Below are 50,559 nucleotides of genomic sequence, written 5' to 3' on the forward strand. Positions count from 1 at the left end.
TAGGATGTCGTATTAACTACCCGTGGGAATGCAGACCAGAAGTTAAAGACCGGTGCCACATCTGTCAAATCAATCATATATGGCGAGTATCATCCATGACATGGATTTTCATGGCGCAATTGCCGAGTTGTAGTGCGGCGCAAGCCCGAGATGCTCGAGCAATCGCCCAAACTCGCCGAGTCGATGCTTCACGTACTCGGGCACTTCAACATCCGTGTAGTCGTAGAAGCCCTTGCCGTCGCGGATGCCGTCGCGCCCTTCTTCCATATGCCGCGTGACGATGGCGGCCGGTTCGAAGCGCTGACCGATCTCCTTCGCGAGGTAATGCGACGCGTAATAAAGTATGTCGCAGCCGCCCCAGTCGATGAACTCGAGCAACCCGAGGATCGAAAAGCGCAGGCCAAAGCCCGTACGTACGGCCATGTCAATGTCGTGCGCGCTGGCCACGCCCTCTTCCACCATGCGCGCCGCCTCGTTCATCACAAGCGCCTGGAGGCGCGGCACGATATAGCCGGCAGACGGCGCACATTCCACGGGCACCTTGCCCACGCGCAGCAGCAGGCACTTCATCCGCGCGACGACCGCGTCGTGCGTGAGGCTGCTTCGGCTGATCTCGACGAGCGGCATCAGGTGCGCAGGGTTGAGCCAGTGAGCGTTGACGAGCCGCTGCGGTTGCGTGACCACCTTTTGCAGATCGGTGACGAGAAACGTCGATGTCGTGGATGCGATCGTTGCCGCATCATCGACATGCGCGCAGAGCCATGCGAACGCCGCCTCCTTAGCCGCCATCACTTCGGGTACCGCCTCGAACACGACCTCGCAGCCAGCAAGCGTGGCCTCGGCGCCGACGCGATCGAGCACTTCGACACGCGCGAGCGCTTCATCGGCCCCGCTGGCGTCGATACGTCCAGACTCGACCAGCGTCAGCAATTGCCGCGCGATTTCGGCACGCGCGGCCGCCGCAAATGCGGCACGCGATTGTTCGTTGCGCTCCTTGAAATCGATGAGCGTCACGTGCAATCCGGCAAATGCGAACGCGAGCGCGATGCCCTGCCCCATGCGTCCCGCGCCGAGCACGTGGACGCGCTTCACGTCGACGGCACTGTGCGTCATGCGATCCCCCGCGCCAGCAGGCCGCGCATCGATTCGCGCGAAAGCGAGGCCAGCCCGAGGTTTTCGAGCGTGCGGCCTTCGCTGTACAGGTCGCGTCCCGAAACCGCGCTCGCTATGCTCAGCAATCCATGGCCGACTGGTGTCGGCACCCCGGCCCAGCGCCCCACCGAAACGATGAACGAGAGGCCGAGCCGCGTGTCTTCCAGCATGTAGCGGTGCGCCTTCAGGTCGATGCGCTCGCGCCAGTCGCCGCTGTCCGTGAGCTTGCCGTGCGCGCCGCGCCCATACATCCATTCGTCGCCCTCGCTCGCATAGTGGTCGGCGAGCGGAAAATGCGGCGCGCCGTATCCGAGCGCTTCGCGCACCGCCATGCGCTCGGCGTCGAGCGCATCCGTCACGCGGCGAATCGACGGCTTCGTGCCTTCATTGTGAATATCCCACGCCTCGAAATGCTCGAGCGGCCCCGCGTTCATCATGATGAGCGGCGGGTGGATCACGGGTCCCGCGTTCATCAGCGCACCGCTTAGCGCGTCCTCGATCGGCTCGACGCTCGGGTAGCCCTCCTTGAGCACGGGGAGCGCCCATTCGGCCGCGTTGGCGGGGAACACGCCGGTCGGCAGGCGTGTGGCGTAGGCGCTGATGACCACGTCGTTTTCGCCGTGGCGCCGCACGAGATACGGCAGCGTGCCCGTTTCCGTGAACGCCACGCGCGCGCGGTTGCCCGCATCGGCCATCGCCTTCGCGAACACGTAGCTGCCGAACGTGCCTGGCGGCAGAAAGACTACCTGATCATCGGCCAGGTGAGGCGCAAGCTGGCTTGCCAGCGATTCGTGCGTGGTGGACGGCAGCGGGATCACGATGAGCCGCGCCTCGCGCACTGCGCTGCCGAGATCGTCGGCAAGGCGTATCGCGCCACGCGCCTCGCCAACGGGTACCCGCCGCTTGCCGCGCCAGTCCTTCACGTTCAGTTCGCCCAGCTCGCGCAAACGCGCGCATGCGGCCGTATCGCGCCGCCACCACGTCACGTCGTGGCCCTTTTCGAGCATGTCGATTGCAGCCGCAAAGCACCCATGCCCGCCACCCAGTACGCTAACCTTCATGTCCTGCCTCCTTGTGCAATCCCTTGCTTCATTGGTCAGTGTCGAGATTAAAGGGGCGGCTCGCGCGCTGCGCGTCAACACGCGCAAACGCTATTCAACTCCGGCAACGGATTCGCGCGACGTATGCGGGTGAATCCGTTCTTGCGCAGACTTATTGACCATCGGATCATAGGCGCAGAGGCTCTGCTGTCACTTCGAGGCCATTAAACGATGGAAATAGCGATTCCCCGCACACACAGCAACCGGCTCGGCGCTTCCCGCGCGCGCGAGGATGTCGAACGCGAAGTGGCGAAGCTGCTTTGCGAGCACCGCATGGAGGTGTCGGGCCGCGAGCCGTTGAACGCGGAACTCTATGGCGTCGCGATGCATCGCGCGAGCCTGCTCGAGTTGTGCTACGGCCGCGAGACGCATATCGACGCGGGCGAACTCGACCATCATTACCTCTTTCGCGCGACGCTTGCGGGCCGTTGCGAGCTGGAATCGGGCAGTGAGCGTGCCTCGCTTTCGGCGGGCAGCCTCAGTGTGTCGTCGCCGTCACGCAAAAGCCGCATCAGCACCGACACCGCATGCCGCAGCCTGCTGCTGCGCGTCGATCGCGCCGCGCTCGAAATCAAGCTCGCGGAGATGCTGCAAAACTCGCTGCGACGTCCGCTCGTGTTCGAACTGGACATTAGCCGCACGCACAGCGGAGCCGCCGTGTTTCATTCCACACTGCGGTATTTGTGCACCTTGTGTGAGCAGATCGAGCCGAGCGCGCGCGACAGCCTGCTCGGTCCCGAACTCACGCAGTGGCTCGCCACACTGTTGCTCATGCAACTACCTCATTCGTACAGCGAAATGCTCGCGCGCGGCGCGAAGCCGCCGCTGCCCGCGCACGTGAAGCGCGCACGCGACTATATTGAGGCGCATCTCGGCGAAACGCTTTCCATTGCGACGCTCGCCCAGGTGGCGGGCGTGTCGCCGCGTACGCTGCAAAATGGTTTCAGCCAGTTTCTCGACCAGTCACCCGCCGACTTTATCCGTGAGCGGCGTATCGAAGCGGTGCATCGCGCGCTGAAAGCCGATCCCGAGCGCAGCGTGACCGACGTGTTGCTCGAGCACGGCGTGCACAGTTTCGGCCACTTCGCGAAGGCGTATGCGCGGCGCTACGGTTATCCGCCTTCTGCGACCGCGAAGTGCGGCCAGTAAAGCACACGCCCATGCCGAACCCCAGCGACTTCATTGCGCCCCCGGGCGACGAGCCCACCGACGCGCTGCGCGTGCAGGATCTCGACCTGAACCTGCTCAAGACCTTCAATGCGGTCTACGCGGAGAAGCATGTCGGGCGCGCGGCGCTGCGCCTGGGTATCACGCAGCCCTCCGTGAGCCATGCGCTCGGCCGGCTGCGGCTCCTGTTTCATGATGCCCTCTTCGTGCGCACGGGCGGCGGCGTCGAACCCACGCCGCGCGCGCAGCGTCTCGCGGCCTCAATCGACCGCGCGCTCGCCATCCTCCAGGCCGTGCTCGACGAGGGCGCCCAGTTCTCGCCCGCCACGTCGCGCCGCACCTTTCGGCTCCACATGAGCGATTTCGCGGAGACTGCGTTCCTGCCCACCTTGATGCGTGAACTCGACGAGCGCGCGCCCGGCGTCGTCATCGAGACGCTGCATATCGAGGAAAGCCAGTTCAACATAGCGGTGGAGTCGGGCCGCATCGACTTTGCAATGGGCCACTTCCCCCATGCATTCACGCATTTCCATCGCAGCGAACTGCTGCAGGAGCGCTATGTCCTGATGATGGCCCGCCGTGTGGCCGAGCGTTGCGGACTCGACGAGCATTTCGTGCTTGATACAACCGTGCCGCCTGCATTGCAGTTCATTTCGGTGAGCTCGCACCCGCAGTCGATGGCGCTGCTCGAACAACACGGGCTCACTTCGCGCGTCCGGGTAGCCGTGCCGAACTTCATGGTCGTGCCGGCCATACTCTATCGCTGCGACTACGCGCTCATCCTGCCGCGAACCGTTGCGCGCGCCTTCGCTCCGCTCGGCGAGATGGCCGCGTTCGAGATCGCCAATGCGTCGGTGTGGCCCGTCAACGCATACTGGCATCGTCGCTTCGACGCCGATCCGGGCCACCGCTGGCTGCGCGCGCTATTGATGGAGCTATTTCGCATCGGCACGCGCGAGCCGTACGACAGCTGGCTCGCGATTCCGCCCAGTCTCCGGCCGCCCTCAACGCATGAAGGCGAGCGGCTCGTTTAGAACGACGTGAGAATGCCCGCCACGATCGAGCTTGCGGTGGCGCCCGGCTTGCCCACCGGCACCGCGCCGCCGCCCGCGCCGTTGATCGAGAACGCGGCATGCTCGCCGTTGTGGACCATCGCCGCGCCCGTGTAGAGCACGGTGCGTTTCGAGAGCGGATAGTCGAAGCGCAGGCCATATGAATCGGCATTGCCTTCGCTGTCCGCGATCTTGTGATAGTGACCGTAGCTCACGAGCAGCGACGCGCGGCCGATCGGCACCGTCGCGTTCAATTCGAAAAAGTCGTTGTGCGGGTTCGAATACGCGCTCGCCACCGCCGTCGTCACGTCGGGGCCGCCGCGGTGCCGCAAATAGATGAACGCCGGCTTCACGAAGCCGAAATCGTACGAGATCGCGCCGAGCGCGTAGTTGCCGGTGCCGGTGGGACTCGTCGGCGAGAGCGTCGCGGCCGTTGCCGTGCTGAACTTCTGCTGCATGTAATCGACGTCGATCGAAAGCGGCCCGTTCGCGTAGTTGATTCCGGCGCCATAGGTGTCGCCGAGTGTCGAAGGCACGTTGCTCGCGCCATTCGCGCCGCGCGAAGCCGTGGCGCGCAGTAGCAACCCGCCAAAGCGTGGCGACGTGTAGCGCAGTGTGTTGCTCGTGCGCAGGAACCAGGGCTGGACGAAGTTGTTCGACGCGTTGCCCCATGCGAGACCCGCGCCATATCCCGGCAAACTGTAGGTCACGAACGACGTATGGAGAATCGTATACGTCTCGCCGGCCTGCAGGCCGCCAAAAGGTCCGGTGAGCCCGACCCACGCTTCGCGGCCAAACAGGGAGCCGTTGCCGCTGATCGCGCCCGTCGCCGAATTGAAGCCGTTTTCGAGCTTGAAGATCGTGGCATAGCCGCCGCCGAGATCCTCCACGCCCTTCAAACCCCATTGCGTCGCGAAGAGATTGCCAGTGCCCATGCGCACCACGTGGTTCGGCCCGAAGTTCGCATATTCGATCGACGTGTCGATACGGCCGTAAAGCGTGAGGCTCGATTGCGCGAGCGCGGGCACCGCCGCCATGCCCACGATTGAAATACACCACTTCCAGTTGGTCATTGTTGTCGTCCCGCGAGTCGTGAGGAATCGGGGCGAGTCTAGAAAGGCCAATATCCGGCGTCGATCAAGCGGGCCATATATCACTTATAGATCTCGTTCATGAACGCGGCGGCACGCGCAAAGTACAGCCTCCAGCCCCCGTCAGTACGCGATTTCCCGGGGACGCCCCTGGTGATTTCTTTAGAGCGCTCGGTAGTTGCGAGCAGGCGTTTGGGAAACTTGCGCCTATATCTGCGAAATTTGTTTGCGTACGCTGGTCCACCAGAGTGCATGCACCTGAGACCACACGACCGACACATCGGAGATACGCCATGACCCCCACCCCCGCCAGCGCGCCAGCCGGCGCAAAAAGCGCCAGACGCTACACGTATGAGTGGTACGTAGTGCTGATCTGCATGCTTGCCTATGTCTTTTCCTTCGTCGACCGCCAGGTGCTGGCGCTCATGATCGAGCCGATCAAGCGCGACCTGCACCTCACGGATACGCAGTTCAGCCTCGTGCACGGCTTCGCGTTCTCGCTCTTCTATGCCGTGATGGGCATTCCTCTCGCGTATCTCGCCGACCGCTTCGCGCGGCCTCGCATCATCGCTACCGGCATCGCGCTCTGGAGCGTCGCTACGGCGGCTTGCGGCATCAGCCAGAACTTTCTGCACATGTTTCTTGCGCGCATGAGCGTGGGCGTGGGCGAAGCTTCGCTCTCGCCGGGCACCTACTCCATGCTTGCCGACTACTTCCCCAAGGAGAAACTCGGCCGGGCGGCAGGTGTCTATTCGCTCGGCTCGTTCATTGGCGGCGGCATTGCATTTTTGATTGGCGGCTATGTGATCGCGCTGCTCAAGCAGGCTTCGATGGTCACGCTGCCCTTCGTCGGTTCGGTGCATGGCTGGCAGGTCACGTTCTTTATTGTGGGACTGCCCGGCCTTCTCGTGGGCCTCGTCTTCATCCTCACGGTGCGCGACCCGCAGCGCAAGGGGCTCGTGCAAGACGTGAGCGGCAAAGCGCGGCGCGTTTCGCTTGCCGATTCCGCGCGCTTCATCCGCTCGCATGGCAAAACGTTTTTCTGCCACTACGTCGGCTTCTCGTTTTACGCGATGACGCTGTTCTGCCTCATGAGCTGGACCCCGGCGTTCTACATCCGCCGCTTCGGCATGTCGCCGGTGGAGGCGGGCTATACGCTCGGCACGATCCTGCTCGTGGCCAACACGACCGGCGTGTTCTGCGGCGGCTGGCTCAACGACTGGCTCCTGCGCCGCGGCCGCAGCGACGGCCCCATGCTTGCGGGCTGTATCGGCGCGGCGGCAATGGCCCTGCCCGCCGCCGCTTTTACACAGGTGAACAGCCTTGGCGGCTCGCTGACGCTGCTCGTGATCGCGATGTTCTTCGCCTCGTTCCCGATGCCGACTTCGACCGCCGCGATGCAAACGCTCGCGCCGAACCAGATGCGCGCGCAGATCTCCGCCGTGTTCCTGCTCGTGTCGAACCTGATCGGCCTTGGCATTGGCACGACGCTCGTCGCGTTGTTGACCGACAAGGTGTTCGGTTCGCCGCTTGCAGTTGGGCAATCGATGTCGATCGTGAGCCTTGTCGCGGCGTTGCTCGCGACCGTGCTGCTGGGCTTCGGCTGCCGGCAGTTCCGCCTGAGCCTCGCGCGCGAGGACGCGCACGCGCAGCGCGCAGACGCAGGCATCGAGGCGACGTTGAGCGCCACGCGCGCCTGAGATGAACATGCGCCTCCCGCGCCAGTATTATCAATGGCATTGATGCGGTAGGCCATTTTTTATCGATTTGCCCGATCTCCCGGGCGGCCGTATGCTCGGTTCAACGCCTCGCGCCTCGCGCGCGAGCGTTCCATTCAGTCCAGCATCCAGAAACTACCGCTATTTCAGCGATCGGCCTCATCATGCAAGCCACTTCATTCAAGGTTCGCGTCGACGCCTTGTGCGACGAAGCACAAGGCATTCGCTCGTTCAGCATTTCGCGCCTCGACGGCAAGCCGTTCGACGCTTACGAACCGGGCGCGCATATCGACGTCACGGCACCGTCCGGCATCACGCGCCAGTACTCGCTCTGTGGCGACCCGGACCAGCGCGACGTACAGCTCTTCGCAGTGAAGCGCGAGAGTGCATCGCGAGGCGGCTCCAGTTCGTTGCACGACGACGTGGCAGTCGGTAGCGAGCTAGCGGTCGGCGCGCCGCGCAACCTGTTCCAGCTTGCGCCCGGAGCGCAGCGGCACGTGCTGATTGGAGCCGGCATCGGCATCACGCCGCTTTTGTCAATGGCGTATCACCTCATCAAGCAGAATGCGCCCTTTGAATTGCACTACTTCGCGCGCAGTGCGGAACACGCGGCGTTCCTGCCGCTGCTCGCGCGCGCGCCATTTGCGCCCTACGCGAAGCTGCACTACGGCGTGGAGCCCGACGCGCTGGACGGTGCACTCGCGTGGTGTCTCGCTACGGCCGAGACGGGCACGCACGTTTATACGTGCGGGCCTTCCGCGTTCATGGAGCGCGTGGTCGCGGTGGCCGAACAGCGCTTGCCCGACGACGCCATCCATCTCGAACGTTTCGCGGCAGAGCCCGCGTCGCCCGCAAGCGATGCAGCGCTCGATGCATTCGACGTGCAGGTGGCCAGCACGGGACAAACCGTGCGCGTGGAAAAGAACACTTCGATAGTCGATGCGCTCGCAACCATCGGCATCGAGGTCGATACGTCGTGCGGGGAAGGCGTATGCGGCACTTGCATGGTCGACGTCGTGACAGGCGAGCCCGAACATCGCGACCACTGTCTGAGCAAGGCCGAGCGCGCGAGCAACAAGGTCATCTGTTGCTGCATTTCGCGCTCACGCTCGCCGGTTCTCGTGCTCGATCTCTGAGCATCGCCGTGTTCAGCGCTTCTCCTTGTCGAACCGCTGCATGATGGCCTGAATCAGCTCGCGCATCCACGCAATGCCTTCGTCGTCGTGGAAGTGCTCATGCCAGTGCATGGTCACGGCTGCGACCGGCATGGTCACGGGCAGCGCGTAGATCTGGAAGCGTCCGTCCGCGTTGAAGATGTGCGCGAGACGGCGCGGCAGCGTCGCGTACAGGTCGGTCACGGCGAGCACGCCTGGCAGTGCGACGAAGTGCGGCAATTCCAGCGCGATATTTCTGCCCACGCCCTGCGAGCGCAGCGCGTCGTCCAACGCGTGATGGCTGTGCTCGACGGACCTCACCTGCACATGCGAGGCCTCGACGAACTGCGCGAGGCTCAGCGTCTCGCCGCGCGGCAAGCCGCGCCTGCGGCGCGTCATACACACGTAGGTCTCTTCGAACAGCAATTGATGGCGTGTGCGCGAGGTCAGCTCGGGCAGATTGCCGATCGCGAAATCGAGGCGGCTCGAACGTAGGGCGTCCTCGATCTCGTCCACCGGCAGTGGCTCGACGCATACGCGCATTCGCGGTGCCTCGCGATGGAGCGCTTCGCAAATCGGCGGCAAATAAGCCATTTCTCCCGCGTCCGAGAGCGAGAGCCTGAACGTGCGCGTGCTCACCGCCGGATCGAAGCGCTCGGCGTAGCGCAGCGCCTCGCGCACCGTGTCGAGGGCACGGCCGACGATCGCGGCGAGTTCCAGCGCGACCGGCGTTGGCTGCATGCCGGCACGCGTGCGGATGAAGAGCGGATCGTCGAACAGCGAGCGCAGGCGCGAAAGCGAATAGCTGATGGCGGGCTGCGAGAGCGCGAGCCGCTCGCCAGCCTTCGTCAGGCTGCGCTCCTCGACGATGGCCTGAAAGACCCGCAGCAAGTTCAGATCGACGTTGTCGAGTGATGGCATGGTTTTATCAGCCGCGTTTATGTGAGGTTCAATTTTAGATCGATTTGACGCATGAAGCACCAGGCGTGAGACTTCAATCAACGCACAGGCGGCGCACGACCTGCGCTTTAACCTCCTCGCGAGACATCGCGATCACCCCGATACTCCGACATCATGAGCGATAACTGGCAGACCATCGACACGAGTACGCTGCGCGGCCGCGTAGAGACGGACCGCATCGCGCCTTCGCTGTACTACGATCCGGCGCTGTTCGAAGCGGAACTCGAGCGCATTTTCTACAAGACGTGGATCTGGGTTGCGCACGAAAGCGAACTGCCCAACGCAGGCGACTTCCGCACCACGACCATCGGCCGGCAGCCGGTTATCGTCGTGCGCGACAAGACGGGCACGGTGAACGTGCTGCAAAATCGCTGCCGCCATCGCGGTGCGACCGTGTGCGAAGAACACAAGGGCAACGCCAAGGGCTTCACGTGCCCGTACCATAGCTGGTCGTATGCGCTCGACGGCACGCTGCGCGCACTGCCCTATGGCGACGGCTACGAAGGGGTGTGCGAAAAGGGAGACTTGCCGCTTGAAAAGCTGCGCGTCGGCATCTATCAGGGGCTCATCTTCGCGAGCTTCAACAAGGATATCGAACCCCTCGAAGACTTCCTCGGCGGCGCGAAGCCCTGGATCGACCTCTTCATGAAGCAGGGCGCGGGATACCCCGTGAAAGCCAACGGCGAACACAAGTTCAAGTTCAAGGGCAACTGGAAGATCCAGCTCGAGAACACCACGGACCTCTATCACTTTCCTGTGGTGCACAAGTCGTGGATGAAGTCGATCGACGACGAAACGGCTGCGGCGATCACGAGCTTCATGACGAGCGATCAGGCCTTCTGCCGCTCGCTCGGCAATGGCCACAGCCTGGCCGTGCTCGTGCCCGAACTCGTCGACCTCGACCAGGACGATGGCGCGCCGCTGCCCGAGCGTTTTCAGGAACTGGCCGCGCAACTGGCCGGGCGCCACACGCCCGAAGAAGTGCGCCGCATCGTACGCTCGCTCATGGGTGTGGGCTTCAACCTGAACCTCTTCCCGAACCTCGCGCTCTCGATGGCGTTCTTCCGCGTGCTGCGGCCCATTTCGGCAGAGGAAACGGAAATCCGCCACGTGGCGCTCGCCATGGATGGCGGCCCCGAGGAGGCCAACCGCGTGCGCCTGCGCATTCACGAACACTTCCAGGGCCCGTTCGGCTTTGGCAGCCCCGACGACGCCGAAGCCTGGGAGCGCGTGCAGCGCGGCTCCCACGCCGGCCCCGGCACGCCGATCCTCGTGAATCGCGGCCTGAACCGCGAAACCACGGCACCGAACGGAGAAAAGACCGCGCACGCCACCGACGAAACCGGCATGCGCGAAGCGTATGCACAGTGGCGCGCCATGATGGAGGCATGATGGACGATCGAAACGTACTCAACTCGCAAGAGACCTTTACGCGCGCCGTGCAGTTCATCTGGCGCGAAGCAGAAATGCTGGACCGCCGCGAATACAGCGCCTGGCTCGAACTGTGGGACCCGAAGGGCCATTACGTCGTGCCGATCGACCCGAACACAATCGACTTCGCCGCCACGCTGAACTACGCCTACGACGACCAGCACATGCGCGAAATGCGTGTACAGCGTATGACGTCGGGCTATTCGGCATCGGCGAGCGATGCGGCACGCACGGTGCGCACGGTTTCGCGCTTCACGCTCTCGAGCGATGCGGCCGATACCGTGGAAGTGAAGTCGGCGCAGATCATCGTGGCGTACAAGCGCGGCGCGAATACGATCTTCGCGGCGGACCTCACGCACCGCATCAGCTTCGCGAGCGGCGAGCCGAAGCTTCTGCAAAAGGTGGTCCGCCTGATCGATTCGACCGAAGCGCTGAGCGCGATCGGATTCCTGCTCTAAAAACAGGGGCGCGCGGCTCGGCTTGCGCGCCCTTCTGCCATTCGACTCCATGCCTACACTCGAAGTCTATTTGCCCGCTGGCCACGCGCAAGCACGCAAGGCGCAGTTGATCGCGCGTCTGACCGAAGCCACCGTCGAAGCGATCGGCGCGCCCGCCGAATCCGTGCGCATATTGCTGAGCGAACTGGCTGACACGCACTATGGTATCGGCGGCAAGCGTGCCGCCGATGGCGCGCCACCTTCGCTGCCGGTGATCGTCGCGATCCTGATTGCAGGGCGCACGTTAGAACAGAAAGCCGCGTTGATCGATGCGCTCGCAACGACAAGCGCCGAGGTGCTCGACTCTGCGCTCGATGCCACGCGTGTAATCATCAAGGACATCCCGAATACCGACTTTGGCCTTGGCGGCAAAACGGCCCGTTCGCTCGGGCGCTAACCTGCGGGGATGAGCGGCAGCGCGAAGCAGCATTCGAGCCCGCCGCCCGGCGCGGGCTGCGCCCAGATTGCGCCGTGGTGCCGCGTAACGATGTTCTTGCACAGCGAGAGGCCGATGCCGTTGCCGCCCGCCTTCGACGACGAAAAGCCGTCGAAGAGGCGGCCATGCGCACCGGCGGGCACGCCCGGTCCGTTGTCGATCACGCTCACGAGCGCCCTGCCGTCTTTCTCCTCGCAAGCGAGCGTGAGATCGCGCCGGTCCGCATCGACATCGGCCAGCGCGTCGATCGCGTTGAACGCGAGATTGAGCACGACCTGCCCGATCAACACGCGCTCGCACATCACAGGTAGCGCGGCCATGGGCTGCACGATATGCATCCGCACGCTCGCGTCGCGCGCGCGCAGTTCGATGAAGTAAGCGACCTCGCTGAGAATGTCGCGCAGGTCCGAGCGCGTTTCGGTTGGCTCGCGCTTCACGACGTATTCGCGCACGCTCTTGATGATGAGTGCGGCGTGCTCCGCCTGGCGGTCAGCGCTGCGCAGACCCCAAATCGCATCTTCAACGGGCCCCGCCTGTTCGAGCCGCCTTATCGCACCTTCGATGAAATTGCGCACCGCCGCGAGCGGCTGGCTCAACTCGTGCGCAATCGCCGTGGCCATTTCTCCCATCGCGTTGTAACGCCCGGCGTATTCGAGCATGCGTGCTTCGGTGCGGCGTGCGTCTTCGATACTCACCTCGTCGGAGATGTCACGGAAGTGGATCAACAGACCGTCGAGATCGTCTTCGATCACGAGCCGCCGGCAGGTAATGCGCAGCCAGCACGCGCTGCCGTCGCGGCGCGTCATGCGATAGCGCTGGGGCTCGGACGGACCCTGCAGCGGCGCGTCGTCGAGTTGCTCGGCAAGGCGTTCGCGGTTGCGCTCGCTGCAGTAGTCGAACACGGAACCCGGCGCCTGTTCAGCGGCGAGGCCGAGCACGCGACGCCCGGAGTCGCTAATGAAGTCGACCGTGCCGTCGAGCCTGAGCACCGCCACGCCTTCGCTGAGGTCCTGCATGAATTCGCGCAGCCGCGTTTCGTGGCGCCGCAATGCCTGGCGCATCGCCTCTTCCGCACTGATGTCGCGAAACTGCACCATTACGACCGCGCGCTCCTTGAGCGGCACATACGTCGCAATCGCTTCCGAAAGCATGTCCTGCCCGGTGCGCGAGCGATAGCACCATTCATAGCCCTGCGGCCCTTCGGTGATCGAGCGGTCCATCGCCGCCACGGCGATTTCGCGCGCGTATTTCGGCGCGGGGCGCGTCATGTCGTGCGCCTTCAGCGGCAGCAGTTCTTCGACAGAAAAGCCCAGCGCGATGCAGGCCGCGCGATTGGCCCAGACGATCGCCTTCGTGCTGGCGTCGTGCAGCAGCACGCACAGGGTCAAGGCGTCGAGCAGGCGGCTGAAATCGTCTTCGGTGGGGTACGTCATGATCGTGAACCGGATATGGCGGCACGCCCCGCCTGGTGGTTCCAAACGATAACATCCGCGCGCGGAGCGGGGAACCTGAAGATTTCTTTAGGCGCGCGGGGAACGCTACTTAAAAATGCGTGCGGCGTCCCAATTGATGACCCCTTTTTGCCTTTTTAGACTGAGTTCCAGACTGTGCGCACGCGTTCGCGCTGCGCCCGATACACATGGCCTTCAACCTTGCGGCTCAGGAACTCAGGAGAAACACCATGGCATTAGTTGCGACCGCCGTCGCGTCCCATAGCGACATCAATGCAGAGGCCTGCGCCACGCAGTCGGGCGGCCGCCTCTCGCTCGACGAGGTCATCGACGTCGTGGCCGCGCGCCGCGACGAATTCGACCGGCTTTCGCACGTCCCACGCGACGTCATCGATCTCTTCAAGCGCGCTGGCATCTTTCGCGCGGGCACGCCCAGGCGCTTTGGCGGCGACGCGCGCGCGCCTGGCGAATTCCTGGAGATGATCGAGCGGATTGCAGTTGCCGACGGCTCCGCGGCATGGGTTGCGAGCTTCGGCTCGGCCAATGTCTACCTCGCCGCGCTGCCGCTCGAAACGCAGGCGCAAATCTACGCGAGCGGCCCCGACCAGGCCTTCGCGGGCGGCCTCTTTCCCGTGCAGACCGTTCAGCCGGTTGAAGGCGGCTGGCGCGTGAACGGTACGTGGAAGTTCGCGAGCGGCTGCAAGGGCGCCGACTGGCTCGGCGTGGGCATCAGCACTGGCAACAGCGCGGGCAACGCCCCGAACAAGCCGCGCACGGCCGTTTTCCGCCCCGAGCAGGTTGAGATCGTCGAAAACTGGAACGTGGTCGGCATGCAGGGCACGGGCAGCCACGACCTGCGCGTGACCGACCAGATCGTCACCGACGACTGGACCTTCGTGCGCGGCGGGGCGCCTTGCGTGGACGAGCCGCTCTATCGCTATCCGACCGTCGCTTACGCGGCCCAGGTGCTCGCGGTCGTCAACCTCGGTCTCGCGCGCGCGGCGCTCGACGTGGCGAACCATATGTCCGGCGGCCGCCGCACGACGACCGGCGCGCCGCAGCTCGCGGACCGTGCTTACTACCGCATCGAGCTTGCAAAGGCCGAGGCACAGCTGCGCTCGGCACGCGCATTCTTCTACGAGTCGACCGATAGCGTCTGGCGATCCATTCTCGCCGGCAACCCCGTGACCCCCGATCAGGTCAGCCTGCTGCGTCTTTCCGCTACGCAGATCGCGCGCGAAGGCGCCGACGTGGTGCATCGCGCGTATCGCCTTGGCGGCACGATGGCGATCTACAAAACGCACCCGTTGCAGCGTTTGCTGCGCGACGCAATGGTGGTGACGCAGCACGCGTTCCTCGGCGAGGGCAATTTCGACGGCGCGGGCGCCGTGTTCGTCGGCGTGCCGCCGATTCCCGGCTATCTGTAACCGTATCCATCACATATCACAAGGAATCGATCAAATGTCCGAAACTTCCCGCCCCCTTCCGCTGCGCGTCCTGTTCTGCTGCGGCGTGACGCAAAACTTCTTCGACCTGCCGCGCGAGAAGATCGGCGAAGTCTGGCAGGCGTACGGCAAGATGCTCGCCGCGGTAGAAGCGATGGAAGGCGTCAAGGTGCTCGGCATCATGGACGACGACCGCCTCGTGGTCGGCCAGGCCGGCGGCGCGCCGTGGACCTTCTACATCATGGCCGACGTTGCCGACTTCGATACGGCCGTGGCCGTTTGCAATCTTTATCGCACGACGCCGGTGGGCGAATACAACCTGTGGCGCTACGGCAAGATCGAGGCGCGTGTGGGGCGTGCGCTCGCCGTGCCGCCCGCAGCGACCGCTTGATCCTATGGCAACGATCACTGACGCTGCACGCACGATTGCGGCGCTGGAAGCGCGCCTTGCCGCACTCGAAGGCGCTAGCGCCGCACGAAAAACCATGGCGCGCTACATGGCGCTGTGCGACGTGCCGAGCGGCGCGCTCGACGGCGAATCGCTCGCCAGCCTTTTCACGGCCGATGCGGTGTGGGAAGGCATCGGCCCGCAATATACGAGCAAGTTCGGCCGTATCAAAGGCCGCGAGGCCATCGTTGCGATGCTCGCGCGCTATCTGCCACCCGCGCCGTACTTCGCGACCAACGTGCACTTTCTCACGTCCGAGAGCATCGAAATGGTGACGCCCGCGCGCGCGACGGGCCGCTGGATCATGCTGCAGGCTTCGGGCTACGTGGACGAGCGCGCGGAGCTGATCGGCGCGCGGCTCGAAGTGGACTTCGTGCCTGCGCCCGATGCATCTACGTGGCTCATCGCGCACTTTCGCACCGAGCGGCTTTTCGACGCGCCATGGCGCGTGTCGCCGCGTCCGGCTGCCTGACCCCCAAAGGAAATCGAATCGATGAGCGCATTGATCAGTGCCTTCACTCGTGGAGGCGACGGACCCACCATCGTCATCAAGGACACCATCGACATTGCGGGCATGCGCACGACGGGCGCGAGCCGCGCGCTCGCAGAAACCGCGCACGCGCAAAAGCATGCAGACGTGGTGCAGTTTCTGCTCGACGCGAAGTGGAAAATTGTCGGCAAAGCCAACATGCACGAACTGGCGTTCGGCATGACGGGCATAAACGATTACACGGGCACGCCCGTCAATCCGCAAGACGCGACGCGCATTCCGGGCGGCTCGTCGAGCGGCTCTGCGAGCGCGGTCGGCCAGGGGCTCGCGGAAGCTGCGCTCGGCACCGACACGGGCGGCTCGATTCGCGGTCCCGCCGCATGTTGCGGCGTAGTCGGCCTCAAGCCCACATTCGCGCGCGTTTCACGGCGCGGCGTCGCGCCCGCCGAATCGACGCTCGATTGCGTGGGCCCGTTTGCCCGCGACGTGCGCATGATCGTCGAGGCGATGGGCGTCATCGCGCCCGCATTTGACAAGGCAGCCGCGCGAGAAGAACTCACCGCGTGCAGTATCGGTATTGCGCAAGTCGATGCGCGAGCAGACCTGCTTGCCGCCGTCACGCGCGCGCCGCAGCGTGCGGGGTTTTCGTCTCGGGCCATCGAGCTTGCGGGCCTCGCCGACGCGTTCCATGCGGGCCTTGCGATCATCAACGCGGAAACGTGGGCGGCATTCGGCCATCTCGTGGATAGCGGCAAGCTCGGCGCGGATCTGGAAACACGCCTGCGCGCCGCTTCGTCCACTACGTCCGACCAGGTGAGCGCAGCGGAACGCGTGCGCCGCCGCTTTACCGATGCTGTGGATCGCGCGCTAGACAGCGTCGATGTGATCGTGATGCCGACGCTTCCCGCCCTGCCGATCACGGTCGACGATGCGCGGCGCGGTGTGTCGGTGATCGCGATGTCGTCTCTGATCCGCCCGTTCAATCTCAGCGGTCATCCGGCGCTGAGTCTGCCGCTGCCCATTGAAGGCTCACCGCTGAAGGCCGGGCTGCAGATCATAGGACGCCATGGCGCCGACGAACGGGTTTGCGCCGTTGCTGCAGCGTTCGAAGCAGCGCTCGCCAGCTGAAATTTTCAAGGAATAGAAACCCATGTCCAGCAGAGTCGTCCTCGTTACCGGTGCGGCGCGCGGCCTCGGCGCCGTGATTGCCGCGCGTTTTCATGCGGCGGGCTACCGCGTCGTCCTCGGCGACGTGGCATTCGATGCCGCCGCTGCCACCGCGCGCGCGTTGAGCGCCGATGCGTCGAGCGCATTCGCGTTGAAGCTAGACGTCACGCGCAAAGAGGATTTCGAGAGTGCGCGCGATGCGATCGTCGCGCGCTGGGGCCACGTCGATGCGATCGTGAACAATGCGGGTGCATCGAAGGTCGTGCCTGTCATGGAGATCACGGCCGAACAGTTCGATCAGGTCATCGACGTCAATCTGCGCAGCGTGCTGTTCGGCTGCCAGGTGTTCGGGCAGCACTTCGCGAACCAGGGCGAAGGACGCATTGTGAATATTGCTTCGCTGGCCGGCCAGAATGGCGGTTCGGCAACGGGCGCGCACTATGCGGCGGCCAAGGGCGGCGCCATCACGCTCACCAAAGTGTTCGCGCGTGATCTCGCCGCCTCTGGCGTGACCGTGAATGCCATTTCGCCGGGGCCGCTCGATTTGCCTATCGTGCACGAGAGCGTGCCCGCGGACAAACTCGACAAAGTGATTGCGAGCATTCCCGTGGGGCGCCTGGGCGCCGCCGACTACGTCGCCGACGCCGCCGTGCTGCTCGCCTCGGGCAACGCGTACTTCGCCAACGGAGCGTGCTGGGACATCAACGGCGGTCTTTACATGCGCTAACCAGTGCGCCAACTCTCGCGCCAAAACGCGCGACGCACACGCCGCCTCACGACGTGTGCGTCTGCGCGTCCTGGTCCCATACCGCCATCACATCGCGCACGAGCGTCGCAATGGACGCGGCACCGAGTTTGTCCTTGATGCTCGCGCGATGCACGTCGACCGTCTTTACGCTGATGTCGAGTTCCGACGCGATGCGCTTACTGCCCTTGCCATCGATCACACCGCGTAGCACTTCCCGCTCGCGCCCCGTGAGCGATTCGAGGCGTTTGCGCAGATCGCGCCGCTTCTGGTCGGCGGCATGACGCTGCGTGGCAAGCTTCATCGCGCGTTGCACGCGATCGAGCATTTGCTGCGAGTTGTACGGCTTTTCCACGAAATCAATCGCGCCGTTTTGCAGCGCGCGCACGGACATCGGTATGTCGCCGTGTCCGCTCACGAAAATGATAGGTAACGTCGCACCTCGTCGGTTCAATTCCGCCTGTACATCAAAACCGCTGGTCTCTGGCATGCGCACGTCGAGCACCAGACATGCTGGGACGTCCGGATCGAATGCACGCAGAAAATCGGCTGCGTTGGCGAAACCTTCCGATTTCACGCCAACCGATTCCAGCAGCCACGCGAGCGAGGTGCGCATGCCGTTGTCGTCGTCGACGATATAGATGACCGGAGCAGGTAAAGTCATCTGCTCTCTCCGAGATTGTTCGTTGCGAAGCGCCGCGAGACGTGCCCTGTGCCGTCCCATTTCATTTGCGCGCTCCCGCAGTTGCATGACCCATCATAACCAGCCAATAAAGCCCTGAAAATGCGCATTACCCCGTAATTCCGCCGCGTAATTTCAAAGCGCACATTCCGGTTTCCGCGATACCTGGTGAAATCTTTAGAAGGATCGGGAGCGACGCCATCACTCAGGCCAATCGTGACAGTATTTTTCGCGCGGTGCTTGCCGTACGCTGTTAATCACAGACTCGAATCACAAGATCAGCAATTGCACGGAAAACACACATCATGTCCGACACATCCAGCACGCTCCCGACGCATGACACCCGCAAGGATTTTCGCCACGCGATGGCGCACTTGTCCGCCGCTGTCAGCGTGATCACCACGGCCGGTCCGTTCGGCCGCTGCGGCATTACCGCGAGCGCCGTGTGCTCCGTCACGGACGCGCCGCCTACGCTGCTCGTCTGCCTGAACCGCTCGAGCGCGATGCACGCCGCCTTCGCGGGCAACGGCCGCGTATGCGTGAATGTGCTGCCCGGCGAGCACGAGCTGCTGGCAAAACACTTCGCGGGTCTTACGCAACTGTCGATGGACGCGCGCTTTAGCCTGCCGTTCTGGGATGAAGGCGAGCATGGCGTGCCCGTGCTGCGCGATGCGCTCGCGAGCCTGCAAGGCGAGATCGTCGAACTCAAGGACGTCGGCTCTCATTCGGTCATGTTCGTGAAGGCGACCCATATTCGCGTGCGCTGCGACGGCGACGGTCTCGTCTACTTCGACCGCAATTTCCACCGCGTGGCTCGCCCTTGCGCCGCGGCGTAAATCGCACCCTGGTAAAACCTTTAGATCGGTGAGGAAACCCACCAGGCGCCCTGCCGCACGCACGCATTTTTTTCTCGCGCGGCGGCGGGTACGCTGCATGCATACCACTAGCCAACCCGCGCCGCCTCACGAAGAAGGTGCGAGCGCATACATCAGACAAAACGATCGGCGAGCACGGGATCGATCGCGGCGCGCCACGACACAGCCGAAGCGAAGAAAGGAGACAAGTCAACCAACGCAAGCCAGGGGCATCCCGGAGAGGGCCATCCCGGACTTGCGAGAAAGCATTCCGCCCGTCATCCTCACACCGGCATTAACCGACCAGGCGGTCAGTGAATGGTGACCAGGATGGCCGCCACCCCGATCGGTACCGCGTTTTATTCGCAATCAGCATGCAGCTCGAGAATCACACCTTTACCGACGCCGGCGAACACGCGGCGCTGCTTTCTGGCTGGGAACAGCAATACTTCCAGCTCGATTGTGGACAATTCCACGGTCGCCTCCAGCAAATCGGCAGCGACGGCATACACGTGTTCTACGAGTCCGTGAACCGCCGCATCGTGCAGCAGGGCAGCACGCCCAGCGACATGCTCGTGTTCGGCATCGTGCTCGACGCGAGTTCTCCGGTGACTTTCGCGGACCGCGCCGTTACGGCTGATTCCCTGATCTGCGCGCGGGCGAACCGCGAGTTCGTGCTGCATTTCCCGGGCGAGACCGCCATACTCGGCATTGGCGTGAAGGTGCCGTTCCTGCGCGAGCGCCCGGAGCTGGCCGCACGCCTCGAAAGCCGCTTTTTCACCAAGACTTCCGTCATTCCGCTCGAACCCGGCGTGCGCGAGCAGTTCATCGCCTTGTGGCGTTACGTAACCGACGAGGCATTTGCGCTGAACGCGTTCGCAGAGTCGGAGCTGGCCCAACGCACCGTGACCGCGCAGATCTTCGAGATGCTCGATGCCGTGGTCGAGAGCGGCACTCCGGACGATAAGACCGATATCACCTGGATGTCGCATAGCGACGTAGTTGCACGCGCGCACGACATGATCATTGCGCGCCCGCTGGAACCCGTGACGGTGCACGAGCTTTGCGAATCGCTGCGTATCAGCCGCCGCACGGTGCAGACGAGCTTTCGCCTCGTGACGGGCAAATCGCCCGTGGAATATATGCGCGCGATACGCCTGAATTACGTGCACCAGTTGCTTCGCAAAGCGCCGTCGGCCGAGCTCACCGTGCGCGACGCGGCGCAGCGCTGGGGCTTTTTCCATTCGGGTCATTTCACGCAGGACTATCGCGAGCTTTTCGACGCCATGCCTTCGGACAATCGTCCGAAATAACGCGCGCCGGAGCATGCCCCGGCGCTGCCCTCACCTGCCGCGCAGATATTCCTCGACCGCCGAAGTCGCGTAATCGATCAGTACCGGCGTGAGTGTCCTGGCCGTTTCCGTGTGCTTTTTCTCATGCACCCAGCCGAGGTAGGTCGTGCTGCGCGCCGCCATGAACAGCGGCAATTGCCGCAGCTGCTCATCGACTAGCGGACGATGCGCGCGGTAGCCCGTGACGAAGGCTTCCATCGCGGTATCGAAGTACGGCTCGCCGCGGATGAAGTAGAGCGACGTCGCAACGTCGAACAAATGCCAGCCGAAGCCCGCATCGTCGAAATCGATCACGCGCACGCGCTCGCCGTCCACGAGCACGTTCTCGGGCACGAGATCCGCGTGGATCAGGCCGAACTGCCCGGCATCCTTGCCATAGGCGCTCAGGTCAGCCCAGAGCGCCTCGCGCGCCCGCTCGAAGAACCGCCGTTGCGGCGCACTCAGTTGCTCCAGTTCCCAGAAACGGCCCCAGAGCGGCTCGCTGCCCGCGAGCCCTTCCTCACACCAGCTATGCCGCTTGAAGCCCGCAGGGGCCCGCCACGCGCTCGTATGGTTGTGCATGCGCGCCGCCATGCCGCCAAGCGTGTAATAGCGGCCCGCGACGTCCTCCTCGCCGCCATCGAGACCCGATTCGAGCGCGCCGAGTTGGCGCCCGTCGACCCATTCGAGCACGTCGATCTGACGGCCTGCCGGCAGTTCATCGCTGTGCACGCGCTCGAACGGGCGCCCCGCGCGCGATTTCACCACGCGCGGCACCTCGACGCCCGCGCTCGCGAGCGCTTGCATCCACTCGAATTCCGAGTGCAGCGCTGCGTCATCGTGATAGCCGAGGCGGTGAATGCGCAGCACCGCGCGCCGACCGTCGCGGCTATCCACACGAAACACGGCGTTCTCGCGGATCTTGATCGGCGCGATCACGCAGTCGCCGAGGTCCCACATCTCAAGCGCCTGGGCGGCAAGATGCTGCAGCGCAAACGCGTTCTCCGACGCGCGCGCGTCTTCTGTATGGGTCATCGCGATCCTCTCAAAGGGCGTTGAGCACGGCGTCGAGTGTGTCGATCAACTGGTCGGCGTGGACCGTCGTGAACGGCATGGGCGGCCGGATCTTGAGGATGTTGTCGTGCACGCCGATACGGCTGATGAGCACGCCACGCTCGCGCATGGCGTTGACGACGCGGCGCGCCACGCTGCCGGCGGGCGACTTGTCCGCGCGGTCTTCGACCATTTCCACGGCGAAGAAGAGTCCGCTGCCGCGCACGTCGCCGATCGCCGCGTGCTTTTGCGCCAGCGCACGCAGACGTTCGAGCACGTATTGCCCCATGGTCTGCGCGTTCTGCTGAAGGCCTTCATCTGCGATCACGTCGAGCACCGCCATGCCCGCGGCGCACGAAACGGGGTTGCCCGCGAACGTGTTGAAGTACATCGGATTGCGCTCGGCGAAGTCTTCGATCAATTCCCGGCGCGCCACCACGCCCGCGAGCGGGTGACCGTTGCCCATGGGCTTGCCCATCGTGACGATGTCCGGCGTGACGCCAAGCTTCTGATGTCCCCAGAAATGCGAGCCGAAACGGCCAAAGCCGCCCTGCACTTCGTCGGAGATATACACGCCGCCCGCGCGCCGCACCTTCTCCACGGCGCGCGCGAGATAACCCGCGGGCACGTCCGGCAAGCCCTCGCACGAGAGGCCTGAGCACATCAGCAGGCCTGCTACACGCACGCCGTCGGCCTCGAACGCGTCGATGGCGGCCTGCACGTCCTCGGCGTAGCGACTCGCGAGTTCGTCTTCGCTCATGCCTGCGCGCTCGCGATACGGGTCGATCACGGGAATCGTGCGCACATAGCGGCCGCGCTGCTGCTGCGTGGAAAGAAACGAGCTGACCTGCACCACCGCCGCCGTATTGCCGTGATACGAGTGCGCGGTGCAGATAATGCCCATGTTGCCGGTGCACTCCCGCGCCATGCGCAGCGCCAGTTCATTGGCCTCGCTGCCTGTGCAGCAGAACATCACCATCGGCAAGGAAGCGTCGAAGGTCGAAACGAGGCGCTCGCCGTACTCCACGATGTTCTCGTGCAGATAGCGCGTGCTCGTGTTCAGCATCGACGCCTGCTTCGCGATGGCCTCGCTCACGCGCGGATGGCAATGGCCTACGTGCGGCACGTTGTTATAGGCGTCGAGATAGCGCTTGCCTTCGGCGTCGTAAAGCCATACGCCTTCCCCGCGCACGATATGCAAAGGCGTGTCGTAGAAGAGCGGCGCGCGCTTGCCGAGCACGCGGTAGCGCCGCTGCAACAGTTCTTGATCAGGCATCGGAAGTCTCCGTATCGGTGGCGGCGCGGCGCAGCATGCGCGCATGCGAGCGCACCGGGTAATAGATGAGGAACCAGCTCGCGACGAACAACGCAACGCCGGACCCGATCACCTGAGAATAAGCGCCGGACGTCATGATCCAGGCGGCGAGCGCGGGACCAGTCGCGAGACCGATCATCTGCATGGCGGTGGCAGCCAGCACCATGCGCCCGCTACGGTCGAACACGGCCATCGACGAGAGCAACGCGGGCTGGGCAACGTTCCAGAAGAAGTTGTAAATGCAAACAACCAGCGCGAAGACGGCGAAGGTCGTGTGCGTGGTGAGAAAGAGCAGACACAGCGAGCCGCCGAGCACGCTCACCGTAAGCGCGCGCGAGCGGCCGATGCGCGTGCCGCACACGCCGAACGCCCACGCACCGAGCACGCCCATGAACTGCGAAAGCGTGAGCGCGTTGGCCACCTGCTGCTCGCTCAGACCGTCAACGGTGCCGATGAGGAACAGATAGGCCCAGACGATGCCCTGCGCCACGAAGTACAGCAGCATGGCGAGCAAGGCGGACGCCTTCGCGGGCCTTGGCAGCTCGATCGCGTTCGCATCGGATTGCGGCGCGCTTTCGCCGCCGCGCGGCAGGTAGCGCACGAATGGCAGCACGACGAGCGGAAACGCGGCGAAGAAGAACAGCAGCAGCTTCATGCCGCCAATGGCGAACGCGCTCGGCACGAGCCACAACCCCAGCGCGCCGTAGATCATCACCCACATGACCATGTAGCCGAAGTTGCGGTCGGGGTTGGCTGTCAACCCGACCGCCGCGAAGCTGAGCGAAATGAGGCCGCCTGCACCAATTCCCACGAGTAGTCTCAGCACAAGAAATACGCTGTGATCGGGCGTGAACGCCGAAGCCGCGTTGCCGAACGCCATCAGCAGAATCGACAGCACGATCACCGTGCGCCAGTTCACGCGCTTCGCGAACAGCGGCAGCAGGATGGAACTCAACGCAATGCCCCACACCTCCACCGAAGCTGCGTAACCCGCCGCGACCGCGTCGAAGCCCAGATACTTCACGAAGCCCTCTACGACCGCGGGCTGAACGATGAACACCTCTGGCCCGACCACACCCGCGAGTATCGCGACCCACAGGCGTGCTCGTGATTTCGCATTCGTCTCTTCGCGCATGGCGAGGCCCTGCAGATCCGCTGGTGACGTATTCATTGTGCCTTGATCCTCGAACGTGGTTCAGTAGGCGAAGCAGACAGATTTCGTCTCGGTGTACGCGTCGATGATCGCGCGGCCATGTTCGCGCCCCACACCGGACGACTTGAACCCGCCGAACGGCAGCGCGGGGTCGACCATGTTGTGCGAGTTGACCCAGACCGTGCCCGCCTCCATGCGGTCGACCACGCGCAGTGCCTTGTCGAGCTGGTTTGTCCACACGCTTGCGCCGAGACCGTACTCGCTTGAATTCGCGGCGCTGATCGCCTCTTCGAGATCGTCGTAGGGCATGGCAACCAGCACCGGGCCGAACACTTCTTCATTCACGAGCGAAAGCGGCTTGCGCCCTTCGTTGGCGACCACGGTCGGGCGCACGAAATAGCCCGCGCCGTCATGCGCCGCGCCGCCCGCCATGATTTCGCCGCCCTGCGCACGGCCTTCGGCGATCATGCCGACGACCTTGTCGCGATGGCGCGACGAAACGAGCGGACCCATCTGCGTCTTCTCGTCGAAACCCGAACCGAGCACGAGGCTGTTGGCCACTTGCGCGATGCCTTCCACGATCTGCCCGTACATCGAGCGCGGCACATAAAGACGCGAGCCTGCCGTGCACACCTGGCCGTGGTTGAAGAAGATCGCGCCCGCCGCGCCTTCAATGGCCTTGCGCGGATCGCAGTCGTCCAGCACGATCACGGGGCTCTTGCCGCCCAGTTCGAGCGACACGCGGCGGATATCCCGGCCGCACTGCGCGCCGATCAGGCGACCCACTTCGGTCGAGCCCGTGAACGTCACCTTGTCGACATCGGGATGACGCACCAGCGCCGCGCCTGCCGTTTCGCCACGACCGGTCACGACATTGAGCACGCCCGGCGGAAAGCCTGCTTCGAGCGCCAGTTCGGCAAGGCGGATCGCGGTGAGCGGCGTTTCCTCGGCGGGCTTGAGCACCACCGTGCAGCCGCACGCGAGCGCCGGCGCGATTTTCCACACGGCCATCAGAAGCGGGAAGTTCCACGGCACGACGGCCGCGACCACGCCAACCGGCACGCGCTGCGTCGAGGCGCGGTACTGTACGCCCGGCGGAAAGCTCAACGACAGATCGACCGTGCTGCCTTCGATCTTGGTCGCCCAGCCTGCCATGTAGCGCAGCCACTGCGCGCTGCCGCCGACTTCGAGCATGCGCGAGAAGCCGAGTAGCTTGCCCTGGTTGAGCGTCTCCAGTGCAGCGAGTTCGTCGCCATGCTGTTCGACGAGATCGGCAAGCTTGAGCAGCAGGTGTTCGCGCGCGGCAGGAGGCATACGGCGCCATTCGTTCGATTCGAACGCGTTCTTCGCCACGGCCACGGCGGCCGCGACGTCATCGGCATCGCCGTCGGGCACCTGGGCGATTTCGCGGCCGCTGGCCGGGTCGTACACGGCGAAGGTCTTGCCACTGCGCGCGGGGACGGTGCGGCCACCCACGATCATCTGGGTGTGGAGGTTTGCAAGCAATTCCTCGATTTGCATCTCAGCTCCTGACTGGTTTGTTTGGCAACTCATTTGGCAACTCATTTGGCAACTAAGCCATCTTTGGAAAACAGGACGGTGGAACCGTCTCGCTTCAATATCAATGCGGTCAGCGCGTCGCGCCCAGGCAATTGCTTCGCCGCGAAATCGTGCGCTCCCGCCGCCTTGACCATCACGTAGCCATCGAGCGCCACGCCCGCGACACTCGTTGCATTCGCAACGAGGCCGGTGATCGAACTGCTCGCACCGGAACTCACGGACTGCCATGTCGCGCCGCCGTCCTGGCTTGCGAACAGATTGCCGCGCAGTCCGCCCACGTAGACCGTGCGGTCAGGCGCGACCACGCCGCTCCAGAGCGTGCCCTTATAGCCCGTGTGCAACGCCTGCCAGCTTGCGCCGTCGTCGCTCGACTTGAATACGGTGCCTTGCTCGGCAGCGATATAAACGTCTTTCTCCTGGCCGGCGAACACGGAAAAGAAGTTCAGCCCGCTCTTGCCTGCGGCCGCGCCCTCGCCTACCGGCTGCGTTTTCCACGTGACGCCGCCGTCGTCGGTCGTGATCAGCAGCGACCACAGGCCCACGGCCCAGCCGTGCATCTCGTCGCGGAACGCGATGGAAAAGAGCGGCTGGTCGACGCTCGTATCCGCGCGTTGCTCGCGCCAGTGCTCGCCGCCGTCGTCGGTGTGCAGCACGACGCCCCAATGTCCCGCCGCCCAGCCGTGCTGCGCGTCGACGAACGAGACCGAGGTGAGCGTTGCGTTGGCGGGCACGGCCTGCGCCTGGCGGAAATGCACGCCGTCGTCGTCGGAGAGCAGGATCACACCGCGCTCCCCGACTGCGACGATGCGGTTGCCCGCGAGTGCCGCGCCGAGCACCATCGAATGCTCCGCGTCGGCACGGTGCTTCGCGGCGACGACCGCGACCGTGCTGTCGGGCGCCGCGCCAGCGAGCGCGGCGTGTGTGTATTGCAGGCCCGCAAGCAGTGCGAGCGCTGCGCAGGCGATCTTCGAACCCTTTGTTCGTTGCATGGCGAATCGTCCTCGTGGCGGGCTAGTGAGTGAAGAAGCTTGAGCTTTTGACCGCCGAGCGGCGCGGGAAGAGCCGTGTGAGCCAGACCGCGAGCGCGGGCAGCGCCGTCATCGCCATCACGAGGTTCACGATGAACATGAACGCGAGCAACTTGCCCATGTCCGCCTGGAACTTCAGTGCGGAGAAGCTCCACGTCGCGACGCCAACAGCGAGCGTGATTGCCGTGAAGATCGTCGCCACGCCAACTTCGAGAATCGACTGTTCGACTGCCTTCACCACGGGCACGTCATGCGAGAGATGCAGTTGCAGCCGGTTGTAGATGTAGAACGCGTAGTCCACACCGATACCCACTGCCAGCACCATGACCGGCAAGGTCGCGACCGTGAGGCCGATCTGCAGTTGCTTCATGAACCAGTAGCCGATGAACGTCGCCACCGTCAAAGGCAGGCAGCAGGCGATCACCGCGCGCAGGTCGCGATACGCGAGCAGCACGAGCACGATGATGGCCGCGTAGACGTAGAGCATCATCGGCAGTTCGCTGCGCGCCACTTCGTCGTTGGTCGCGGCGAGCACGCCTGCGTTGCCGGCAGCAAGGCGGATCGTCACGCCTTCCAGATGGTTCTCCGCGCGGTAAGTCTTCACGGCATCGATCACGCGGTTGATCGTCGCTGCCTTGTGGTCGGCCAGGAACAGATGCACTGCGGTCATCTTGCAGTCCTTCGTCATGTAGCCGTGCACCCGGTTGATTTCGGCGCTCAGCGCCGCATAGTTGGTGGGGTCGATCGGCACCACGAACATCTTCGGATTGCCTTCGTTATATCCCTCGTTGTAGGTACGCAGCATCAGCGGATACGAGCTGACCGAGACGACGCCGGGTACCCGGTTCATCGCGCCGGTAAAGTCGTCTTCGAAGATGCCGAGCCGCGGGTCGGTGCAGTCGGCAACGCGCGGAGTCTCGAACACGACCGTGAGCCAGTCGAGGCCGACGTCGTAGCTGGTTGCGATCGCAACGGCATCCTGGTTGAAGCGCGAGTCGGCGCGCAACTCGGGGGCGCCCGGCTGCAGTGTGCCCACCACACGATCGCGGCTTTGCCACACCGCCACGCCGAAAATCATCGCGGTCACGGCAAGCGTGATCGCGGCATTGCGAGGCTCAGCCAGGCGCGCGAGCAGCCTCAGCCAATGCGCGCGCCGCTCGCGCGCCGCCAGCGCGCGGTCCGCGTACGCCTTTGTGAAATGCATACACGATGCAACGACCGGCAGCATCACGAGATTCGTCACGATCTTGTAGCCAACACCGAGCGAAGCCGTGATCGCCAGTTCGCGCACCATCGGAATGGGAATGAGCAGCAGCGTGATGAACGACACGAGCGCGGTAACGAGCGCGAGCGTGCCGGGGATCAAGAGGCCGCTGAAGCTCTGGCGCGCGGCTTCCATCGGGCTGCGTCCATGCGACAGCTCACGCACGATGAAGTTGATCTGCTGAATGCCGTGCGAAACGCCAATGGCGAAGACGAGAAACGGCACCAGCACCGCGAGCGGGTCAAGGCCGAAGCCGAGTATGCGCAGCGTGCCGAACTGCCACACGAGGGACGTGAGCGAGCACGCGATAGGCAGGATCGTGAAACGCAGAGAGCGGCTGTACCAGTACACGGCCGCCGCCGTGAGCACCAGCGCGAGCGCACAGAACACCAGCACGCCCGAAGCGCCGTCGGCAATGTCGCCGATCTGCTTCGCGAAGCCGATGATCTGCACCTGATACGCGCCGTTTTCATAGGGCTTGCGCAGTTTCTCTTCGAGGATGTGGTTGAACGCCACGTAATCGAGGGCCTTGCCGTTCGCGTCGCGCTCGTTCAGCTCCGCCGTCACCATAGCGCTCGTCTGGTCACGCGAGACGAGCACGCCGACGTAGCCGCCCGCCGAGGTGGACTGGCGAATCGAGGCAATCTTCTCGGGCGTGAGACTCTCCGGCGTGATCGTGCCGTCGATCAGCGGGTCGGCGCGAAAGCCGTCTTCGGTGATCTCGTTGACGAACGAGTTAGGTGTCCAGAGCGACTGCACGCCGCCGCGATCGACGTTCGGCAGATAGCCCACGGCCTGCGTGATTTCGTAGAGCCGGGTGAGGCCTTCGCGCGTCCAGATCGTGCCGTTGCGCGCCTTGAGCACAACCGTGATGCGGTTCGCGCCGAGCAGATCGTTCCGGTATTGCTGGAAGGTCTTGACGTACTCGTGTTCGGTCGGAATCTGCTTCTCGAATCCGGCGTCCATGCGCAACTGCAGCGCGAACACGGCCATCACGACCGTGAATAAGGCGATCACGCCCAGCGTGATCGCGCGATGCCCGAACAGGAACCCCTCGAGCTTGCCAACCAGACGATTCAACACATTGCGCCCCTCAAAGTCTGCTGCCGGTTTCGGGCACGCGCCAACAAGGCACGCGCCCGATTGCTTAAAAATTACGTGTCGCGAAGACGCCGACGAAATTGCGGTCGGCGTACGGCTGCCCAACGGTGTCGTGACCGCCGAAGAAAGCCGTGAAGTTGATACCTGCCTGCCAGACCGCCGGGTTCTGATTGAAAAGCAGATATACGTTGACCGACTTCGCGCCCTGCATGTAGTTCGCCGTGAAGGTTGGCGTATAGCCGTACAGCGCGTCAGAGAACGTCACGCCAGGCGTAACTTGCCAGCCATGAATGATCGTGCCGTCATAGGTCCAGTTGAAGTCGATCGTCGCGCCGACCGAGCTTGCCGTGCCCTTCGCCGCCGTGATCGGGTAGCCGAGGCCTGAGTCGTTGTTCAGCCAGGTGAAGTAACCCGCCGCCGGCGCCTGCGTCACCTGCTGGCCATCGACCGTGCGCGTCACGCCGTTCGAATTGAGGCCTGGGTAGTAGATCCACGCGAGTTCCATTGTTAGCACCGCCATGTCGGCGTGAAGCAGCTTCAGGAACGGATACTCGCTTTGCGTGAGATTCAACTGACCGTTGATCAGATACTGCAGCTTTTTGCGGTCTTCCCACTGCTGGCAGTTAACACCCGACACGCCATTCGTGTTGAAGTCGAGCGGGCCGCCCGCGCCAAAGCACCCGGACAGCGCGACCGCATCGTGCGGACGGTACGAAAGCTCGGTGCCGATCGCCCAGTCGCCAACGCCAAAGTTCGCACTCGCACCAAACAGCTGCCGGTTCTGGAGGTACTGGAACTGTTCCGTGCCATTCGCCAGCGCCGAGGCGACCGGTGACTTGTCGGTATAGTTTTCGTAATAGAAGCCGAAGTTGACGTCGACGTTCTTCGGCTTATAGTTGAACTTGACGCCGAACTGCGGGCGGTATTTGTTCGGCAGCTGCGTCGAGGTCGGAATGCCGATCGAGTTAAACGGAGGGCCCGCATACACACCGTTGACGAGGCCTGAGTTGATGCCCGCGATCGTCTGCGAGTTACCCGCGTTCGGACCCGCGATCGTGCCCGCGTCGGGGCCGTTCACGTTGCCGTTGATCGTGCTGATCGTCAATGGGCCCGCGCCGCGCCCGAAAATGTCGCCCGCGGACCAGTAGGAGCCGACCGGCGGATAGCGGTTGCTTTCCCAGTTGAACTGGTAGTAGGCCTCGGTGCTGAGCCCCGAAGTGATACCTGCCGCGAAGCTGATCATCGGCTCGGGCAGCAGCGCCTGCTTGAGCTGGGTGCCCGGAATCAGCAGCTTTTGAATATCAACGGCGTTGGTCGCATTGATGCCGTTGGTCGCAAAAAAGCTTTCGCCCCAGTTGATGACCTGATTGCCGAGCCGCACGTGCGCCGAGCGGTCGTTGAGCGTGAAATCCTTCTGGACCCAGAGATCGAGCAGATCGACCGGATAGACAATCTGCGCGGCAGCGGTGCTCGACAGCGGCGTTCTGTTCGTATCGTTCGCCAGAAAGTCGTACATGGCGGTGCCGCGGACCATGAACTTGACGCCTTGACTCGGCATCGTGAGCAGCAGCTCGCTCGTCGCGCTGACATACGTGCTGAACGGCTGCCCCTTGCGATAGTTGAGGTTGCCATCGTCGCCCGATGCCCACTGCGCCGTGTTCGCGCCCGCGCCGCAGCCATTCGCGTTGGGGTCGCCCGTGAGCGAGCAGCTCGGGTTCTTGACCCGAATGCCGCCGCCCGCCGTGAGGTTCGAGACCCACGATCCGTTGACGGCGCCGTCGTCGAGTGTGAACTCGTATGCCGAGGCCCCCTGTGCCGCCGTTAGCATGACTAATGAAACTGCTGCGCTGATTTTTGTCTTGGATATCACGCTTTTCCCCTGCCCGCTTTCTTCCAGGTCGAATATGAAGGGTGGCGGCGCACGTCCCCGTGCGCGCCGCCAATGCTGGACGCTACGTTATCGCTCGCTCACGGCGCGCAGGTTCTCGGACGAATAGAAGTCGTCCTTGAAGCGCGCATCGCTCGAGTCTTCGTACCAGCGGATGTCGGTGTCCGTACCGATGGTCGACTGGTCGGTCACGTAACGGCCGTTGTTGAGGTCGTACTGCACGAACGGCTCGACGTCGCAGGCGCCGTGCAGCTCGTACACCGGAATCGGATACGCCTCCTTGACCTTCCAGAGCTTGCCCTGGGCATCGTAGTCTTCGGCGGCCACCGCAAGGCCGCTGTCTTCGTCGATGTAGAAGACTTTCTTCGTCGCAACGTGGCGCACGCCGGACTTCAGCGTCGCCTCCACGACGTAGACGCGGTGCATTTCGTAGCGGCGCGCTTCGGGGCTGACGGCGTCCGGCTTGAAGACGTCGTCGAACTTCGCCTTGAAGTTGAACATGCCGAAGTCGTCGTACGGAACATAGATTTCCTTCTTGCCGACGAGCTTCCAGTTGAAGCGGTCGAGTTGACCGTTGAAGAGCCACGGTTCATCGACCGTGTACTGGTTCTCGAAGCCGATTTGCGGCGCGTCGTACGAATACGCAGGCATGCGGCGCACGCGGCGCTGACCCGTGAAGTAGTAGAACGTATCGCTCGCCTTGTCGAAGTAGTCGCGCTGCACGAGACCCTGCCCCGCGAGCGCGGCGGGCGTTTCATAGGCGAAGTAGATCGCGTAGAGCATGCCAGCCTGCTGCGGCGTGGCGGTGCCCTTCTTGCCCCACGGGAAGTAAAGCGTCTGCTTCGATTCGGCCTTGATCCAGTCCGTGCTGCCCGGCCGCGGTGACGCCGCCGTCACCGCCTTTTGCCACTCCGCGCCAATGCCGCGATAGCGCGCGAGGTGATCCCACATCGCTTCCGCGCCCGTTTTCGGCGCGGGGAACGGCATGCCGGGCAGGCTTGCGCTTTGCAGCCCCTCGCCCGACGAATCCATCTTCGCCTGGGTCGCGTTCAGCGCCGTGTTGGCCTGCACGAAATCAGGCGCGCCGCATTCGCGGTGCGTCGGATACACGTCCATGCGGTAGCCCTTTTTCTGCTTGATGAGCTGTACCTGGCCGGGCGTGAGGTTGTCCGCGTACTTGTCGACGTTGCTCGCGTCGATCGAGAAGAGCGGCTTCTCGCCCTTGTGCTTCCAGTAATCGCCGCGCACCTTGCCATACGACCAGTCGGCCGGCGCGGCTTGCGGACCCGCATAGGCCGGAATCCGGCCATCGGCGCTCGCGCCTTTCTCCATGCCGGCCGTATCCGCCAGCGCCCCACCCGCGAGCGTGCCCAGTACGGCTGCCAGTACGGCTGCCGAACACATCGCTCCCATCTGCGTCTTGCCTTTCATCGTCTCGATCTCCAATACCTGTTGAATCGCACGGCCACCGCGTTGCGGCCCGCTCTTGCCTTTCGTTAGTACTGTTCAGCTACGGCTGTATCGCCGCTTTTGTGCATACGCTCGACCAGCGCCGCCCGATGCTTCGCGACGTCGGTAAGCGCCGGCCTGCGCCGTGCTGCGATTTCCTGCGCGGTATAAGGCCTGAAATCTGCTGGCCGCGTGTCCGCGTTCTTCGTGTCGATCAGCCAGTTCAAAACGTTTGCGAGCTCCGCGTCGCTCAGCGAGGAATTCGACGCACCTGGCACGCGCATCACGAACTCGCGCCCTTCAGGCAAGCGCACGAAATGCCCTAGCTCGCTGGAGAGCGGCGGCACCTTGCCCGGAATGGCATGCGCGTCGCCCGTATGGCAGCCCATGCAGTTGAGCGTCCACGCATTGCGCGCAGAGGCTGCGTCGTAGCCGCGCTCCTGCGCATGCGCGCTCGCGCCGAGCGCGAATGCACATGCGGCAAGCCACACACGCGCATGCCCCGCCTTCATAGCCCGAGGCTCTTGAGCGTGGCTTCGCGATGCTCACGCACCTGCGCACCGTCCATCTGCGTCACGCGCAGCGCCTTCACTTCAGCCGCCGTGAACGGCTTCGCACCCGCATGCTTCGCATTCGCGTCGAACACGAGGTAGTTGAGCACGCTCGCGAGATCCTCGTCGGATTCGGTCCGGAAGCTCGGCATCTTGAAGTTGTAGGTTTTGTCCTTGATCGCGATCTGGCCAAACATGCCGTTGAGCACCGTGAGGCCGAGTTGTTTGCGCCCTTCGCCAATCGCGGCGTAGCGGCCCGGCAGTTCGGTGAGCGGCGGCGCGAGACCATCCTGCCCCCTGCCGCCCGCCTGGTGGCACACGGCGCACTTCGTGTCGAAGAACGCCTTGCCCGGCGCAAACTGCACGTTCTGCGCAAACGCGTCGCCCGCCATCAGCGCGGCGCTCGCCGCGCACAACGTCATGACCCACTTTGCGAGGCGCTGGTTGGAAATCGTTGATGTCATTGCTGCGCCACTCCAAGCAAGGCGGATACAGAGCAGTGATAGTTCGCGTTTCCGCTTGCCATGCACCAGTTGATGTCGTTGTCCAGCGAGAGCTTGTAGAGCGGCTTCTCACGCTCGTTGCGGTTGCAGAAGCAGCGCCCGCACGACGTTTTGCCGCAGCAGTCGTTGTACGACACGATGTAGTCGGTGTTGTCGTGCGGATTGCGGCAGGTGCCGATCCACGTGATCGGCGAAGGCGTCGTGCCGGGCGGGCAGCTGCTCGACGTGCCACCGCAGCAACTGCACAGCCAGCCGTCGATCGCGCAGTAGCGCCAGTAATCGCAGCTATACGGATCGTCGTTTTTGCCCGCGGCCGGCGCGCTTGCGCCGCTTGCAGCGGCCGCGTTCTCCGCCGCGAAGGTGCGGTCAACCGGCAAGAGCGGCACGAGCGCCGAGCCGACCAGCGCGCGGCCAAGCGTCGCCATGGCGCTGCGCCGCGAGCTGCGCTGCGCGACGGTGCGCGCTCTCAGCTCGAAGAAGTTGTCGAACCATTTCATGCTTATCGTCCTGTCGTTCTGTTCTTTGATGACGTGCTCAGGCGTGCTGCTCCGCGTGATTCGTATGACCCGCGTGATCCCCATGGACGTACTCCTGCAGCGACGCCACGCCGCGCTCTTTCGCTTCAAAGAGGCTTTCGAGGTGTTCACGCGAATTCACGAGGCCCTTCGCGCGGATCTTGCCCGACTCGTCGATCAGGAGTGCATAGGGCAGCTTGCCGATCTGGTAGGCCATGCCCAGCTCCTGTGAGAGCACATAGGGGAACTGGCTCAGGCCGAGCTTCTTGTAGAAGGCCGCGTGTTCCGTGGTGTCGCCATCGCTTGCGAGCACGATGTCGGTAGCCGTTTCGCGCGCCTGGATCGACGGCAGCAGCGGCAGCAGCTTCTTGCACACCGGGCAGCTCGGCGAGAGGAAAAATACGAGCGTGCTGCGGCCCGCGGCCGAGATTCCGCCCACCTTGACTTGACGGCCATCGAGCGCGCCCAGCTCGAACGACGGGCCCACAGTGCCGACCGCCGGGCCCTTGTCGATCATCAGTGCGCCGACGGGCATCATCCTTTCGTACAGAATGCCGATCTGGCGCACCAGTGCGAGCGAGATGGCGCAGAGCGCGAGCACACCGGCCCACAGCAGAGCATTAGAGATCAACAGTGCGTTTTCCATTACGAGTTCCTCAGGTGATTCAGCTTCGGACGGTTGGCGAGCAGCACGTCCAGGGTAAAAAATGCGGCAACGGCGAAGAGCGTCGCGCCCAGCACGCTCAGGTAGTCGAACCAGACGACCGCGCGCACGCTTTGCGGCATGCCTGCGAGCACGGCCAGTGTGGCCAGCAGCAACACCCGCGCCACGTGCGCCCATCCGATCGAGTGAGCGGCGGGACCGCCCGTCTGGCGAAAGCCATTGCAGCCACAGTCGATATTGGTACGCCCTCGCGCCACGTTGATGCCGAGCGCGAACGCAAACAGCACGAAGAGCGCGGCGAGCGCCGCGGCGCCCAGGCTGCGCGTGGCGGGCACGAGGCACGCAAGCGTGGCGGCCACTTCGGCGATCGGCAAGGCGAGTGCGAACGGCGCGACGAGCACGTGCGGCAGCAACTGGAAGCCCGCTACGGCTTGTCGTAAATCGGACTGGCGCATCACCTTCGGAATCGCGAGCGCCAAAGTGATAATCGATGTGGTTGCGAGCGCAACAGTCGAAACGACCGGATCGATAACGGGACTTGAGATCATGATTCGCGCCTCGTTACGGATTGACCAGCAGCGACGACGTCGCGCCGACCTGCTTGTGAACGTGCTTGAGCTTGCCCGTTGCCGCGTCGGCAACGACCACGTCGGAGGTCGTCGTGATGCCGTAAAAGAGCGGATGCGCGTCTTCGCTCACCTGGATCGAAAGCAGCGGATCGATCTTCTGGTCCGCGAGTTTCCAGCGCGCAATGCGCTTGTGCGTCTTCAGGTCGAACACCCAGACTTCGCTTGCCGGGTCTTTGTGCGAGCCCTCTGCACCTTGGTGCATCGCCACGAAAAGACGCTGCGTCGGCACGTGCAGCGCGGTTTGCTGCAGGCCGCCGGGACGCCAGCCGGCCTTCGCCTCATCGGGCGTCACGAGCGCCCACGGCGTGCCGAACACGGGTGCCGGGCCGCTGAAATCGGCAGTGCGCACGTTGCCATTGAACGTCGCGAACCAGTACGTATTGCCGCTGCGCGACGCGTTCACGAATGCCGGATCTTTCGCGACATCGATGAACGGGTCTGACAATTTGCGGCTCTTTTCCTTGCCGTTCGCACCGAGGACGACGGTCAACGCCTTGCCGCTTTCGCACAGTGACGTGAAGCGGTCGCTCCCCGACGGATAGGCGAGCACGCAGCCGTCCGTATCGATTTCCGAGGCGACCTGGTGCGTGGCCGTGTTGACCACGGTGACCGATGTGGCGGGCGTGATGTTCGCGACGTAAAGCCACTTGCCGTCTTTCGAAAGCGACGTGTTGTACGGCGACGGTACGCTTTGCGCGTGCTTCGGCGGGATCACGACTTCGCCCGTGATTTGCAGCGTCGCGTTGTCCGTCATTTCAACGACATCGGTACGTGCGCCGTGCGAGCCGCGCGCAAAGTACGTGGTGGCGACGTAGCTCGTCTTGTGATCGGGACTGATCGCGAAGCCCGGCGCGAAACCGGCGTCGATCTGCCCAAGGAAGCGGTTGGCGTCGCCGTCGAGGACATTCGTGCGCGCGTCCGTCATCGAGCTGAAGTTGACGTCCACCACGTACACCTGATGCGGGCTGTACGCCGGCATCTTCGCGATCGTCAGGTCCTCGGCCTTCTCGGTTGCGAGGACATGGGCCGCGTGGGCGGCTATCGCGGCGCCGCCCGCCATCAGCAGCGCCCGTCTCCAATTTCGTAGCATTTTTTCTCCGCAAGAACATTCGTTTTGGCCTTGCGGAAAATTAGCTTTAGTCAGTTTTTGAAACAGCTCCCAAATCGGCAAACGGTCCGTAGAATTATTACGTATGCCTTGCGATGCCAATAATGGGCTTACAAAACGGCGCGATGCATCTTCCCGCTGCGCTGGCTAGCAGGGATCACCCGTAGGCCCGCGCCGTGGCTCAGACGCCTTGGCCAGCTGCTTCGACGAGGGTCGCTTCAACACCTGGCACACAGCCTTCGAACGGCTCGCGCGCACCGTAAATGCGCGTGGGCAAGAGCACGGCTTCCGCTGCGTTCATCAACAGCAGCGCGACGTTCAGGCGCTGGTCGGTGTGGCGGACGACCGCGAAGTGATGATCGGGGAGCGCGCCGTTGAAGCGCGGGTCAGCATCGGCAATGTCCTCGTCATCGTGCAACCCTTCGAGCCTGGCGCCGGGGACGACGCACCAGCATTCGGGCAGACGCATGAGCACGTCGGGAACGTCCCCGAAGTCGGAAATGACCGCTGCGTGCGAGTTGGGCGCCCGGCGAAACCACAGCGGCTCGCCGGTCGCTTCAACGTGAAGCGCCGCGACCGGGAAGAGTAGAAGGCCATTTTCCATGGGTAGTGAATAGCGTGAGATCCCGCAGCCTGGAGGGCCGGATGATCCCGCAAAAACGGGCGCGCCGCTATATCACGGCGAACGGTTTGCCGATATTGGAGGTACGTTTTGCGTCGATCGTCAGGAGAATGGCCGATGAGCAATCCTGAATGCTGAAAACCCGCGGCAAAACAGATGCATTTCTTGTGCGTCCTTACGATTTGCCGCCGCACGCGACGCTGAGATAACGCGGAGCGATCGACAACCCCATGTCCTCGAATGCCAAAAGCGCACTCATGACCGAATCGTTCTCCGCAAGCAGCAGGATTTCGGTAATTTCGAATTCCAGCCACTGGGGCCGGCACCCTGTTTCCTCGAGGATTTCTTTGACGACCAGCACCAGGTCGCGCGACTGAAACTTCCGGGCAGCAAGAGCTGGCGCATGGACGAGACGTACATCCGTGTCAAGGGCGATTGGCGATATCTTTATCGGGCCGTCGACAAGGACGGCAACACCATCGACTTTCTACTACGCGCTCATCGGGACAAGACTGCAGCCCGGCGTTACTTTGAGATGTCGATCGCTCAGAATGGCGCGCCCGAGACGGTGACCATCGACAAAAGCGGCGCCAATCTCGCCGCGCTCGAAGCGAGCAACGCCGATCGTGAGGTGCCCATCAAGATCCGTCGGTCCAAATATCTCAACAACCTCGTCGAACAGGACCACCGGGCGATCAAGCGGCGCACCCGGCCCATGCTGGGCTTCAAGTATTTTCGCTGTGCCCGGATCCTTCTGGCCGGCATTGAACTTATGCATATGATCGCGAAAGAACAGATGAAGTGCGCCCGCGGAACCCATCCGTCAGCGGCTGATCAATTCTACAATCTAGTTATATAAGCAGTACGTTGCATATCGATCTCGTTTGCTCATCGAGTCTTACTGCGACAAAACCTATGCAGTCGCACTACGACTACTACCTGAATCTGGTACGCGGCGATGAGGAGAGCGCCGAGTCGCATCGCCGCTTCTACGATGAATACAACGCGGTGCTCGACATGAGACGATCCAGACCGTATTTCAAAAATTCCGCCGGGCGCAAGGCACCTGGACGGTCCGCGGCGAACCGGTGCTGCCGCAGGCAATCAGCACGACGGCGCTCATGACGGTTGAAGGAGAACTCGACGACATCAGCGGCGACGGCCAGACGCGCGCCGCGCACGACCTCTGCACGGGTATCGCCGCACATGACAGGCGCCACTTCACGGCCGAGAAGTGCGGACACTATGGGATTTTCTCGGGCAAGCCCTGGCATTCCGTCGTGTACCCGCAGGTCCGCAGCTTCATTCTGGCGCATCATGGGGCGGCGCAGAACACGGATTTCGAAGAAGCGCTTGTCGCGTAACCCATTACAGGGTACCTGTAGCCTTTGCGGCGTGCCACGCGGGCGCTCCGACAACCAGACCATGCCGAACACAGCGAAAAATCGAAGCTTCGCCGCGCAGATCGAGAGCCGGATCGTGGTGCTCGCACTCTTTATCGGCTCGATGTGGGCGGTCTTCTTTCTGTCCGCCGCCTTCCCGTCGCTGCGCCTCACACACCACGGCGTCGTCCCGCGCACCGTCTCCGGCCTCCAGGGGATCCTGTTCGCGCCGTGGCTTCACGCTAGCCTCGGCCACATCATGGCGAACACAGGCGGCCTCGTGGTTCTCGGGTGGCTCGCAATGTGGCCTCGCATCGGGAATTTTGTCGTGGCGACCGCGGGGGGCATGCTTGGCGCGGGGTGCTGCGCCTGGCTGCTTGGCGCCCCATATAGCGTCCATATCGGCGCGAGCGGACTCGTTTTCGGCTACGCGGGCTATCTGGTCGCACGCGGCATCTACACACGTCACTTCCTCGCCATGCTGGTCGCGCTCTTCGTCGTGGTCGCCTATGGCATCAGCCTGCTGTCCGGCGTGCTGCCTGTCTATCCCGGCATCTCATGGCAAAGCCATCTCGGCGGCGCGATCGGCGGCGTCCTCGCAGCGCGCCTGACATTCCAGCCGAGAGTGCGCCTCACCCGGCCCTGATTGCACATTGACCCGGGAGCGCCATCGCGCGCTGTTTCCGCCGGCCAATTGCGCGCTCTTCAAAATAGAGGGAAAACTCACTGGCGACACCGGGACACATGTCCAGGCAACCGGCACGGCGCACACTCCAAGCTGCGTCAACAATCCGCCTGTTGCTCTCTGTGCGGCTTTATTGCGGAGGCAACATGTCCCTCCTTCCGAGCAGCCCTACCCGGATTCCAGATCCTCATCCGCATCTGGGTCGCCTCACCACACTGCTGCGGCGCGGCGCCGGTGCGCTGACGATGATACTTCTGAGTCCCGTTCTGGCGGGAGTCGCGTTGCTCGCGTACAGCGAGGACTACCTCAGTGGCGAACAGGAGCGTTCGAGGCGAGTCATCTTCGTCGGACAGGTGGCGGGCTGGAAGCCACCGCCCGATGCGCAAAGTTTGGCGAGCGCGACTGAAGTCGCCGTGCAGTCTCGCCGGCCCGGCAGGCTCAACGCCGCCGTTCAAGTCTGGGCTTCAAAGCTGAACTTTGCTGCCACGGAACGGAGATTCGGACTGCCAACTGGATTACTCGGGGCACTTGCCCAGCAGGAATCATCGGGCAACGCCCACGCGGTCAGTTACGCCGGCGCCCGGGGCTTGTTCCAGCTAATGCCGACGACGGCAAGGGAATATCACGTCGACCCAATGAACCCTTCGCAATCCGCGTGGGCGGCCGCACGAAAGCTTTCCGGGCTGATTCGCCACTATGGGGGAGATCTCACGTCAGCGTTACGCGCCTACAACTGGGGAGAAGGCAACCTCGACCGCAAAGGTCTCAGCCTGGCTCCGATGCAAACGCTGTCCTACGCGCCGTCGGTGATGTCACGCATGGGTGACTACAGTGGTGGCGGCATCTCGGCTCAACTCGCAGCCTACCAGCCCGGGGCGTGACTTATCAACATGGTCACGACCACCAACGAGCGCCGCCTCCGTCGGCTACGGAAGTTCGTCTGCCAGGGCGATCCGCTGCGCATCTTCTTCTGACGGACTTCCGGGCTCGGCCATGAAGCGACGCTCGGGATGTGTGTTCGAATGGCTGCAGTTCAGCGCATTACCGCCTGTCCAAAGCGTTCATAGCGGCGCGTAGTATCGGCTGCGAGGTTTCGTTGCGAGCAGTCCTATCCCAAGGGTACCTGGACCGGTCGACTGCTTCGCGCCCCTGCGATACAAGGATGACGAATCTCGGGCGTAGATGGCCGCAACATGACGCCGGGAGCGAATTCCTTTTGTCGTCAGCGGACATTTCCTGAATGAACTTGAGGACGGGGTCGTGGACTTGAGCACAGGACAAGCGTTTGTCAGGCACAAAGGCAGGTCGCCCATTGTGTGATCGTCTGCGAAGAACCACACTCGTCAACGCGCCGTGCTGATCACCGTCATCCGGAATGGGCCGCCGTTCGCCGCTGCATGAGCGACTGCCTCGTTCGCATCGTCGAGCGCGAACGTTGTCACATCGAAATGGCCCAGATGCAGCAGCCCACCTCGAATCAAACCTGTCATCAACGTCACGGCTTGCGTTGGATACATCCACTTGCCGCGCAACGTAATGTCGTTGCGCATGATCCACGGATAGGGAAGCTCGAGGCCCGCGCCGCCCAGCATGCCAACACCGCCCATCAGGACCACGCGCCCATACGGGCGGACCGCCATCACCGCGGCACGCACCGTCGTCGCCGGAACAGACGGCGGCATCAGGTCCATCACGCAGTCGATCGGTCCTGGCGCCGCCCGTTGCATGCGTTCGCTATCCGTTGCTTCGTCGCCGGACAGTAAAATGGTTCGCACGCGATCGCCGAATCTGCGCTCCAGGTCTTCGAGTGCCTGCGCGTTGCGGCCGGGTGCGACGACGCAGCGCGCGCCCATTGCGAGCGCGACCGCGACACACGCGCTGCCGAAGTTGCCAGTCGCTCCGCTGACGAGCAGGATCTCACCGGCCCGCAGATCAGACGCGAGCAGCCCGCCGTATGGTACGAGCAACGTATTGAGCGCGCACCAACGCGCGGCGTCAGCCGGATCGATCTCGCCGATGCGCACCGCGTTTTCTGTCGGCAACCGTAGCTGCTCGGCAAACGGGCCGTCGTGAAAATACCGCTGCAACCGCCTGCCGCCCTCGCCTCGCGCGCTCCAGCCCTGCAGCACGATATCAGGCATGAGCGCATCGTCGCGAGAGCGCACGGTCGGATCGCAGAACACCCAGTCGCCCAGTTTCAGATGCGTCGCATCGGGACCGATTGTGCGGACCCGACCGATCGCGCCGCAGCCCGGCACGATAGGCAACTCGATTGGATAGCGGCGTTCACCGCTGAACACTTCCTGCGCATAGGACAACACCGGCGCCGCAACGACGTCTACGATAACTTCGCCGGTGCCTGCAGAAGGATCCGGTATCTGTTCGATCGTGAGCGGCGCGTTGAGCGTCTTCAGGACGGCAGCTTTCATGACTCTTCCAGAAAGGGGGGATGGGCCGATTCTGGCAGGCTTAGAATAGGCAACAAGGCCCGCTGCGATCCCAGGATTGCGCAGTCCCACCCTGCCGTCCTACCCGATATGAAGCGAACACGATGACCGCCACGACGCGAACCCCATTCGGCGACTTTCTGCGCTCCCGGCGCAAGAAGCTGAGACCCGGCGACGTCGGCCTCAACGATGGCCGGCGCCGCCGCACGCCCGGCCTCCGGCGTGAGGAAGTCGCGGAACTCGCGGGCATCGGCGTGGACTGGTATATCCGCCTCGAGCAAGGGCGCGCGGTCAGCCCTTCGGATGCGACGCTGGATGCGCTTGCGCGGGCATTGCAGCTCGACAATGCCGAAGTGGCCCATTTGCGCACGCTCGCGCAGCGCAGTGAACCGCGCGCCTTCGCCCGCGAGAATGTGCCGCCCGCCGTCGCGCGGGTGGTAGCCAGTCTCGCTCTTCCGGCTTACGTGACTGGTCGGCGCTGGGACATCCTTGCGTGCAACCAGGCCGCCACCGAACTGCTCGGCTTCGATCGTCTCGCTGCGCAAGACCGCAACATCATGATTTACATGTTCCTCGAACCCGAAGCACGGCGGCTCTTTGGCGCGAGCTGGTCGAATGAAGCCCGGCGCATGATCGCGCTGTTTCGTACAAGCCACGACCTCCATGCGGGCGATCCTGCGTTCGTCGAACTGGTAGGACGCCTTGGTTCGAGCAGCGAGGAGTTCGCGAAATGGTGGAGTGCACACGACGTGCGCAGCGGCGCGTCGGGTCAGAAGGTCTTTGCGCACGCGAGGCACGGTGTACAGCGCTACGAGTACGCAACGTTTCAGGCGAACGACGATCCGGCGCTTAAGCTCGCAATCTACACGCCGGTCGACGCGGACGTCGTTTAGCTCAGGCGGCAACAGGCGGTGGTGTTCCCGCTTGCCGGCGTGATGCCCGTTCGAGCGACGCGCCGGCCGGGAAGCGGGACCCCGAGTGCTTGAGTCGATCGATGTCGTCGTTGTCGACGCTCCCCGTGTCTCTCAACGACTGCGCGCTGTCGAGCACGACCATCGCCGACATCAGCCTGGTGAGCGAGGCGCCCTCAAGTAGCGCCATTCGAATCCGTGCGGACCTTCATGCACCGTACCGGCTGATGTTTCCGGAAAGTGCGCGGGGAATACGATCGCCCCCGTTTTCGCCGCGCGTTCGAGCAACGATTGCCTCGATGCTCGCGCCTGTGGCTGATCGAGGCAGAACGTCGAATTCCACTGAGGACGATAGACTTGCAACGGACTGTGCATCACGTCCCCGGAGAACAATGCTGTCTGTCCCTGTGAGCGAATTTCGATAGCCATATGCCCGATGCTGTGGCCCGGCGTCGGCAGAAAGCGAATGCCGTCGACAATCTCCGCCCCTTCATCCGGCACGATGCGGGCCTGTTGGGCCTCGATGACCGGCAGTACGCTGTCCTCGAATACCATGCGCCGCGGCTCTCCTTCCGGCTTTGCGAAATAGTCGCACTCGCGCTGGCCGAATACATAGGTGGCGTTCGGAAAGACGGGCATCCAGCGGTCGTTTTGCCAATGCGTGTTCCATCCGACATGATCGACGTGCAAATGTGTGAGCAGCACATAGTCGACGCGCTCGCGCAGGAAGCCTGCCGCCTCGAAGCGCTCGAGCACGGGGTTGTCGAGTTGGTCGAACAGTGCACTGAACGGCCGCGTTTTCCCATTGCCGATTCCCGTGTCGACGACAATAGTCAGTCCGCGGAATTCAACGACCCACAAATGCGTTCTCATCGATACGCGTCGATTCGTCAGGTCGAGGCTGGCGGTCGAACAGTGTTCTTCCAGAACACGACCGCTAGCGGGATCCCAGTCCGGGAACAAGACATCGGGAGCGAGTGCGAACGCCGTTTCATCCACCCGAGTGATGGTTGCATCGCCCACGAGATGAGTATTGGAAGCGTTTTTCATAGCAACGTTGGTTCGTAGTAAGTCATGGAGTTCCTCGCTCTACGGCAGGCGCATGCGCGACCGGCACGCGCCGCATGGCCAGTATGTAGAGCGCGGCGCCAATCAGTGAGGACAACCCACCGGTCAAGGCCAGCGCGACGCCCAGACTGTTGCCCATGTGCCCGAGGTGCTCGTTCAGGTAACCGACGGCCAGCGGCCCAACGCCTCCGCTGATCGCGTTGGTCATGAAGACGAGCAAAGCGAGCGAACGACCACGCATGCGGTTCGGCACCGCGATTTGCAGCGGTACGGGCGCGAGGCCCATCGCGATGCTCGCGGTGAACGCACAGCTGCCATACAGCAGAACCGCGACTGTGCTGTCGGCGACGAGCGGCATCGCAATCGCGGCTGGCACCAGTGTAGCAACCGCGCCGGCGGAGAAGCCCAGCACCCTGCGCAACGTGTTTTCGTCAGTGATTCGCGTCGCAAGCATGCCCGCGCACGCGATACCAAGTGTCCCACCGATCACGTAAGCGGGTGCGGCCATCTGGCCCACCGCCTTCGGCGCGAGATGAAAATGGCGCATCAGCAAAGTCGGGAACCACGCGGCGTGCGAGTAGAACAGCGTGATCAACGCGACGTAGGCCGCGAAGTACGGCAGGCAGAAGCGATTGCGCACGAACAGTTCGACCACGACTTCGCGCAGCGATGGCATGGCGTCTCCTGCTTGCGTAGCACGAGCGAAGGTCTCCTGGCGGACCGGTTCGCGAACCGTGAATGCCACCAGCGCGGCCAACACGAGCCCGGGCAGCCCGACCGCGACGAACACCATTTGCCACGGCTCGAAGCCATGCGCCGCAAGTAGCGCGCTGCTGTCGCCATGCGCGACAGACAACAACATGCCGCCGCCGAACAACGCAACGCCGCCCCCCACGTATGGCCCAAGCATGAAGACACTGCTCGCGCGCGCCACGCGACGCGGCGTGAAGATGTCGCTGAAGATCGACAATGCAGCGGGGCTCAGCGCGGCCTCTGCGATCGCGGTCCCTGCACGAGCGATGAGCAGTTCGGAAAAGTTCGATGCGAATCCGCAAGCCATCGTCGAGATTGCCCAGATCGCAATGCAAGCGGCGATCAGCTTCACCCGGTTGGCTCGATCGACGAGCCGCGCGACGAAAACGCCCGCCGTTGCGTAGCACATCGTGAACGATAGACCCTGCAGCAGGCCGATTTGAGTATCGGTGAGCGCGAGCGACTGCTTGATCGGCTGCACGAGTACGCTGACGATCTGCCGATCCAGATACGAGAACGCGAAGCAGATGAAGAACAGCAGCACGATGTAGACCGGGTGTCGAACATCGCTGGATGACGGCCGGCCGACGTGCTCAGTCGCCTGAATCGAAGGGGGATAAGCGCTCATGCACGATCTCCGGAGGATGAGTAGGTGATTCGTCCGTCACACTCGTTCTTGTTGTTCCGTGTTCAGTCCACAACGGTATCCGCGGCCAGCAATGCAATGCAGTCGCCGGGTTCCACGCGCGCGAAAGTACGGATGCACATCACCGTGGCGTCGGCGCGGAAGCGAATCTCCAGCGGCGCTTGCCAGGGCCGGTGCGGATCGAAGAGACGTCCCGCGATCTGACCTTCGCGAACGCGATCGCCGAGTGCGAAAGCGGGCTCGAACACGCCCGCAATCGGCGAATACACATAGTGGCGTGCGCCTTCCACACGAAGAAATTGCGTCTCACCCGCCGGCGAGGGATCAGCCTCCGGCGTCATGCCGAGTCGGTGCAGGACGCGAAGCAGGCCGCTCTCGACGATCGCGAGGTTGGCCGCGTCACACCCTGCGTGGCCGCCGAATTCGCCGCACAGGAATAGCTTCCCGTGGCGTTCGGCGGCCGCCGCGAAAGTGCGATCTTCGCCGAGCAGATCCATGATCATCGTGTTTGGTGCTCCAAACGCGCGAACGAGGTCCAGATAGAGCGCACGCCGCTCGCCTTCGGCGGGTGGCGACGCGAGAAGCGTGGGAGCATGTTCGAAAGATGCACCGCCGGCGTGAAGATCGATGACGACGTCGGCGCGTGGAAGCAATACCGTTTCGACGTAGTGCGCGATCATCTCCGTCGGCTGCCCGTTGCGTGCGCCCGGAAAAAGCCGGTTCAGATTGCCGTGGTCAATCGGGGAAGTGCGGGAGCCGTTGATGAAGGCCGGGAAGTTCAGCGCTGGAATCACGATGATGCGGCCACGGATCGCCATCGACGGCAGCCGCTGGAGCAGCTTGAACAATGCGACTGGGCCTTCGTATTCGTCGCCGTGGTTGCCGCCTGTGAGTAGAACGGTCGGGCCTGTCCCCGCTCCGGCGTTGAGCACGGCGAGCGGGATGGGAATGTGCCCGTAAGCCGAGCGATCGTGCGACCAGGGCAGCCTGAGCGTGCCGGTCTGGAAACCGGTGCGCTCGAAGTCCACGTCAGTGGCGATAAGCGAAGGAAGATGGGACATGGTGCGATCCGTAAGCAGCGAGGCGACGCCCCGGTTGTCTTACTATCGCCGAAGACAAAATGCCTGACCAATGCCGTTTTCTGCAGCCGGTGATGCTTTGAAGGCATCACCGGCTACGCGTTCCTCCACCGTCGCGCCGCAGCCACGCGCCGCCTACTTCAGCTGGTCGATGAATCGAGCCAATGCCATGTTTGCGCCGTTTGTTACGTAGCAGAATTCGAGTGGCAACGGCACCGACAAATCCTGAAGATCGACGAAACGCACGCGTGCCGGTGGACGATCGCGATTCGCCGCGTTCACGATCGCGGCCCCCATGCCCGCGGACACGAGCGAAAGGATGGCCGTTTCGGTGCTGGCCTCCTGTCGGATGTCGAGCGTCAGGCCGCGCTCGGCGCACGCGGACAGGAGGCGGTCGTAGTACGCCGGGTAGACGCGTCGAGGAAAGGCGATAAATGGGGTTTCCCGAAGGTCTGCCGTCGAAACGGCCCCCGCTTTGCCGAGCGGCCACGCTTCAGGCACGGCCAACAGGACGTTCTGTTCGAGCACCGGCACGCTCGCGATGCCTTCGGGGAGCACACCGACTCGATAGCAGAAACCGCCGTCGAGCCGTCCCGCTGCAATCGCTTCAAGTTGCTCCGGAGTGTTCATCGGCTGCAGTTCGAGCGCGACTTCCGGCACTGCCTGTTCGAATTCGCGCAACGCGCTGGAGACAATGCCACTCCATGCCGCGTTTTCGACAAACCCGACGCGCAAATGACCGCGCAAACCGGAGGCGATCTGGCGGGCGAGGCGATTGGCGGCGTCTACGCGGGCCAGAATCTCTCGCGCCTCGGACAAGTAGGCCTCGCCCGCAGCCGTGAGCAGCAGACCTCGTGGCGTACGTTCGAACAAAGCCGCGCCGATGGCCTGTTCGAGATCCTGGATTTGCCGGGAAATCGCCGGCTGCGTCACGTGCAGTTGTTCGGAAGCCGAGCGCACACTGCGCAATTCTGCGACAGCGATGAAATAGCGAAGATGCCGGAGTTCCATGGCGGTATGGGAACAGGACGTTGGAGCGTCATCGTAAACCACTGCACGCGTTGAATGGCAGCCTTGAGGAAATCGTATAAGTCAGGCGTGTGGGGCTCGTGCTTATGAATTCGGCTTCACGATGATCTTGCCGATAACCCGGCCCGTTTCTTGAGCTTCGTGTGCTTCGACGATAGCGTCGAGTGATACTTGCATCCCTATCGTGGGTGCATACGCTCCGTGCACGAGGCATTGGCTGATCGCTGAGACCGCTGCGGACTTTGCGGCCGCCGGGACAGTGTAGATGTAGATGAACCGGAATGTGCAGCCTGCGATCATCGCCTTTAGCAGCGGAAGGGCCAGGTGGTCGGCAGCGGACTCCACAGCATAGGCGCTGATGATGCCGCCGTCGGCCAGACAGCTCATATCGGTTTCGAGGTTGTCTTGCAGACTGACATCCACGATCCGGGCGACCCCTCGCTGCCCAGTAGCCGAATTCACGATCGCCGACACATCTTGCGACAGTCGATTGATGACAAGGTCTGCACCCGCACGTCGCGCAGCGTCCGCCTGTTCAGGCGTTGAGACGGTCGTCGCGACCCACGCGCCCGCCCATTTTGCAAGCAGGATTGCTGCGGTTCCGACTGCCCCCGCGCCCCCATGGACGAGTATGCTATGCCCGTTGATAACGCCATCTGCGAAGAGGCAGCGATGAGCCGTGAGTGCTGGAATGCCCAAACAGGCTCCGACCTCAAACGAAACGTTGTCGGGTAAAAAAACGGCTTGTGATGCCGGCACGACTGCGCAGTCCGCAGCCGTGCCGAATGGGCGACGATATTGCGCTTCGAACAGCCATACCCGTTCGCCGATGCGTGTCGGCGCAACGCCGACCCCGACCGCGTCGATCACTCCGGCGCCATCTTGATGCGGAATGACCATGGGGAAAGCGGCAGGACCGGAGAAACCGGTGCGCGCCTTGATATCGCTCGGATTCAGACCGGACGCATGGATTCGCACGCGAACTTCGCCGGGACCTGGTTGCGGAACCGGAAAATCACCAAGCCTCAGTACTTCCGAAGCTCTGCCCTGCCTTTCGTAGTATGCGGCCTTCATCTATCTCCCTCCTTGAATAACACGGTCGTCCGCTGAGCGTTGGTCAGCGCAATAGAGCGGAGACTATCGGCGGTCGACTGTTTTTGTACAAGAAGGCACATCTTTGATATATAGGGATAGAAAGTATCCTATTGGGAGTCTGCATGGCCTCTTCGGTTACTACGTATCAGTGCTCCGTTGCTGCAACGGTCGACGTCGCCGGCGGAAAATGGAAACCGCTGATCGTCCACTATCTGATGAACGGCACGAAACGGTTCGGCGAATTGCGACGCTTGATCGGAACAGTCACGCAGCGCTCTTTGACGCTGCAGCTTCGTGAACTTGAATTGAACGGGATCGTGACACGTAAGGTTTTCGCGGAGGTTCCGCCGCGTGTCGAATACTCGTTGACCGAGTTCGGAAAAACGCTCGCGCCCGTGCTTGAGGCAATGAAGCAATGGGGCGACGCTTACATCGAACGACTGGAGCAATTGGAGTCCTGCTAACCGCGCTCGTCGACGTCCGCTTATAGGCCCAGAGAACGGCGCTTGGGGGTCGACGACTATGGGCCACTGCATCGGGCTATAGTCCGCCAGCAAGCGCCGTGTATTTTCGCTGTTACGGAGTCGTTGGAACGACCGCTTCGCTTTGATACCGGCCCTTTGCACGCGGAGGGTGGTCTATGGCAACAGCTCGGGCGGCGGCAGTGGCGGCGCCCTGATGTCCAGTCAACGGTCATTAGCGTAGCGCGATCGTCGTGTCCTTCGCGTTGAGCGCTGCTTCGAACAGAGACTTGCCCGGGCCCGCCAACCACGCGTCGAAGCTCAGCAGTGGCCCGAACGTGCTCGTCAATGACGCGATATCCGCATTACCGGCCAGCCGGCCATCGTCAAACAGATCGGCGAGGCGTCCGAGGAAAGCATTTTCTCGCAGCAGACTGTCGGGGAAGCGTTGATAGGTAATGGACTTGCCTCCTCGACCATGCCCGCGTTATCCCAGGAAGCGCTTGAACTGAACCGCCTCGTGCTCGAGGAGATAACGAGCAAGTGGACACTGCTCGTGCTAGGACATTTGTGCGGAGGCCCGATGCGCTTCAACGCTTTACGGCGCGCCAACGACGGCATCACACAAGGGCCTTGACACAATGCCTGCGTCGCCTCGAAGCCAGTGGATTCGTCAAGCGATCGGTGGTCTGCACCGCGCCCGTCGCGGTGATGTACGAGATTTCGCCGCTGGGTCGTTCCTTGGAACCGCATTTGCGGGCGCTGTTGCAATGGGTGGACGAGAATCGTGATGCGATCAAGGCGTCGCAGTGCGCGTTCGCCACACAAGGCCCGGGAGACGCGCTCAATCAGACACCGGGAGCTGTGTCGCGATAACGATGAGGGAACGAGCGGACAATCACATTGCACAGGACTGCTTGTCACGCCGGGCACGGCGCAGAAGATCGACTTTGCTGCCAGCCTTCAGAGGCACGGCCCAAGTCTTTCCATCGACCAAACGAGCGTCGACGCAGATGTAGCTGCTCGCGACGGCGCTGCCGCAGCAGCACCAACTTTTGCGTGATACGCGCGGCCCTCTGTCATCTAGATGGCCACGCTCGCGCGCCCCGAGTCGTTGTCACTTCGACTGGCATCCCGCCCACAATATCGGGCGGCGATCGACCCACGGCCGGGCCCGCTCGAGTTGCCCGGCAAGTTGCAGCAACGTGTCTTCCCGGCCGAATCCTGCCGCGAACTGCGTGCCAATCGGCAAGCCGGTTTCCGGGTGCGTTTCAAGCGGTACGGACATGGCAGGGAGCCCGGAGACGTTGAAAGGTGGCGTGAATGGGGAATGTCGAAAGACCCGAATGGGTCGGTCCGCAACAGGATCTCAACGCCCTGTTTCCGAGGGAGCGCGTGCCGTCCCCGAAGCTGCAAGCGTTCCTGCGCTACTTGAAGACTCAGTTGCGCTTTACGCATACGACTTGACTGGACGAAAGTACACCACCCGCGCGCTCTATGGTTCACCGGGCAAATGGCATCGGGCATCAGCAATCGGATTCACGTCGTACCTCGACAGGCTGAAGTTGGAGCAGCTTATGGCGTCGGCACTTATTCGGCTATCCTGCATCCGCGATCTCGCCGCAGATTCAGCCCGCCGGCATTAGCGCAGATATGAATGGATCGGAGCGTTGGGCGCACGGATGTCGAATGGCTGATATCGGGCGAGCAGCAGTCACTTGAGCTACTCAGGTCGAGCGGCTGCTCAGGGTCGACAAGCGCCCTCCGGATGGCAGGAAATGTCACACTCACTTCCTCAAAGCCGTTCCGTTGTGCGATTTGCCCGCCCCGCCACGCGGCCTCCCCTCGCTGGTTTTCGCACCAACCGGATCCGGCTGACACAGGAAGCTCGCACCCGATGGGCGGATGCGCAATTGCAATAAATCGCCTCGGCGCAGGCAATATCGACGCGAGTGTGGTGCTTAGACGTGAAGGCTGGCAACGCAGCCGCGCGCCATCGGCGAGACCGACGCTCGTGGGCATCTGTGGGCGCCGCCGGCCGCTGGGATAGCCGCGATAATGGGCTACAGCAAGGACGGGAGCCTTTCGCTTTTCGCCAATCAGGCCGACGACGTCTGGCGCCAGTACTACGCCTCCTTGCAGCAAAGCTACGGCGACCCTTCGACGATCAAGTGGACCGGCTTCTTCAACATCTACTCGACACACGATCAGGGCAGTGCAATGCAGGGC

The 50,559-nt window shown here is 63.3% G+C and carries 46 protein-coding genes and 5 pseudogenes; 22 read left to right on the forward strand and 29 right to left on the reverse strand.

All coding sequences use genetic code 11. From position 1 onward, the window contains the following. Positions 1-108 precede the first annotated feature (108 nt). Both U5A57_RS38955 and U5A57_RS38960 read right to left on the reverse strand, forming a co-directional pair. Complete coding sequence (locus U5A57_RS38955) at positions 109-1,113, reverse strand: 3-hydroxybutyryl-CoA dehydrogenase (protein WP_321917458.1); 1,005 nt, start codon at positions 1,111-1,113, stop codon at positions 109-111. Beyond that, complete coding sequence (locus U5A57_RS38960) at positions 1,110-2,213, reverse strand: NAD/NADP-dependent octopine/nopaline dehydrogenase family protein (RefSeq protein WP_321917460.1); 1,104 nt, start codon at positions 2,211-2,213, stop codon at positions 1,110-1,112. The genes U5A57_RS38955 and U5A57_RS38960 overlap by 4 nt, the downstream gene beginning before the upstream one ends. A gap of 210 nt (positions 2,214-2,423) precedes the next feature. Here U5A57_RS38960 and U5A57_RS38965 point away from each other — a divergent pair, with 210 nt between their 5' ends. Next, positions 2,424-3,401 (forward strand): AraC family transcriptional regulator, encoded by a 978-nt coding sequence (locus U5A57_RS38965; protein WP_321917462.1) that lies wholly within the window; start codon positions 2,424-2,426, stop codon positions 3,399-3,401. A gap of 11 nt (positions 3,402-3,412) precedes the next feature. Then, positions 3,413-4,453, forward strand: coding sequence for a LysR family transcriptional regulator (locus U5A57_RS38970; RefSeq protein ID WP_321917463.1), 1,041 nt, complete (start codon positions 3,413-3,415; stop codon positions 4,451-4,453). On the opposite strand, the gene U5A57_RS38975 is transcribed toward U5A57_RS38970, so the two are convergent. After that, complete coding sequence (locus U5A57_RS38975; protein ID WP_321917465.1) at positions 4,450-5,544, reverse strand: porin; 1,095 nt, start codon at positions 5,542-5,544, stop codon at positions 4,450-4,452. The genes U5A57_RS38970 and U5A57_RS38975 overlap by 4 nt on opposite strands. A 311-nt stretch (positions 5,545-5,855) precedes the next feature. On the opposite strand from U5A57_RS38975, the gene U5A57_RS38980 reads away from it, so the two are divergent. Continuing rightward, positions 5,856-7,262 carry an MFS transporter gene (locus U5A57_RS38980; protein WP_321917466.1) on the forward strand — a complete coding sequence of 469 codons (1,407 nt, stop codon included), beginning with the start codon at positions 5,856-5,858 and terminating at the stop codon, positions 7,260-7,262. Between the two features lie 182 nt (positions 7,263-7,444). After that, positions 7,445-8,416 (forward strand): PDR/VanB family oxidoreductase, encoded by a 972-nt coding sequence (locus tag U5A57_RS38985; protein ID WP_321917467.1) that lies wholly within the window; start codon positions 7,445-7,447, stop codon positions 8,414-8,416. Between the two features lie 12 nt (positions 8,417-8,428). Here the strand turns inward: U5A57_RS38985 and U5A57_RS38990 are convergent, their stop codons facing one another. Next, entirely contained in the window at positions 8,429-9,355 is a 927-nt protein-coding gene (locus U5A57_RS38990) for a LysR family transcriptional regulator (protein ID WP_321917468.1), read from the reverse strand. A gap of 153 nt (positions 9,356-9,508) precedes the next feature. Between U5A57_RS38990 and U5A57_RS38995 the strand changes: the two genes are divergently transcribed. From U5A57_RS38995 to U5A57_RS39005, 3 genes are read left to right on the forward strand one after another with little or no spacing between them, the layout of a single operon-like run. Then, a complete protein-coding gene (locus tag U5A57_RS38995; protein WP_321917469.1) occupies positions 9,509-10,786 on the forward strand; it encodes an aromatic ring-hydroxylating dioxygenase subunit alpha in 1,278 nt (425 codons plus the stop codon). Continuing rightward, positions 10,783-11,283, forward strand: a complete 501-nt coding sequence (locus tag U5A57_RS39000) for an aromatic-ring-hydroxylating dioxygenase subunit beta (RefSeq protein ID WP_321917470.1) — start codon at positions 10,783-10,785, stop codon at positions 11,281-11,283. Before U5A57_RS38995 ends, U5A57_RS39000 begins: the two co-directional genes overlap by 4 nt. Positions 11,284-11,332: 49 nt before the next feature. Continuing rightward, positions 11,333-11,719, forward strand: a complete 387-nt coding sequence (locus U5A57_RS39005; protein ID WP_321917471.1) for a 2-hydroxymuconate tautomerase family protein — start codon at positions 11,333-11,335, stop codon at positions 11,717-11,719. On the opposite strand, the gene U5A57_RS39010 is transcribed toward U5A57_RS39005, so the two are convergent. Next, positions 11,716-13,191 (reverse strand): ATP-binding protein, encoded by a 1,476-nt coding sequence (locus U5A57_RS39010; RefSeq protein WP_321917472.1) that lies wholly within the window; start codon positions 13,189-13,191, stop codon positions 11,716-11,718. The two genes, U5A57_RS39005 and U5A57_RS39010, sit on opposite strands and share 4 nt — an antisense overlap. A 248-nt stretch (positions 13,192-13,439) precedes the next feature. On the opposite strand from U5A57_RS39010, the gene U5A57_RS39015 reads away from it, so the two are divergent. The 5 genes from U5A57_RS39015 to U5A57_RS39035 are packed head-to-tail and all read left to right on the forward strand — an operon-like array spanning position 13,440 to position 17,486. Beyond that, complete coding sequence (locus U5A57_RS39015; protein WP_321917474.1) at positions 13,440-14,636, forward strand: acyl-CoA dehydrogenase family protein; 1,197 nt, start codon at positions 13,440-13,442, stop codon at positions 14,634-14,636. A 34-nt stretch (positions 14,637-14,670) separates the two neighbouring features. Further along, positions 14,671-15,045, forward strand: a complete 375-nt coding sequence (locus tag U5A57_RS39020) for a hypothetical protein (protein WP_321917475.1) — start codon at positions 14,671-14,673, stop codon at positions 15,043-15,045. Between the two features lie 4 nt (positions 15,046-15,049). Continuing rightward, positions 15,050-15,574 (forward strand): nuclear transport factor 2 family protein, encoded by a 525-nt coding sequence (locus U5A57_RS39025; protein ID WP_321917476.1) that lies wholly within the window; start codon positions 15,050-15,052, stop codon positions 15,572-15,574. Between the two features lie 21 nt (positions 15,575-15,595). Next, complete coding sequence (locus U5A57_RS39030; RefSeq protein ID WP_321917477.1) at positions 15,596-16,720, forward strand: amidase; 1,125 nt, start codon at positions 15,596-15,598, stop codon at positions 16,718-16,720. Between the two features lie 22 nt (positions 16,721-16,742). Then, positions 16,743-17,486 (forward strand): SDR family NAD(P)-dependent oxidoreductase, encoded by a 744-nt coding sequence (locus U5A57_RS39035; protein ID WP_321917478.1) that lies wholly within the window; start codon positions 16,743-16,745, stop codon positions 17,484-17,486. Between the two features lie 46 nt (positions 17,487-17,532). Here the strand turns inward: U5A57_RS39035 and U5A57_RS39040 are convergent, their stop codons facing one another. Next, positions 17,533-18,168, reverse strand: a complete 636-nt coding sequence (locus U5A57_RS39040) for a response regulator transcription factor (RefSeq protein ID WP_321917479.1) — start codon at positions 18,166-18,168, stop codon at positions 17,533-17,535. A gap of 323 nt (positions 18,169-18,491) precedes the next feature. Here U5A57_RS39040 and hpaC point away from each other — a divergent pair, with 323 nt between their 5' ends. Then, positions 18,492-19,022, forward strand: coding sequence for a 4-hydroxyphenylacetate 3-monooxygenase, reductase component (gene hpaC, locus U5A57_RS39045; RefSeq protein WP_321917480.1), 531 nt, complete (start codon positions 18,492-18,494; stop codon positions 19,020-19,022). Between the two features lie 392 nt (positions 19,023-19,414). Next, the gene (locus U5A57_RS39050; protein ID WP_321917482.1) at positions 19,415-20,353 is read left to right on the forward strand and encodes a helix-turn-helix domain-containing protein; all 939 of its coding nucleotides are present in this window, start codon (positions 19,415-19,417) and stop codon (positions 20,351-20,353) included. 30 nt (positions 20,354-20,383) lie between these two features. On the opposite strand, the gene U5A57_RS39055 is transcribed toward U5A57_RS39050, so the two are convergent. The 16 genes from U5A57_RS39055 to U5A57_RS39130 form a co-directional block, all read right to left on the reverse strand. Then, the gene (locus tag U5A57_RS39055; protein WP_321917484.1) at positions 20,384-21,406 is read right to left on the reverse strand and encodes a phosphotransferase enzyme family protein; all 1,023 of its coding nucleotides are present in this window, start codon (positions 21,404-21,406) and stop codon (positions 20,384-20,386) included. Between the two features lie 10 nt (positions 21,407-21,416). Further along, entirely contained in the window at positions 21,417-22,700 is a 1,284-nt protein-coding gene (locus U5A57_RS39060) for an aminotransferase class III-fold pyridoxal phosphate-dependent enzyme (protein WP_321917486.1), read from the reverse strand. Continuing rightward, positions 22,693-23,910 carry an MFS transporter gene (locus U5A57_RS39065; RefSeq protein WP_321917488.1) on the reverse strand — a complete coding sequence of 406 codons (1,218 nt, stop codon included), beginning with the start codon at positions 23,908-23,910 and terminating at the stop codon, positions 22,693-22,695. Before U5A57_RS39065 ends, U5A57_RS39060 begins: the two co-directional genes overlap by 8 nt. 24 nt (positions 23,911-23,934) lie before the next feature. Beyond that, positions 23,935-25,413, reverse strand: coding sequence for a phenylacetaldehyde dehydrogenase StyD (gene styD, locus U5A57_RS39070; RefSeq protein WP_321917490.1), 1,479 nt, complete (start codon positions 25,411-25,413; stop codon positions 23,935-23,937). A 41-nt stretch (positions 25,414-25,454) separates the two neighbouring features. Next, positions 25,455-26,441 carry a WD40/YVTN/BNR-like repeat-containing protein gene (locus U5A57_RS39075; protein ID WP_321917491.1) on the reverse strand — a complete coding sequence of 329 codons (987 nt, stop codon included), beginning with the start codon at positions 26,439-26,441 and terminating at the stop codon, positions 25,455-25,457. A 22-nt stretch (positions 26,442-26,463) separates the two neighbouring features. Beyond that, positions 26,464-28,827, reverse strand: a complete 2,364-nt coding sequence (locus tag U5A57_RS39080) for an efflux RND transporter permease subunit (RefSeq protein ID WP_321917492.1) — start codon at positions 28,825-28,827, stop codon at positions 26,464-26,466. 64 nt (positions 28,828-28,891) lie between these two features. Beyond that, the gene (locus tag U5A57_RS39085; protein WP_415774715.1) at positions 28,892-30,715 is read right to left on the reverse strand and encodes a DUF1302 domain-containing protein; all 1,824 of its coding nucleotides are present in this window, start codon (positions 30,713-30,715) and stop codon (positions 28,892-28,894) included. An 87-nt stretch (positions 30,716-30,802) separates the two neighbouring features. After that, complete coding sequence (locus tag U5A57_RS39090) at positions 30,803-32,164, reverse strand: DUF1329 domain-containing protein (protein WP_321917493.1); 1,362 nt, start codon at positions 32,162-32,164, stop codon at positions 30,803-30,805. A 65-nt stretch (positions 32,165-32,229) separates the two neighbouring features. Next, the gene (locus U5A57_RS39095) at positions 32,230-32,694 is read right to left on the reverse strand and encodes a cytochrome c (protein WP_321917494.1); all 465 of its coding nucleotides are present in this window, start codon (positions 32,692-32,694) and stop codon (positions 32,230-32,232) included. Continuing rightward, positions 32,691-33,197: a cytochrome c gene (locus U5A57_RS39100; protein WP_321917496.1), complete on the reverse strand. Its 507-nt coding sequence runs from the start codon at positions 33,195-33,197 to the stop codon at positions 32,691-32,693. Before U5A57_RS39100 ends, U5A57_RS39095 begins: the two co-directional genes overlap by 4 nt. Next, positions 33,194-33,733, reverse strand: coding sequence for a methylamine dehydrogenase light chain (locus U5A57_RS39105; protein ID WP_233885774.1), 540 nt, complete (start codon positions 33,731-33,733; stop codon positions 33,194-33,196). Before U5A57_RS39105 ends, U5A57_RS39100 begins: the two co-directional genes overlap by 4 nt. Before the next feature lie 37 nt (positions 33,734-33,770). Continuing rightward, a complete protein-coding gene (gene mauD, locus U5A57_RS39110; RefSeq protein ID WP_321917499.1) occupies positions 33,771-34,397 on the reverse strand; it encodes a methylamine dehydrogenase accessory protein MauD in 627 nt (208 codons plus the stop codon). Beyond that, positions 34,397-34,963, reverse strand: coding sequence for a MauE/DoxX family redox-associated membrane protein (locus U5A57_RS39115; protein WP_321917500.1), 567 nt, complete (start codon positions 34,961-34,963; stop codon positions 34,397-34,399). The genes mauD and U5A57_RS39115 overlap by 1 nt, the downstream gene beginning before the upstream one ends. 13 nt (positions 34,964-34,976) lie before the next feature. Then, on the reverse strand, positions 34,977-36,134 hold the full coding sequence (locus U5A57_RS39120) for an amine dehydrogenase large subunit (protein WP_415774127.1): 1,158 nt from the start codon (positions 36,132-36,134) through the stop codon (positions 34,977-34,979). 199 nt (positions 36,135-36,333) lie between these two features. Continuing rightward, positions 36,334-36,756, reverse strand: a complete 423-nt coding sequence (locus tag U5A57_RS39125) for a hypothetical protein (RefSeq protein ID WP_321917503.1) — start codon at positions 36,754-36,756, stop codon at positions 36,334-36,336. Positions 36,757-36,949: 193 nt separating this feature from the next. Continuing rightward, on the reverse strand, positions 36,950-37,135 hold the full coding sequence (locus tag U5A57_RS39130) for a hypothetical protein (RefSeq protein ID WP_321917505.1): 186 nt from the start codon (positions 37,133-37,135) through the stop codon (positions 36,950-36,952). Positions 37,136-37,150: 15 nt separating this feature from the next. Here U5A57_RS39130 and U5A57_RS39135 point away from each other — a divergent pair. From U5A57_RS39135 to U5A57_RS39150, 4 genes and pseudogenes are all read left to right on the forward strand, one after another. Then, a pseudogene (locus U5A57_RS39135) lies at positions 37,151-37,633 on the forward strand (IS6 family transposase); the annotation flags it as partial. 62 nt (positions 37,634-37,695) lie between these two features. Then, positions 37,696-38,138, forward strand: a pseudogene (locus tag U5A57_RS39140) (polyhydroxyalkanoate depolymerase); the annotation flags it as partial. A 61-nt stretch (positions 38,139-38,199) separates the two neighbouring features. Then, positions 38,200-38,802, forward strand: coding sequence for a rhomboid family intramembrane serine protease (locus tag U5A57_RS39145; protein ID WP_321917507.1), 603 nt, complete (start codon positions 38,200-38,202; stop codon positions 38,800-38,802). Between the two features lie 185 nt (positions 38,803-38,987). Then, positions 38,988-39,722 carry a lytic transglycosylase domain-containing protein gene (locus U5A57_RS39150; RefSeq protein WP_321917509.1) on the forward strand — a complete coding sequence of 245 codons (735 nt, stop codon included), beginning with the start codon at positions 38,988-38,990 and terminating at the stop codon, positions 39,720-39,722. Between the two features lie 462 nt (positions 39,723-40,184). On the opposite strand, the gene U5A57_RS39155 is transcribed toward U5A57_RS39150, so the two are convergent. Continuing rightward, positions 40,185-41,270 (reverse strand): zinc-binding dehydrogenase, encoded by a 1,086-nt coding sequence (locus tag U5A57_RS39155; protein WP_321917510.1) that lies wholly within the window; start codon positions 41,268-41,270, stop codon positions 40,185-40,187. 122 nt (positions 41,271-41,392) lie between these two features. Between U5A57_RS39155 and U5A57_RS39160 the strand changes: the two genes are divergently transcribed. Next, positions 41,393-42,181, forward strand: coding sequence for a helix-turn-helix transcriptional regulator (locus U5A57_RS39160; RefSeq protein WP_321917512.1), 789 nt, complete (start codon positions 41,393-41,395; stop codon positions 42,179-42,181). Between the two features lie 171 nt (positions 42,182-42,352). On the opposite strand, the gene U5A57_RS39165 is transcribed toward U5A57_RS39160, so the two are convergent. The 5 genes from U5A57_RS39165 to U5A57_RS39185 form a co-directional block, all read right to left on the reverse strand. Next, entirely contained in the window at positions 42,353-43,249 is an 897-nt protein-coding gene (locus tag U5A57_RS39165) for an MBL fold metallo-hydrolase (protein ID WP_321917514.1), read from the reverse strand. 22 nt (positions 43,250-43,271) lie between these two features. Then, entirely contained in the window at positions 43,272-44,648 is a 1,377-nt protein-coding gene (locus U5A57_RS39170; RefSeq protein ID WP_321917516.1) for an MFS transporter, read from the reverse strand. Positions 44,649-44,710: 62 nt separating this feature from the next. After that, complete coding sequence (locus U5A57_RS39175) at positions 44,711-45,727, reverse strand: succinylglutamate desuccinylase/aspartoacylase family protein (RefSeq protein ID WP_321917518.1); 1,017 nt, start codon at positions 45,725-45,727, stop codon at positions 44,711-44,713. 153 nt (positions 45,728-45,880) lie between these two features. Continuing rightward, positions 45,881-46,756, reverse strand: a complete 876-nt coding sequence (locus U5A57_RS39180; protein ID WP_321917519.1) for a LysR family transcriptional regulator — start codon at positions 46,754-46,756, stop codon at positions 45,881-45,883. 102 nt (positions 46,757-46,858) lie between these two features. Then, entirely contained in the window at positions 46,859-47,848 is a 990-nt protein-coding gene (locus U5A57_RS39185) for an NADPH:quinone reductase (protein ID WP_321917521.1), read from the reverse strand. Between the two features lie 143 nt (positions 47,849-47,991). On the opposite strand from U5A57_RS39185, the gene U5A57_RS39190 reads away from it, so the two are divergent. Next, positions 47,992-48,333 carry a helix-turn-helix domain-containing protein gene (locus U5A57_RS39190; protein ID WP_321917522.1) on the forward strand — a complete coding sequence of 114 codons (342 nt, stop codon included), beginning with the start codon at positions 47,992-47,994 and terminating at the stop codon, positions 48,331-48,333. 475 nt (positions 48,334-48,808) lie between these two features. Next, positions 48,809-49,206, forward strand: a pseudogene (locus tag U5A57_RS39195) (winged helix-turn-helix transcriptional regulator). Between the two features lie 241 nt (positions 49,207-49,447). Here U5A57_RS39195 and U5A57_RS39200 read toward each other — a convergent pair. Then, a pseudogene (locus tag U5A57_RS39200) lies at positions 49,448-49,675 on the reverse strand (amidase family protein); the annotation flags it as partial. Positions 49,676-50,394: 719 nt separating this feature from the next. Between U5A57_RS39200 and U5A57_RS39205 the strand changes: the two are divergent. After that, a pseudogene (locus U5A57_RS39205) lies at positions 50,395-50,559 on the forward strand (OprD family outer membrane porin); the annotation flags it as partial.

The organism is Paraburkholderia sp. J11-2 (assembly GCF_905220185.1).
Taxonomy (GTDB): Bacteria; Pseudomonadota; Gammaproteobacteria; order Burkholderiales; family Burkholderiaceae; genus Paraburkholderia.

What these genes read in the sequence shown, in the direction of transcription:
- U5A57_RS39005 (WP_321917471.1), top strand. Translation starts at nt 11,333, where the DNA reads ATGCCTACACTCGAAGTCTATTTGCCCGCTGGCCACGCGCAAGCACGC.
- U5A57_RS39125 (WP_321917503.1), bottom strand. Translation starts at nt 36,756, where the DNA reads ATGGAAAATGGCCTTCTACTCTTCCCGGTCGCGGCGCTTCACGTTGAA.
- U5A57_RS39010 (WP_321917472.1), bottom strand. Translation starts at nt 13,191, where the DNA reads ATGACGTACCCCACCGAAGACGATTTCAGCCGCCTGCTCGACGCCTTG.
- U5A57_RS38990 (WP_321917468.1), bottom strand. Translation starts at nt 9,355, where the DNA reads ATGCCATCACTCGACAACGTCGATCTGAACTTGCTGCGGGTCTTTCAG.
- U5A57_RS39145 (WP_321917507.1), top strand. Translation starts at nt 38,200, where the DNA reads ATGCCGAACACAGCGAAAAATCGAAGCTTCGCCGCGCAGATCGAGAGC.
- U5A57_RS38960 (WP_321917460.1), bottom strand. Translation starts at nt 2,213, where the DNA reads ATGAAGGTTAGCGTACTGGGTGGCGGGCATGGGTGCTTTGCGGCTGCA.
- U5A57_RS39165 (WP_321917514.1), bottom strand. Translation starts at nt 43,249, where the DNA reads ATGAAAAACGCTTCCAATACTCATCTCGTGGGCGATGCAACCATCACT.
- U5A57_RS38985 (WP_321917467.1), top strand. Translation starts at nt 7,445, where the DNA reads ATGCAAGCCACTTCATTCAAGGTTCGCGTCGACGCCTTGTGCGACGAA.
- U5A57_RS39095 (WP_321917494.1), bottom strand. Translation starts at nt 32,694, where the DNA reads ATGAAGGCGGGGCATGCGCGTGTGTGGCTTGCCGCATGTGCATTCGCG.
- U5A57_RS39030 (WP_321917477.1), top strand. Translation starts at nt 15,596, where the DNA reads ATGAGCGCATTGATCAGTGCCTTCACTCGTGGAGGCGACGGACCCACC.
- U5A57_RS39055 (WP_321917484.1), bottom strand. Translation starts at nt 21,406, where the DNA reads ATGACCCATACAGAAGACGCGCGCGCGTCGGAGAACGCGTTTGCGCTG.
- U5A57_RS39090 (WP_321917493.1), bottom strand. Translation starts at nt 32,164, where the DNA reads ATGAAAGGCAAGACGCAGATGGGAGCGATGTGTTCGGCAGCCGTACTG.
- U5A57_RS39155 (WP_321917510.1), bottom strand. Translation starts at nt 41,270, where the DNA reads ATGAAAGCTGCCGTCCTGAAGACGCTCAACGCGCCGCTCACGATCGAA.
- hpaC (WP_321917480.1), top strand. Translation starts at nt 18,492, where the DNA reads ATGTCCGACACATCCAGCACGCTCCCGACGCATGACACCCGCAAGGAT.
- U5A57_RS39065 (WP_321917488.1), bottom strand. Translation starts at nt 23,910, where the DNA reads ATGAATACGTCACCAGCGGATCTGCAGGGCCTCGCCATGCGCGAAGAG.
- U5A57_RS39170 (WP_321917516.1), bottom strand. Translation starts at nt 44,648, where the DNA reads ATGAGCGCTTATCCCCCTTCGATTCAGGCGACTGAGCACGTCGGCCGG.
- U5A57_RS38975 (WP_321917465.1), bottom strand. Translation starts at nt 5,544, where the DNA reads ATGACCAACTGGAAGTGGTGTATTTCAATCGTGGGCATGGCGGCGGTG.
- U5A57_RS39120 (WP_415774127.1), bottom strand. Translation starts at nt 36,134, where the DNA reads ATGCTACGAAATTGGAGACGGGCGCTGCTGATGGCGGGCGGCGCCGCG.
- U5A57_RS39050 (WP_321917482.1), top strand. Translation starts at nt 19,415, where the DNA reads ATGCAGCTCGAGAATCACACCTTTACCGACGCCGGCGAACACGCGGCG.
- U5A57_RS38995 (WP_321917469.1), top strand. Translation starts at nt 9,509, where the DNA reads ATGAGCGATAACTGGCAGACCATCGACACGAGTACGCTGCGCGGCCGC.
- styD (WP_321917490.1), bottom strand. Translation starts at nt 25,413, where the DNA reads ATGCAAATCGAGGAATTGCTTGCAAACCTCCACACCCAGATGATCGTG.
- U5A57_RS39150 (WP_321917509.1), top strand. Translation starts at nt 38,988, where the DNA reads ATGTCCCTCCTTCCGAGCAGCCCTACCCGGATTCCAGATCCTCATCCG.
- U5A57_RS39000 (WP_321917470.1), top strand. Translation starts at nt 10,783, where the DNA reads ATGATGGACGATCGAAACGTACTCAACTCGCAAGAGACCTTTACGCGC.
- U5A57_RS39185 (WP_321917521.1), bottom strand. Translation starts at nt 47,848, where the DNA reads ATGAAGGCCGCATACTACGAAAGGCAGGGCAGAGCTTCGGAAGTACTG.
- U5A57_RS38970 (WP_321917463.1), top strand. Translation starts at nt 3,413, where the DNA reads ATGCCGAACCCCAGCGACTTCATTGCGCCCCCGGGCGACGAGCCCACC.
- U5A57_RS39190 (WP_321917522.1), top strand. Translation starts at nt 47,992, where the DNA reads ATGGCCTCTTCGGTTACTACGTATCAGTGCTCCGTTGCTGCAACGGTC.
- U5A57_RS39015 (WP_321917474.1), top strand. Translation starts at nt 13,440, where the DNA reads ATGGCATTAGTTGCGACCGCCGTCGCGTCCCATAGCGACATCAATGCA.
- U5A57_RS38980 (WP_321917466.1), top strand. Translation starts at nt 5,856, where the DNA reads ATGACCCCCACCCCCGCCAGCGCGCCAGCCGGCGCAAAAAGCGCCAGA.
- U5A57_RS39100 (WP_321917496.1), bottom strand. Translation starts at nt 33,197, where the DNA reads ATGACATCAACGATTTCCAACCAGCGCCTCGCAAAGTGGGTCATGACG.
- U5A57_RS39075 (WP_321917491.1), bottom strand. Translation starts at nt 26,441, where the DNA reads ATGCAACGAACAAAGGGTTCGAAGATCGCCTGCGCAGCGCTCGCACTG.
- U5A57_RS39025 (WP_321917476.1), top strand. Translation starts at nt 15,050, where the DNA reads ATGGCAACGATCACTGACGCTGCACGCACGATTGCGGCGCTGGAAGCG.
- U5A57_RS39180 (WP_321917519.1), bottom strand. Translation starts at nt 46,756, where the DNA reads ATGGAACTCCGGCATCTTCGCTATTTCATCGCTGTCGCAGAATTGCGC.
- U5A57_RS39175 (WP_321917518.1), bottom strand. Translation starts at nt 45,727, where the DNA reads ATGTCCCATCTTCCTTCGCTTATCGCCACTGACGTGGACTTCGAGCGC.
- U5A57_RS39160 (WP_321917512.1), top strand. Translation starts at nt 41,393, where the DNA reads ATGACCGCCACGACGCGAACCCCATTCGGCGACTTTCTGCGCTCCCGG.
- U5A57_RS39060 (WP_321917486.1), bottom strand. Translation starts at nt 22,700, where the DNA reads ATGCCTGATCAAGAACTGTTGCAGCGGCGCTACCGCGTGCTCGGCAAG.
- U5A57_RS38955 (WP_321917458.1), bottom strand. Translation starts at nt 1,113, where the DNA reads ATGACGCACAGTGCCGTCGACGTGAAGCGCGTCCACGTGCTCGGCGCG.
- mauD (WP_321917499.1), bottom strand. Translation starts at nt 34,397, where the DNA reads ATGGAAAACGCACTGTTGATCTCTAATGCTCTGCTGTGGGCCGGTGTG.
- U5A57_RS39035 (WP_321917478.1), top strand. Translation starts at nt 16,743, where the DNA reads ATGTCCAGCAGAGTCGTCCTCGTTACCGGTGCGGCGCGCGGCCTCGGC.
- U5A57_RS38965 (WP_321917462.1), top strand. Translation starts at nt 2,424, where the DNA reads ATGGAAATAGCGATTCCCCGCACACACAGCAACCGGCTCGGCGCTTCC.
- U5A57_RS39020 (WP_321917475.1), top strand. Translation starts at nt 14,671, where the DNA reads ATGTCCGAAACTTCCCGCCCCCTTCCGCTGCGCGTCCTGTTCTGCTGC.
- U5A57_RS39105 (WP_233885774.1), bottom strand. Translation starts at nt 33,733, where the DNA reads ATGAAATGGTTCGACAACTTCTTCGAGCTGAGAGCGCGCACCGTCGCG.
- U5A57_RS39115 (WP_321917500.1), bottom strand. Translation starts at nt 34,963, where the DNA reads ATGATCTCAAGTCCCGTTATCGATCCGGTCGTTTCGACTGTTGCGCTC.
- U5A57_RS39040 (WP_321917479.1), bottom strand. Translation starts at nt 18,168, where the DNA reads ATGACTTTACCTGCTCCGGTCATCTATATCGTCGACGACGACAACGGC.